General features: G+C 37.0%; 61 protein-coding genes and 1 pseudogene (2 of these 62 running past the window's edge). 45 read left to right on the top strand and 17 right to left on the bottom strand.

Annotation, left to right across the window (positions count from 1 at the left end; translation table 11 throughout):
• The 12 genes from CYTFE_RS29040 to tssD (CYTFE_RS0119575) all read right to left on the bottom strand — a co-directional run.
• A protein-coding gene (locus CYTFE_RS29040) for an SH3 domain-containing protein (RefSeq protein WP_052343316.1) crosses the window boundary here: on the bottom strand, positions 1-2,522 show its 5' portion. 604 nt of this gene lie to the left of the window's left edge; only the first 2,522 of its 3,126 coding nucleotides appear in the window; the start codon lies at positions 2,520-2,522; its stop codon lies off the left edge, out of view.
• An 11-nt stretch (positions 2,523-2,533) separates the two neighbouring features.
• Positions 2,534-3,019 carry a PAAR domain-containing protein gene (locus CYTFE_RS0119625; protein WP_027473207.1) on the bottom strand — a complete coding sequence of 162 codons (486 nt, stop codon included), beginning with the start codon at positions 3,017-3,019 and terminating at the stop codon, positions 2,534-2,536.
• A 276-nt stretch (positions 3,020-3,295) separates the two neighbouring features.
• Positions 3,296-3,616: a hypothetical protein gene (locus CYTFE_RS0119620; RefSeq protein WP_027473206.1), complete on the bottom strand. Its 321-nt coding sequence runs from the start codon at positions 3,614-3,616 to the stop codon at positions 3,296-3,298.
• Between the two features lie 275 nt (positions 3,617-3,891).
• Positions 3,892-4,503 (bottom strand): hypothetical protein, encoded by a 612-nt coding sequence (locus CYTFE_RS0119615; RefSeq protein ID WP_044262942.1) that lies wholly within the window; start codon positions 4,501-4,503, stop codon positions 3,892-3,894.
• A 14-nt stretch (positions 4,504-4,517) separates the two neighbouring features.
• Positions 4,518-7,730 (bottom strand): M23 family metallopeptidase, encoded by a 3,213-nt coding sequence (locus tag CYTFE_RS0119610; RefSeq protein ID WP_027473204.1) that lies wholly within the window; start codon positions 7,728-7,730, stop codon positions 4,518-4,520.
• Between the two features lie 3 nt (positions 7,731-7,733).
• Positions 7,734-8,219 (bottom strand): PAAR domain-containing protein, encoded by a 486-nt coding sequence (locus CYTFE_RS0119605; RefSeq protein WP_027473203.1) that lies wholly within the window; start codon positions 8,217-8,219, stop codon positions 7,734-7,736.
• 64 nt (positions 8,220-8,283) lie between these two features.
• Positions 8,284-10,134 carry a phage baseplate assembly protein V gene (locus tag CYTFE_RS0119600; protein ID WP_027473202.1) on the bottom strand — a complete coding sequence of 617 codons (1,851 nt, stop codon included), beginning with the start codon at positions 10,132-10,134 and terminating at the stop codon, positions 8,284-8,286.
• 12 nt (positions 10,135-10,146) lie between these two features.
• The gene (locus tag CYTFE_RS0119595; RefSeq protein ID WP_027473201.1) at positions 10,147-11,991 is read right to left on the bottom strand and encodes a type VI secretion system baseplate subunit TssF; all 1,845 of its coding nucleotides are present in this window, start codon (positions 11,989-11,991) and stop codon (positions 10,147-10,149) included.
• Positions 11,992-12,051: 60 nt separating this feature from the next.
• Entirely contained in the window at positions 12,052-12,495 is a 444-nt protein-coding gene (locus tag CYTFE_RS0119590) for a GPW/gp25 family protein (RefSeq protein ID WP_027473200.1), read from the bottom strand.
• 12 nt (positions 12,496-12,507) lie between these two features.
• On the bottom strand, positions 12,508-12,981 hold the full coding sequence (locus CYTFE_RS0119585; protein WP_027473199.1) for a hypothetical protein: 474 nt from the start codon (positions 12,979-12,981) through the stop codon (positions 12,508-12,510).
• Between the two features lie 2 nt (positions 12,982-12,983).
• A complete protein-coding gene (gene tssD, locus CYTFE_RS0119580) occupies positions 12,984-13,433 on the bottom strand; it encodes a type VI secretion system tube protein TssD (protein ID WP_027473198.1) in 450 nt (149 codons plus the stop codon).
• Entirely contained in the window at positions 13,433-13,852 is a 420-nt protein-coding gene (gene tssD / locus CYTFE_RS0119575; RefSeq protein WP_027473197.1) for a type VI secretion system tube protein TssD, read from the bottom strand. The genes tssD (CYTFE_RS0119580) and tssD (CYTFE_RS0119575) overlap by 1 nt, the downstream gene beginning before the upstream one ends.
• 1,030 nt (positions 13,853-14,882) lie before the next feature.
• Between tssD (CYTFE_RS0119575) and CYTFE_RS0119570 the strand changes: the two genes are divergently transcribed.
• The 15 genes from CYTFE_RS0119570 to CYTFE_RS0119495 all read left to right on the top strand — a co-directional run bounded on the left by CYTFE_RS0119570 (position 14,883) and on the right by CYTFE_RS0119495 (position 29,425).
• Positions 14,883-15,728, top strand: a complete 846-nt coding sequence (locus tag CYTFE_RS0119570; protein ID WP_027473196.1) for a TssN family type VI secretion system protein — start codon at positions 14,883-14,885, stop codon at positions 15,726-15,728.
• Between the two features lie 10 nt (positions 15,729-15,738).
• Positions 15,739-16,896 (top strand): hypothetical protein, encoded by a 1,158-nt coding sequence (locus CYTFE_RS0119565; RefSeq protein WP_027473195.1) that lies wholly within the window; start codon positions 15,739-15,741, stop codon positions 16,894-16,896.
• An 84-nt stretch (positions 16,897-16,980) separates the two neighbouring features.
• Positions 16,981-17,955: a type VI secretion system baseplate subunit TssG gene (locus CYTFE_RS0119560; protein WP_027473194.1), complete on the top strand. Its 975-nt coding sequence runs from the start codon at positions 16,981-16,983 to the stop codon at positions 17,953-17,955.
• Between the two features lie 68 nt (positions 17,956-18,023).
• Entirely contained in the window at positions 18,024-18,527 is a 504-nt protein-coding gene (locus CYTFE_RS0119555; RefSeq protein WP_027473193.1) for a type VI secretion system TssO, read from the top strand.
• Positions 18,528-18,539: 12 nt separating this feature from the next.
• Entirely contained in the window at positions 18,540-19,064 is a 525-nt protein-coding gene (locus CYTFE_RS0119550) for a type VI secretion system transmembrane protein TssO (protein ID WP_027473192.1), read from the top strand.
• Positions 19,065-19,099: 35 nt separating this feature from the next.
• Positions 19,100-19,978: a PKD domain-containing protein gene (locus CYTFE_RS0119545; RefSeq protein ID WP_200871443.1), complete on the top strand. Its 879-nt coding sequence runs from the start codon at positions 19,100-19,102 to the stop codon at positions 19,976-19,978.
• Complete coding sequence (gene tssR / locus CYTFE_RS0119540) at positions 19,978-22,389, top strand: type VI secretion system protein TssR domain-containing protein (protein WP_044262939.1); 2,412 nt, start codon at positions 19,978-19,980, stop codon at positions 22,387-22,389. The genes CYTFE_RS0119545 and tssR overlap by 1 nt, the downstream gene beginning before the upstream one ends.
• Before the next feature lie 192 nt (positions 22,390-22,581).
• Positions 22,582-22,971, top strand: coding sequence for a type VI secretion system tube protein TssD (gene tssD, locus CYTFE_RS0119530; protein ID WP_027473188.1), 390 nt, complete (start codon positions 22,582-22,584; stop codon positions 22,969-22,971).
• A gap of 78 nt (positions 22,972-23,049) precedes the next feature.
• Positions 23,050-23,496, top strand: coding sequence for a hypothetical protein (locus CYTFE_RS0119525; RefSeq protein ID WP_027473187.1), 447 nt, complete (start codon positions 23,050-23,052; stop codon positions 23,494-23,496).
• 32 nt (positions 23,497-23,528) lie between these two features.
• Positions 23,529-24,911 (top strand): DUF5458 family protein, encoded by a 1,383-nt coding sequence (locus CYTFE_RS30165; protein ID WP_027473186.1) that lies wholly within the window; start codon positions 23,529-23,531, stop codon positions 24,909-24,911.
• A gap of 36 nt (positions 24,912-24,947) precedes the next feature.
• Entirely contained in the window at positions 24,948-27,482 is a 2,535-nt protein-coding gene (locus tag CYTFE_RS30160; RefSeq protein WP_044214131.1) for an ATP-dependent Clp protease ATP-binding subunit, read from the top strand.
• A 10-nt stretch (positions 27,483-27,492) separates the two neighbouring features.
• Positions 27,493-27,918 carry a type VI secretion system tube protein TssD gene (gene tssD / locus CYTFE_RS0119510; protein WP_027473185.1) on the top strand — a complete coding sequence of 142 codons (426 nt, stop codon included), beginning with the start codon at positions 27,493-27,495 and terminating at the stop codon, positions 27,916-27,918.
• 9 nt (positions 27,919-27,927) lie between these two features.
• Positions 27,928-28,335 carry a type VI secretion system tube protein TssD gene (tssD, locus tag CYTFE_RS0119505; RefSeq protein ID WP_235208333.1) on the top strand — a complete coding sequence of 136 codons (408 nt, stop codon included), beginning with the start codon at positions 27,928-27,930 and terminating at the stop codon, positions 28,333-28,335.
• A gap of 5 nt (positions 28,336-28,340) precedes the next feature.
• Positions 28,341-29,123 carry a hypothetical protein gene (locus CYTFE_RS29035; RefSeq protein ID WP_052343315.1) on the top strand — a complete coding sequence of 261 codons (783 nt, stop codon included), beginning with the start codon at positions 28,341-28,343 and terminating at the stop codon, positions 29,121-29,123.
• Between the two features lie 5 nt (positions 29,124-29,128).
• Entirely contained in the window at positions 29,129-29,425 is a 297-nt protein-coding gene (locus tag CYTFE_RS0119495) for a hypothetical protein (protein ID WP_027473183.1), read from the top strand.
• A gap of 33 nt (positions 29,426-29,458) precedes the next feature.
• Here the strand turns inward: CYTFE_RS0119495 and CYTFE_RS27370 are convergent, their stop codons facing one another.
• Entirely contained in the window at positions 29,459-29,746 is a 288-nt protein-coding gene (locus CYTFE_RS27370) for a helix-turn-helix domain-containing protein (protein WP_044214136.1), read from the bottom strand.
• 69 nt (positions 29,747-29,815) lie between these two features.
• Between CYTFE_RS27370 and CYTFE_RS27365 the strand changes: the two genes are divergently transcribed.
• From CYTFE_RS27365 to CYTFE_RS0119450, 8 genes are all read left to right on the top strand, one after another.
• Entirely contained in the window at positions 29,816-30,076 is a 261-nt protein-coding gene (locus CYTFE_RS27365; RefSeq protein ID WP_044262699.1) for a transposase, read from the top strand.
• Between the two features lie 31 nt (positions 30,077-30,107).
• Entirely contained in the window at positions 30,108-31,130 is a 1,023-nt protein-coding gene (locus tag CYTFE_RS27360; RefSeq protein ID WP_052343314.1) for an integrase core domain-containing protein, read from the top strand.
• Positions 31,131-31,318: 188 nt separating this feature from the next.
• Complete coding sequence (istB, locus tag CYTFE_RS0119475; RefSeq protein WP_027473182.1) at positions 31,319-32,080, top strand: IS21-like element helper ATPase IstB; 762 nt, start codon at positions 31,319-31,321, stop codon at positions 32,078-32,080.
• A gap of 801 nt (positions 32,081-32,881) precedes the next feature.
• A complete protein-coding gene (locus CYTFE_RS0119465) occupies positions 32,882-33,469 on the top strand; it encodes a hypothetical protein (protein WP_044262933.1) in 588 nt (195 codons plus the stop codon).
• Between the two features lie 11 nt (positions 33,470-33,480).
• On the top strand, positions 33,481-33,939 hold the full coding sequence (locus tag CYTFE_RS0119460) for a hypothetical protein (protein ID WP_027473179.1): 459 nt from the start codon (positions 33,481-33,483) through the stop codon (positions 33,937-33,939).
• Positions 33,936-34,118, top strand: a complete 183-nt coding sequence (locus CYTFE_RS30155; protein ID WP_152541912.1) for a hypothetical protein — start codon at positions 33,936-33,938, stop codon at positions 34,116-34,118. Before CYTFE_RS0119460 ends, CYTFE_RS30155 begins: the two co-directional genes overlap by 4 nt.
• A gap of 11 nt (positions 34,119-34,129) precedes the next feature.
• Positions 34,130-34,411, top strand: a complete 282-nt coding sequence (locus CYTFE_RS0119455; protein WP_154665702.1) for a hypothetical protein — start codon at positions 34,130-34,132, stop codon at positions 34,409-34,411.
• A gap of 10 nt (positions 34,412-34,421) precedes the next feature.
• Entirely contained in the window at positions 34,422-34,814 is a 393-nt protein-coding gene (locus tag CYTFE_RS0119450) for a hypothetical protein (RefSeq protein WP_027473177.1), read from the top strand.
• A 133-nt stretch (positions 34,815-34,947) separates the two neighbouring features.
• Here CYTFE_RS0119450 and CYTFE_RS32050 read toward each other — a convergent pair.
• Positions 34,948-35,118: pseudogene (locus tag CYTFE_RS32050) on the bottom strand (hypothetical protein); the annotation flags it as partial.
• Between the two features lie 74 nt (positions 35,119-35,192).
• Between CYTFE_RS32050 and CYTFE_RS32045 the strand changes: the two are divergent.
• From CYTFE_RS32045 to CYTFE_RS0119435, 3 genes are all read left to right on the top strand, one after another.
• Complete coding sequence (locus CYTFE_RS32045; RefSeq protein WP_081785572.1) at positions 35,193-35,348, top strand: transposase; 156 nt, start codon at positions 35,193-35,195, stop codon at positions 35,346-35,348.
• 122 nt (positions 35,349-35,470) lie between these two features.
• Complete coding sequence (locus CYTFE_RS0119445) at positions 35,471-35,842, top strand: hypothetical protein (protein WP_044262930.1); 372 nt, start codon at positions 35,471-35,473, stop codon at positions 35,840-35,842.
• A gap of 176 nt (positions 35,843-36,018) precedes the next feature.
• Entirely contained in the window at positions 36,019-36,459 is a 441-nt protein-coding gene (locus tag CYTFE_RS0119435; protein ID WP_027473174.1) for a hypothetical protein, read from the top strand.
• 875 nt (positions 36,460-37,334) lie between these two features.
• Here CYTFE_RS0119435 and CYTFE_RS0119425 read toward each other — a convergent pair.
• The gene (locus CYTFE_RS0119425) at positions 37,335-37,679 is read right to left on the bottom strand and encodes a helix-turn-helix domain-containing protein (RefSeq protein ID WP_027473172.1); all 345 of its coding nucleotides are present in this window, start codon (positions 37,677-37,679) and stop codon (positions 37,335-37,337) included.
• 169 nt (positions 37,680-37,848) lie between these two features.
• Here CYTFE_RS0119425 and CYTFE_RS31585 point away from each other — a divergent pair, with 169 nt between their 5' ends.
• From CYTFE_RS31585 to CYTFE_RS0119365, 11 genes are all read left to right on the top strand, one after another.
• Positions 37,849-37,971, top strand: a complete 123-nt coding sequence (locus CYTFE_RS31585; protein ID WP_262505211.1) for a hypothetical protein — start codon at positions 37,849-37,851, stop codon at positions 37,969-37,971.
• A 285-nt stretch (positions 37,972-38,256) separates the two neighbouring features.
• On the top strand, positions 38,257-38,508 hold the full coding sequence (locus tag CYTFE_RS30910) for a hypothetical protein (protein WP_027473171.1): 252 nt from the start codon (positions 38,257-38,259) through the stop codon (positions 38,506-38,508).
• Between the two features lie 726 nt (positions 38,509-39,234).
• Positions 39,235-39,822, top strand: coding sequence for a L,D-transpeptidase family protein (locus CYTFE_RS29030; protein ID WP_052343313.1), 588 nt, complete (start codon positions 39,235-39,237; stop codon positions 39,820-39,822).
• Entirely contained in the window at positions 39,822-40,199 is a 378-nt protein-coding gene (locus CYTFE_RS0119410; protein WP_027473170.1) for a hypothetical protein, read from the top strand. The genes CYTFE_RS29030 and CYTFE_RS0119410 overlap by 1 nt, the downstream gene beginning before the upstream one ends.
• Before the next feature lie 541 nt (positions 40,200-40,740).
• Positions 40,741-41,286: a hypothetical protein gene (locus CYTFE_RS0119405; protein ID WP_027473169.1), complete on the top strand. Its 546-nt coding sequence runs from the start codon at positions 40,741-40,743 to the stop codon at positions 41,284-41,286.
• A gap of 246 nt (positions 41,287-41,532) precedes the next feature.
• Positions 41,533-41,769, top strand: a complete 237-nt coding sequence (locus CYTFE_RS0119395) for a hypothetical protein (protein ID WP_027473168.1) — start codon at positions 41,533-41,535, stop codon at positions 41,767-41,769.
• A gap of 205 nt (positions 41,770-41,974) precedes the next feature.
• Entirely contained in the window at positions 41,975-42,340 is a 366-nt protein-coding gene (locus tag CYTFE_RS27350; protein WP_044262926.1) for a hypothetical protein, read from the top strand.
• Entirely contained in the window at positions 42,285-42,740 is a 456-nt protein-coding gene (locus CYTFE_RS0119380; protein WP_152541819.1) for a hypothetical protein, read from the top strand. The genes CYTFE_RS27350 and CYTFE_RS0119380 overlap by 56 nt, the downstream gene beginning before the upstream one ends.
• A gap of 111 nt (positions 42,741-42,851) precedes the next feature.
• Positions 42,852-43,235 (top strand): hypothetical protein, encoded by a 384-nt coding sequence (locus CYTFE_RS0119375; protein WP_027473165.1) that lies wholly within the window; start codon positions 42,852-42,854, stop codon positions 43,233-43,235.
• Between the two features lie 443 nt (positions 43,236-43,678).
• Positions 43,679-44,560 carry a toxin-antitoxin system YwqK family antitoxin gene (locus CYTFE_RS27345; RefSeq protein WP_044262923.1) on the top strand — a complete coding sequence of 294 codons (882 nt, stop codon included), beginning with the start codon at positions 43,679-43,681 and terminating at the stop codon, positions 44,558-44,560.
• A gap of 436 nt (positions 44,561-44,996) precedes the next feature.
• Complete coding sequence (locus CYTFE_RS0119365) at positions 44,997-45,689, top strand: LipL32 family surface lipoprotein (RefSeq protein WP_200871386.1); 693 nt, start codon at positions 44,997-44,999, stop codon at positions 45,687-45,689.
• 68 nt (positions 45,690-45,757) lie between these two features.
• Here the strand turns inward: CYTFE_RS0119365 and CYTFE_RS0119360 are convergent, their stop codons facing one another.
• Complete coding sequence (locus CYTFE_RS0119360) at positions 45,758-47,311, bottom strand: glycine--tRNA ligase (protein ID WP_027473163.1); 1,554 nt, start codon at positions 47,309-47,311, stop codon at positions 45,758-45,760.
• A gap of 313 nt (positions 47,312-47,624) precedes the next feature.
• On the opposite strand from CYTFE_RS0119360, the gene nadB reads away from it, so the two are divergent.
• From nadB to CYTFE_RS27340, 5 genes are all read left to right on the top strand, one after another.
• A complete protein-coding gene (gene nadB, locus CYTFE_RS0119355) occupies positions 47,625-49,199 on the top strand; it encodes an L-aspartate oxidase (RefSeq protein WP_027473162.1) in 1,575 nt (524 codons plus the stop codon).
• A 255-nt stretch (positions 49,200-49,454) separates the two neighbouring features.
• Positions 49,455-50,717, top strand: a complete 1,263-nt coding sequence (locus tag CYTFE_RS0119350; RefSeq protein WP_027473161.1) for a glycosyltransferase — start codon at positions 49,455-49,457, stop codon at positions 50,715-50,717.
• Positions 50,718-50,720: 3 nt separating this feature from the next.
• Positions 50,721-51,470 carry a glycosyltransferase family 2 protein gene (locus CYTFE_RS0119345; protein WP_027473160.1) on the top strand — a complete coding sequence of 250 codons (750 nt, stop codon included), beginning with the start codon at positions 50,721-50,723 and terminating at the stop codon, positions 51,468-51,470.
• Between the two features lie 295 nt (positions 51,471-51,765).
• The gene (locus CYTFE_RS0119340) at positions 51,766-52,140 is read left to right on the top strand and encodes a DUF4890 domain-containing protein (protein ID WP_027473159.1); all 375 of its coding nucleotides are present in this window, start codon (positions 51,766-51,768) and stop codon (positions 52,138-52,140) included.
• Positions 52,141-52,465: 325 nt separating this feature from the next.
• Positions 52,466-53,152 (top strand): FkbM family methyltransferase, encoded by a 687-nt coding sequence (locus CYTFE_RS27340; RefSeq protein WP_052343312.1) that lies wholly within the window; start codon positions 52,466-52,468, stop codon positions 53,150-53,152.
• Between the two features lie 111 nt (positions 53,153-53,263).
• Here the strand turns inward: CYTFE_RS27340 and CYTFE_RS31580 are convergent, their stop codons facing one another.
• Complete coding sequence (locus tag CYTFE_RS31580) at positions 53,264-53,386, bottom strand: hypothetical protein (protein WP_262505069.1); 123 nt, start codon at positions 53,384-53,386, stop codon at positions 53,264-53,266.
• Between CYTFE_RS31580 and CYTFE_RS0119325 the strand changes: the two genes are divergently transcribed.
• The 3 genes from CYTFE_RS0119325 to CYTFE_RS0119315 all read left to right on the top strand — a co-directional run.
• Positions 53,378-54,337 carry an AEC family transporter gene (locus CYTFE_RS0119325; RefSeq protein WP_027473158.1) on the top strand — a complete coding sequence of 320 codons (960 nt, stop codon included), beginning with the start codon at positions 53,378-53,380 and terminating at the stop codon, positions 54,335-54,337. The genes CYTFE_RS31580 and CYTFE_RS0119325 overlap by 9 nt on opposite strands.
• A gap of 384 nt (positions 54,338-54,721) precedes the next feature.
• On the top strand, positions 54,722-55,612 hold the full coding sequence (locus tag CYTFE_RS0119320; protein WP_027473157.1) for an SdiA-regulated domain-containing protein: 891 nt from the start codon (positions 54,722-54,724) through the stop codon (positions 55,610-55,612).
• A 217-nt stretch (positions 55,613-55,829) separates the two neighbouring features.
• Positions 55,830-57,671, top strand: partial view of a metallophosphoesterase gene (locus tag CYTFE_RS0119315; protein ID WP_162150098.1) — the 5' portion only. 1,860 nt of this gene lie beyond the right edge of the window; 1,842 of the gene's 3,702 nt are visible here — the first part of the coding sequence; its start codon is at positions 55,830-55,832; its stop codon lies beyond the right edge, outside the window.

The raw sequence follows: 57,671 nt of genomic DNA, 5'->3' as shown, positions 1-57,671 counted from the left end.
TTCTCATAAAAAAAGTCTCTATTAATGATGCAAACTGTCCCCATCCTCCTCATCTGCTCCACAAAAGCCACAGGGTGGAAATGGTAAACCACAGGATTAGCTATTGGAAACGGGCTTAAAGGAATTTCTTGTTCCGGCTCGTCTTCTGAAGTCATCTTTTCATAAACCCATTTGCCAAATTTATACGCCAAATAAGGCCCCATAGTTATAGGGGAAGTCACTAACGCACCATTTACCCATTTGCTACGGTAACTGCTTTTGCGCGCTTCAATACCTTCCCATAACGCCAACTGTTCTACTTTCGCCTTAAAAGCTTCTTTACGCTCCTCTCTAATGGCATCTAGTTCTTGTTGGTTTTCTAGTTCCTTTCCATCAGCATCTTTCTTCAATGCTTTTTCATAAAACTGATCAAGCTCCTCAATAAGTGGACTTAAATATTGGCCGCTATAAGCCCACTCATTATGGTGCTTACATACCAGGTGCGACAACTTGTTGGCGATGTAATGGTTGTTTAATGCTCGTTGCAGTTCGTATGGTTCTAGTATTCCATCGCCATCAACATCAACAATGTTGCATATTTCTTCAAAAAAAGGTTGTTTTTTTTCAAAATCGTAAATATATGTATTGCTGGCATCTTCTTTCACCTCGAAACCAAATTTGCTCCAATTGTAAGCCGAAAATTTTTCACCCAGTTCATCTTCGCTAATCAATCCTTTATATTGAATGGCAACACCTGTTTTTTTAAGTCCTATTGGTTCAAGCAAATACCATTCCTTTTCATCCTTGTCTTTATAAACTTTGCCTTCTTTGATGTTTACTATTACATCGGCTTCTATTTTTGTATTGATGTTATCGTCTTCCGGGCTGATGAGGTAAACTTCTGATAATTCTTTGTTGAGCCTTAAATATATTTTGGTTTCGGTGGTGGTAGCGCTGTTTGCTTGAGCCTCAGGAACAACTACCTCTGAAGTACCTGTTCCATTCGCCAAACCATCTTGGGAAACTCCGTTTGCTACTGCAGGTGCTGTTTGCGCAGTGGCAACCTTGTTTGATGCAGTAGTTTGAATGGAGAACGTAAGTGTTTTTTCTTCTAAGTCTTCGTTTTTTACCCAAAAGATTTGTCCTTTGTTTGGGTTTTGGTAAATAACACGTCTTTGCTTCCCTTGCAATTGCTCTTTAAGCCACACATTATCACCCATTTGAGCAATGTCACCTACAACCTTATTAAACTCGTTTAATCGTTCTGCATTATCTACTGAGTTACTCTCATTGCTAAAAGTATATATTTTAGAAGCATCATCATAAATCGTTGGTAGTTCTTTGTATCTATCCATAACAACAACTTCAAGATTATCAATCTCCACTTCAGTGTAGCCTTCAAAAGTTTTACCTGTCTTTTTTACGGGTAAGTTTTTAATCAACTTTAAAGGCATCTTCTTTTTAAGTTCCGTTCCTTCGGTAAGCTTTGCAAAATTCTTATTTTTATCGTCTTCTCCATTATAGTTTAGAAAAGAAGTTACATCATCAGGGGTAAATACTTCTACATGAGCCCCACGATATGCTTCTTTTTTTTCAAATCCGTTTAATCCGGCATAACCAATAATTTCGCCTGCTTTTACTTCGTAACATTCATTACTGATTACCTTATTTAGATTTTCTTTTTTTAATATTACTACATCAACCACACTTAAGCCTGCAGAATGGCAATAACCGGTAACCCTTTTACCACCTACTTTTTTTACTTTGAGCCACCCTGTTTTTCCTTGGTCATTTTCATCTACTTCAATGGAGGTTCCCCTCGGCATAAGCTGAATAACAGCTGAATCACTATTGGCTTCCTCCCGCAAATTAGCACCTTTATCTCCGTTTGAACCTTCAAAAACGGCAGACAAAACCTCTCCCGTTTCAACATCAACAAGTTGTTCCCCTTTATACTCTTTAATCCATGTATAACCAATTATTTCTTTCCCATTAGGTGTAATATACTTAACCTTTCTTCTACTGTAATTATTAGCTTCTTCTTCAAATGTCAACACGGTACCCTTGGGTGCAACGGCCAAAGTTAATCCGCCAGAACGACCAGACTTAATGGTGACTCCTTTTACCTTGGTTATATCTTTGGCATTATCGGCAATTACATATGAATCAACGGTAAGAAAATTTGGAAACTTCTTTTTTTCCATCTCTTCAAAACTGGACAGATGGTTGTATAGTGAGTAAAACGTTAATTCCTGTTTATTATCGGGGTTTTTGTAGTGGTGTTGTATTAAAACAAAACCATTGGAGTATTTGCTTGTCTTATTATTAATTGTTTCTTCATAATATTTCTCGGGTACCCGATAGGCTATTATTTTACCATCAGAAATGGCTTTTAATGGATTATTTCCCTCATAATGAATCCCTCCATGCCATGTATTCATCCTGCCGATTGGATAATAACCGGTAAGATTAGATGCTCCCTTTAGATAAACTGGTAACTTATCTTTTCCATTCTTAGGATCTACTGGATATACAAACTTCATATGAATATTTCTTAATGACTAAAAGTAATATCTGGTAAAAAACCATGCTTTTTCGCCTCTTCTCGCACTTGCTCTTGATTTTCTTCTGCTTCTCTTAGCTGCGAAGATTTACCTCGCGCAACAGCACCCACCCTATCAATAATACGAATTGTTGGAAAAGGTATTTCTCGTAGTGGCAAACTGGCTTTTGCTCCCGGGGTGGCTGATCCCACCATCACGGTTGGTTCACCTACTGTGATACTACCTCCATGGGCTGTCATGCTGCCCATTGTAGCCACAGGTGTTCCATTGATAAGAACTGTGGGCTCGCCTTGCGCGACCGTGTCGGGAGGACCCACACATACACACATATCGCCCATCAGTGCCGCAGGCTTACCATTGATTAATACGTTGGGGGCACCAGGTCCTGAAACGGGACCTCCTATATGAGGAATATATCCTGTTACCATGGGGCACACATGCATGCTGCCCACTGTTGCTATCGGTTTTCCGGCCATTTGGTTAAAATTTAAACGTTGCTTATGTACTTACTTTTCTAAAACACAAATAATTATTAAATATTTACACCACTTCCACTTTTCCACTGGCTCCTTGCACAGCAGTCATCGATCCCCCCTATCGCACGTGCAATGTCATTAAGTTAAGAAAATTCATATTGCGTCCCTGTTGTTTTCCAACACTTTAGGCTTTGTGCGTTTTCTATACTTATCCAAGTCTCTATGATATCTTATATAGGGCGTATGGGGATTGTATGCCTTTTAAATAGTCTCCAGTTACTTTATATCTGGAAAAGTCATTCTTGAGCCATCAACAGCCAACAAGCGAAACCCATTCCTCAACTTTATGGATTCATCGTTATCGGTATAAAACTCTTCAACTAAACTATCCGACAAATCCTTAAACACTTCGGGCTTTATTTTTCTTCGACACTGAGCAAATGCACTCTTTGTATAATGCTCGGCATTTTTAACACCGATGTTGCACTTTATAAAGCTAACGAAGTTTTCAATTTCGATAGCAAGACTCTTTGTTAGCAAATTTAACATAAACAATATAGTGATCTGAAACGATTGTTTTCTTTTCCTGGTAATCATTTTTAGAAATTTTGTACTTTAAAACTATGTTCTCAGAAAACACCATACTCCTGATTTTAGATAGAATAATTTCAGGTGCTTTTTTCATATTCGTATTCTTTTGATTATGAATCAAATATACAATAATTTACACCTTAACTTAATGGCATTGACAGTGCGGGAGCGGGGGGCTGTATAATCTCATTCTTTGTTCATTAAAAGCCAATATGATTAAACAAACTGCCCTTGTTATTTTAATGCCAATATCTTTGCGTAAGCCGTAGGATCATTAATAGTTATTCATCTAACTCTATTTCTTCATTATGGAATCCTTCATTATATATTGTTGTTACAATTTTATCTTTTCCATCATCTCCACTACCGTATTGTATTAATTTAGTTGGACTTTCAATTATATTATAGTACTGATAATAGCCCCACTCAGAATAATGTGCCTTACGACATTCTAATTTACTTGATTCTTCATCTCCAAACAAAAACTCTCCTTCATTATTATAAAAAACAGCTGTTATAGCAACATAATCCTCATCACGATACTCATCATTCAAAAAAAGTATTATTTTATAATTTTCACCATCTATATAACCGAGGGGGCATATTAAAGCCATATTATCTTTGTCAAAATCATATGGCCGATTTAGTTCTTCAATATTAAAACTATAAGACATATAAACTGTCTTTTTTTTTATCTCTTCGTAATTGAATGACAAAGATAAATTACCATCACTATAAAAATCTTTTATAAATAAAGAATCATACTGTCGTGTATCGACCGGACAATACAGTTTTGGAATTTTTTGCAAAAAAGCATCAAAAGAATTTGTTTGCTGAGCACTACACACTAAACAAATACTCACGACAATGTAAATTAATAATAGTCTTCTCATTTTTTTATGTTTAATTATTTATTATTAAATCCTTCGCAATGTAAATGATCTTCATGTCCTGTTATATATCTACATGGTTTTTCTTTATTGGTACAATCCCATTTACTTGCATTAGCTCCATACTTGCACAATTCAACATCTGAGGTTCTAATCCTATAATAACGGAATTTAATCATTGAGTTTGCAAGCGTTCTTGTTCGTTCTCTGGAATAATTACTATTAGCTATTTTAATACCTCCATCAGCTGTTTTAAAATCAGCATTATCTAAATTGGAAATATCAACATTTATACCACCCGGATGTGAAACGCTTGGAAAACTGGTTCCATCTTTGGATGTAAATCCATTAATCTTAATATCCTCATATCCTGTATCTGCTATTGCACCTAACAAGGCTGCAAAACACTCTGGCCTTGCATAGGGTCTATTCGAAATCGATTTAAATTTAAGCACAAAATCATCCTTTGTATAAACATAATGACTACCAGTAAAATTTTCTTTAATATTTACGGCTTTAAATTTTTTATTCTTCTTTTTGTACCATATTGTTTTTTTCTTCCGATTATACGTCCCAGAACGTACCTCATAATTATTTAAATTAGCCGTTGGCTTTTTTGTTTTTCCAGATTCAAAATCTGGAACTTCTACCAATTTATATGTTCCCAATTCATGCTTACCTCCATTTTTATCATAATAAATAAAGGATACTTCTTTAGCTTTTTCAATATCCCCATTACAAATTATTTCTCCGGTGTGATATATTTCGTAATAGAAACCTCCATTTATCCTCCTCATCTGCTCCACAAAGGCCACGGGGTGGAAATGGTATACTACCGGATTGTCAATGGGAAAGGCTACCAAGTCTACTGGACTTTCATTGCTAGAATCGGTTTTACTTACCCATGATGAATCTTCAAATTTTAAATACTTACCAGTTGTTTGTTGAGTAGTAAATGCTCCTTCAACAAAATTTATAGGTTTACTTTCTAATGCTGGTATATTTATATCCTGCCAATAATAAAGCTGACATACCTTGGCTTCGAATGCATCTAAGCGCTCTGTTTTTAGTTCTTCTAATGCTTGCTTACGTGTATCATCGCTTTCCAATTTTATGCCTTCGTCAAACACCCCTGTTACCTGATTCATCAATGAGCTTAAATATTGACCTCCATAAGCCCACTCACTATGGTGCTTACATACCAGTTGCGATAATTTATGAGCCGTATAGTGGCTATTTAAAGCCCTTTGTAATTCGTATGGCTCTAATATACCATTTTCATCTTGATCAACCAACTCGCATATCTCATTGAAAAAATCTGATTTTTCGTCAAAATTATAAATATACTCTGCTCCAGCATCTTTTATTTCAAAACCAAATTTAGCCCAATCATAAGCCGAGAAACGATCGGTTAGTTCCTCTTCTTTGATCAATCCTTTATAGTTTACCGGCGCTCCATTTGCCCCTATATCTTTATGGTCGATCAACAACCACTCTTTTTCTTCATCATCATGGTAATGGGTCGCTGTTTTTGTATCTACAATAATATCAGATTCAATACTGACATCTTGATAATCAATTGGATTTAATATATTTACCTCACTTAATGGTGTATTTAAGATTAGATATGTCTTTTCTTCTGTAGGTTTTTCCTCAATGGCATTTCCATCTTCTATAAATTGAAAATACCTCGAAGTACCAAAGACAGAACCTCCAATATATTCATCATATTCATCATATTCATCAGGCAACCTTAATGGCCCCACCTGCTCTTCCTCTGGTAAGTTATAAGTTAATATTTTATCCTCAAGCTTAACTTTCTCCACCCAAAAGCGCAATCCTTTTTGAGACGGCATATAAATAACCCGCCTATAATCAGTTCCGTCAAATTCCTCAACCAATTTTACTTTATCTCCGATTTGTGCACATCCACCGATTAACTTATTAAACTCCGTTAAGCGGCTTTGATCTTCTTCGGTACTTTCAAAAGTGTAGAATCCTGATTTATAATACTTGGGTAACTGAGTATTTCTATCAGAAATAACCAGTTCAAGCTCTGCTACTTCAACTTGCTCCATAATTGAAACATAGTTAGAACAACCTGTACTTTTTACTGGCATGTTAGCAGGTAGCGAAATAGGAATAGCTATTTTCAACGCTGTTTCTGCTGATAACTTTGCGAAGTGCTTATTTTCATCTCCATCTCCTTTAGTATTGCTAATAAAATTTGTCACCTCTTTTTCGTCAGTAGCAAATACCTCAACATGCCCCCCCCTATATTGTGCACTTTTCTCGAACCCATTTAGCCCTGTAAAACCAATAATAGTCCCGGCTTTAACTTCAATACAAACACTGCATACTTTATCTGTTTCCGATTCACTTAACAAATTAAATGGCTTTTGATCTAAGCTGCTCGAATTACAATAGCCGGTAACTTCTTCGTCTCCCACTTTGGTTACTTTTAACCATCCTTTTTTACCCTGATCTTCAGCAGCAATCTCAACCTTTGTTTCTCGAGGTATTATGCGCAGTACTTTTGCACTTGACTTTGCTTCGTTCAGTAATTTAGCTCCGTAATCTCCATTTGAGCCTTCAAACATATCAGTCAAAACCTCCCCGGTATCCTGATCTACTAGCAATTGATTTTTATATTCAATAGAATAAGTTGTTCCTTCTATTTTTTCCCCTTTAGGCGTTGTGTATTCAACTTTTCTTCTTGCCTCCCCTTCATCTTCTGCAATAAAATTAAGTTTTGTTCCCTTTGCAGCAACAGCCAATAAGTTACCATTAGTATCCTTTATTTTTGCTCCTTTAGCTGTGTCGTAATCTTTTACTGTCTTTTTAACACTATACTCATAACTCTTAAAAATATCGGGTATCTTTTCACCTTTCATTTCTTCATAGCTCGACAAATGCATATATAAAGAATAAAAAGTCATCTTTTGTCCTTTAGGACTTTCATACTGGTGCTGTATTAAAACAAAACCATTGGAATACTTACTTACTTCTCCATCAATAGTTTCTTCAAAATAAGCTTTGGGCACTCTATAAGCCACAACTGTTCCATCTGCTATAGCATACAAAGGCTTATCTCCTTCAAAATGAACACCTCCGTGCCACGTGTTCATCCTCCCTATCGGATAATACCCAGTTTTATTTGAGGCTCCTTTTAAATACTTAACTTTGGTCTCATCTATTGATTTAATATCAATTGGATATGTAAATTTCATAATTTAATGACTAAATGCAACATCTGGTAAATACCCTCTAGTTCTGGCCTCTTCTCGCACTTGCTCTTGATTTTCTTCCGCTTCTCTTAGCTGCGAAGATTTACCTCTCATCATTGCACCCACCCTATCAATAATACGAATTGTTGGAAAAGGTATTTCTCGTAGTGGCAAACTGGCTTTTGCTCCCGGGGTGGCTGATCCCACCATCACGGTTGGTTCACCTACTGTGATACTACCTCCATGGGCTGTCATGCTGCCCATTGTAGCCACAGGTGTTCCATTGATAAGAACTGTGGGCTCGCCTTGCGCGACCGTGTCGGGAGGACCCACACATACACACATATCGCCCATCAGTGCCGCAGGCTTACCATTGATTAATACGTTGGGGGCACCAGGTCCTGAAACGGGTCCTCCTATATGAGGAATATACCCAGTTACCATAGGGCACACATGCATGCTGCCCACTGTTGCTATCGGTTTTCCGGCCATTTGGTTAAAATTTAAACATTGCTTATGTACTTACTTTTCTAAAACATAAATAATTATTAAATATTTACACCACTTCCACTTTTCCACTGGCTCCTTGCACAGCAGTCATCGATCCACTTACTGTTGTTTCTACTCCGCCGGTTACTGCAGCATTCTGGCTTCCTTCTACGGTTACATTTTGTCCTGTTATTGTAGTATCTGCCGTTGCTGCAACAGTTGCTGCTCCCCCACTATTCACCGTAGTATCACCATCGGACTGGATGGCCACATTGCCTTGGGCGATATTATTTAAATCGCCTTGAGCGGCGGTTTCTATATTTCCTTGTGCTCCAATGTTTATATTCTCTTCGGCGTTGATGGTGATATTTTTAGCACTGATCTCAATATTCTCGGTAGAACTGATATAAAGCGATTTGGCTTGGGTGTCGAAGGTGATGATGCTGCCTTCGGTATCGTAGATATTTATTTTTTCTTCTCCTTCGGTATCGTCCAGCTCAATGGTATGACCACTGGCGCTTACCAGCTTACTCTTGGTATCATTGGGCAACGCACCCGTGGCATTGTCGCGATGGAACAGACTACCCGTAACATAAGGCTTAGAAGGGTCGCCATGCTCAAAGGCCACCATTACCTGGTCATCGATGGCCGGGATAAACATAAGACCATGCAGATTTTCATTATTCTCCGACAAGCCAATATTCTGTGCTTGCACCCGTATCCAGTTACTACTTTGATCTTCGCTCATCCAAAGAAAACGCACCTTCACACGTCCAAGGGTGTTTGGATCCTCATTCTCCACCACGGTGGCCACTTCTGGAAGAGCCATCGGCTTTTTAATATGATCCATAGGCAAACTCTCGGTCATACCCGCCACGCCTTTGAAATAATTACAATAAATGCCATCCTGATTTATCTGATGATTGATTTCAATCACCCGGTAACGACCTAAATCAGGACCCACATCCTGCTGCAACGATTCGGGCAAACGAGTTGTTACCAATTCTCCCAGACGGATAGCACAGGTATTACTCTTGGCATTCATCACCGACATTTTTGAGTAGTTACGGCTAAATGTAGCGCGCATCTGAGCCATAATATCGTTCTCATCCACCATAAAGCGGTCGGTTGGTAATTTGGAGGCGTTGGGAAAAAATGGATCGCTTTTATCCTTTGCCACTCGCATATAACTATTTATTCCATCGATATTACTCACTGGAGCATCCTCCTTGTAGTCGTTCTCTACCGGGTCATAATCGTAAAGCTCCGTTTTCAGGTTACCCATGGATGCCGATATCTTTATTTCGCTAAGCTCCATGTCAAAGGCCGCCCTGGTATCATTTTCAATACGGGGATTACCCAATACCAATTTACGACCATCATAGTAAAACCAGTCGCCACACAAGCCAGCAAGGCGCGACATAAAGCCAAAGCTAGTCTCTTTATAACGTGCCACATAAGGTATAATAGAGGTAAACTGAGGATCACTTACCAGCTCAACTCCCACCCCACTATTTTCTATTGTTTCACTCACAATATTTCCCAAGGTATAATCTGTAAACGATCCCATAGAAGGATCCATATCCAACAACAATGTTGGGCTACCACCTTCCAACACAGCATATCCCTGATCACCATCATTTCCTCCCACATAAATATTGGTCACAAAACCTTCAAATTCGGTTAACTCACCATTTTCCCTATGCGCCAATTTAATGGTAACAGTCTCACCCAACTGCTCAAAAACAGTTTCGGGCGTTGTGGTCCACACACTAGGTTTATGAGGTTTAAAATTCACCTGTATTTTAAAACGATGGTGACCAGTCATGCTTTGATTGAGCGTAAGCGTCAAAAAGTCAACCAATTCTCCGGCCACATGGACCTCAGCATCTACTAAATTCAGTTGCGGTAATGACATAATGTTTGGTTATTAATTTTGTTGTATGATTAATTGATAGTTAAATTCTTGAGGAGAATTAGCATGCAAAGCAACCAACAAATCCTCTTTTATTTCACTTAGTTTAGTATTATTCATGGAGGTCGAAGGTTTTAGACACACATCTATGGTACGAATAATACCTTCGCCGGGCTGCTTACTAACCGCATAACCCGATTGCACAGAAATGTCAGACACCAGATCTCCGCAATGAATGGCACAAAACGACTTCACATCCTGCTTCGAATAAATAGCGCCATGCGATGTAAGTGCCAACTTATACATTTCGAGCATACCTCTGGAGTCGGGGGCTTCCTTACCTCCGCGCGAAGTTGTCAATAAAACAGACGAGCTACGATCCACATCAGACATATCTGTAAAACCAAGCAATTCAGAGGCCTTTATTCCATTACCAATGACGCCATTGGACAGCCAATAGGTAACAAAAAAACTGGTGGCCTCATAAAAGGTATCATTAAATATGATATAAGAAATGGACTCGGAATTAATGCCACTCAAATTAATTTTATTCTCCAGATGATTTAATTGTTTTAATAAATCAGAAGCATTCTCACCCAGGGTATCCTTCTCAACATTTGTAAAAGCCATACTCTCATCGCGCAACAGATCGATCAAGCGATCGAGATACTCACGTGCGTTGGCCGAGTTAAACCGTTCACAACCACCTCGTCGCAATGAATAAATATGCTGATCAACATCCTTATTATCGATTCCATACTTTTGTTCATGATAATCGTTACCATGCATATCACTCACTGAATCAATTCCTAAAAAATATTCATTGGCTTCTTTAATAAGAGGAATCACGCCAGATATTTCATCAACCTTCCGTTCACTTTTATGAATATATTTATTGGCTACCGGAAAAGCATTAATATTAATAGTTAAGCCTTGCAAAGCTTCAGCAGAAAAACCTGCCGGAAAACTTGCCTTAAGCCACACCAGTGGTTTATCAAATCCATCTAAAGCCTCTTGAGAAAACAGGTGACTAAGCTCCTTCGGAAACAAGCTACGATGCTTTTCGCTGAGGGTTTCATCATCCACCACATGCATAAACCGGTGGTTGTAAATATTCAGAATATCGCTATTCACTTGGTTATTGGCATTATACTTTTCAAGTAAGCGCGAAGCATAATCAGCCGCATCCTCATCACACAAGAAAAAACCATTTTTAAATGCAAGCTCATGTTCTCCCAGATGCCATTTTACATGGGGCAATAAGCGATAATAGTCTTCTTTATGCTCGATGTAAGGAAAGTCAAAATAAAAGGAAATATCCTTGAGCGTTTTTATCTCAGGTGCCAAGTCGAGTCCAATCCAAAGACACCCATTCGTGACGGGGTCTGTTTGGGTGCAACGAGCCACTAAATCTTTACTTAACCTACTATCCATGGCCCAACAGCCATCAGCACCCAGCAAATATGCCACATCCCCATTCACCACACGTGCAGTGTACACGGGTGTAAAAGACAAACGTTTTAGGTTATGCCGTTTCATAAAATGGGCATTTTTATAGTGGAAAGCTTGATCCACCGACAAGTCACAGGAGTCGTAAATAGCGCGCGCATGCATAATAGCATGTGCTGGACGTGCAGATAACAGCGAACTAGGAGTAAGAAAACGCGCTACTTTTTCGAGTATACGATTTTCCATATTATTTACCTCACCCGACAACTGAAAAATCTCGCTGGCCAGGGATTCAATCATCAATTTAATAATAGGGTCAAGATGATCAATATTACGTATCTCCCACAATTCCGCGGCACGTTTAAACATCCGGTTTTTGATGCTCTCTTTTGAAAAATAGTCAGGGTTCATTACAATCAATACTTAGGAAATCAGGTTTAATCAGCTAATATAATTTACTATTCATATTTTTTATTCATTGGACAAGGGACCCAGATAAAGAGAATAATTAAAGCCGCAGCGTTGATTACTCTCCGTAAGCACCCCATACACATATATGTCCACACGCTTACGAATGGTTACCGAGTCGAGTACGGTATCTTCCTGCACCACCTCTCTCACAAACACCTTTACATCCACTTCTGAAATACGTTTCTCATTAGCCTCAATAGCTTCTTGCACAAATGCCGAGAAACGCTCTTTCCATTTGGATTGCGAATACACACGTTCAAAATCAAGCTCCCAAATACGAGTGCCAAACTGGGCATTGAAAGTATGTTCTCCAGGGCTTGTCGTTAACAATAGCTCCAGATGTTGATCGATGGACTCCAACAGAGAACACCGCTCCAATTGTTCATCCTCATCATTAAATAAATTTGACAACTGCAAAGGCAGTTTGTAATACGTTTTCTCCATCAGGTTATGAATTTAGCTCTTAAAACGCCTGGACTGGGGTAACTCTTTTCCATACACTGCATAATTACCTCTATCCTTCAACTCAAAAGGATGCTTCTTGCTTATTTGATAGGCATTATATCTATTCTTACCTGGTCTCAACACACCTGTCACATCACGTATCCAATCCTCTTTATAAAGGCATATCAAGCGGTAAACACGTATTTCCCATTCTCCACTAAACACGTCTCGTACAGCCATCCAAAGTCTATGCTCACTTACACCCCTGGCCTTTGAATAACTTATCTGCAGCTGTTTCACCAGGCTCAAGTGTGCAGACAAAGCCACGCCACAAGAACGCAAAGCTAGATCCTCCATATCCCATGCATAATGGAAACCAACATCCATAGAATCATCAAGCACCACATAGCCTACCCCCTCCACCTGACCACAACGCCAGGTATTAAGTTTTATCTGTGTAAGCCAGTCCTTTAATTTACAAGCCATAACTACCGCGTCCAATTTTGCTCAAAGACTTCATTTCCCAACTTTAACACACGCGACGACAGAACTAAGGTGGTTAAACCGCCACTTCCGTGAGCCAAAATCTGCTTATAATATCTAACACATATAGCCTCTTCAAATTGAATCACCAACTGAGCTCCTTCATCGAAATTATTACTATTATTATAAAACCGAATACTTCCAGCGTATTTGGTTCCACTATTAATTATCCAATTATAAATATTTTGATCTACCGATTCATCAATGGTCAAACTAAGCTGACCTCCATACACAGCACTACAAGGTCTACACCTATCATCCAGATCCTGCTTAAACACCCAGTCCATATCATGCAGTAAATATTTTTTACCATTCACCTCCAATTCAGCCACAATAGATGCTGAACGAGAACCGGAAAAAACTTTACCTGAAAGAAGACGATCAAAAAAACCCATTATCTCCAATAATTTTTAAATTCATGATCGCCCAAAGTAATACGCTGGGCATTTATCGTTATTAAGGTAGCAGCATTGTTTATTCCCTCCGATTCATAATGAAACCGGAATTCCACCAATCTGGCTTCTTCAAAAAATATTTTCTCCACCACTTCGCTTTGAACATTATGGGTTGTGATTTCTCCGTTCTCAATATGCTGTGTATCAAACAACCAATGCATCAAAACCTCCTGAGGCAATAAAGGAATGCTTAAACGAATATTTCCTCCCTTTAATACAGAGGCTGCTTGTCCGTTTTTATTTAAGTCCTTTGATAATTCGTATTCACAATAAGTCACTTCAAAGCTATCTCTAAAAGCTCCGTCCATATTACTACGACTTTGTTTGTGCAGCTTCAGATAGGTCTTTAAATCACTCATAATTTTATTTTAACACACAAATATAAAATATTATTACAAACAATAAATGTCATAATTATATTTTAACGTAAAATTTTTAATGCTGTATCATTGTAATATTGCAGTCTTCACACTCGCACATCAGGCATCAACAGGCAATCTAAACCCATATTATATGTCCAATAAAAAATTTCAAAAATGCTTACTTAAAAACGACATTCATCAAAAAAAGTAGCCATATTTATTTTTAAAAGTTCCCCAAAATAAGAAATACCAGTGAAAAAACCTGAGTAACATAAAACTTATTGTGATGTTTTTCACAGTCATTCCTCTGGATCACCTATAAACGCTACAACACAGCGTTCAAAAAAAAATATAAAATCAAACTCCTTTCAAAGACCTTCCAAACCACCAAACATGATTCATGCCGCACATCTCTGTTCACATTTGCACAATACGCACATATTTTGCACATACCATTCACTTATCATCACAACAAATGCCCAACACATTATTACTGACATACAGTCACTATCTATTACAAAACAACTCTCCTAACGACCTGCTTTGACAACACGAACATTTCCCTTCTGCATCCAACACTCCCTCAGCATTCACACTCCCACAACACCTTCAAAAGCCACTCTACACAACTTTAAAAAAACACCACAACTCACATCTACCACCCCATGAAATGCCACAATGAACACCCATAGAAAAAGATCTCTTTCGCCTTTTTATTTAACATTGAAAACCTCCACCAACGATCCCATAGCCGATCGAAAGACTTCACAGACACACGAAGCACAACAGGCAAAGATTTGGTCATTTTAGACGTTCATGTAAAAATTAATTTTTCTTTCATTTTTCATAAACAATCAACAATTCAATATAGCCCCGAACGCCAATATATACAAACCATGGAGAATACTAATCATACATCTTACCTACATAATAGGATAAAAAATATACGAAGTACTATCAATAATTTTTATCATAGTATGTATGAAATATAAAAACAATTCACTAATTTTGTTCGGAATTTTTAACTATGAGCATTATAACATCATATATCATATATCCCCTATTGGGAATATTATTGATTGGCCTAGGCTTTCTTATTGCAAAGAAAAACAACCTTAGCAATAACAAAAAGCTAATTGCTTATCTGCTGATTTGCATTCTAGCTTTATCGTTACCAGCCTTACTTGGCTTACTCGATTATGACTTTATGCCCTATGGGTACATAGGTATCGGAGTGCTATATTTGGTATTGGGATACTACAACACGAAAATCATCACATGGCTATTCAAAGATAAGCCACCCTATTATGTAGAAGTCTCTATTTTACTTTTCACTTTATTGGGTGGTGCATTTCTATTTTCGTTGATATTTAACATGTGCAACGAGTTAGAATATGGGCTTTGGGCTTCCACTTCACTTTTAGCGTTCACTTTTCCATCAATATACATAAAAAGCGCCCAACTCTTTTTAGACATACCGGTAGAAGTATATAAAGTATGGATGTACGATAAAAGTCAGGACATTACCAATGACAACACCATTGATTACAACCAGTTAAAAGTGGTCAAGATGGAGTTATTTAAGCAGGAACACGATTCAGAACCTGTCACCATCAATGCAAAAGCACCCTACGACATGGCCTTTGGCATTTGGTTTAAACGACTATTAACAGATTACAACATAAAATCACCCCTTTCGCCCATTGACCCCAACAATGGTTCAGAAGGAACTGGATGGATATTTTATACAAAGCCGTCCTTTTTCTTACCTCGTAATTATATTGATTACGACAAAACATTTACAGGGAACAAGATTAGCGAAAGGCACACTATAATAGCCAAAAGAGTAAAAGAAAGTACAGAACAACAGTAATTTTAACCTAATGATTCGACCCCCTAAAAAACAGCTTGTCAATTGGCAGGAATGTATGAATGTGTCAGCCAAACACTTTATACAAACAGAAGATTTTTTTATTGATTCAGCCAGAGACTACGCAAGCTTAGGTCTTACCAATGCCAACTATGGGTTGCTTCCATCCACCGAAGGAAAAGACAACTCCAATGGCATTCGGATAAGTGAGCATGTAACCGGGCATATAGAGATAAAACTATTGCATTGCAATGCCATTACAGCCTCAGGTATACGTATCAACTTCAACCCCGAAGATGGAGCTTATCTCATTAAAAACTACTCACCAGAATCAGCTTCAAAAAACAAAACAGGTGCTGAAGTAAAACAATGGGATGTAATTTTAGTAAGCAATCCTTTCCAACGGATACCCACTGGCGATTTAGATCCACAGGAGACTCCGCCCAGACATCCCAATGCAGAGACGGCGTACGAGCTGCATGTAATGCCCTCAGGCGAATTAAATACCCTTGATTTTGGCTTACATCATCTGACCATTGGTCGCATACGCAAAAGCGCCGACCGTTACGAAGTAGACGGCAACTACATACCGCCTTGTACATCCATGGCCAGTCATCCCGACCTATTAGATTATTATAATCATCTAGGGCAACAGCTCAGCAGTATTGAAAAATCCTCCAGGGCGATCATATCAAAGGTACTAAATCGACAAAACGAATCCGTTTTAGCGGAAAATATACGATATGTTTGCGAAGACATGCTTCGCTATATATCATCGATCTATTTCGATTTTAGGAATAAAGGGCGATACCTGCCTCCCATCGATATTGTGAAGTATTTCTCAACTTTGGCACACGTATGCTTTGTGAGTCTCAACTTTTTAAAAAGTCATGAAAAAGAAGAGTTGCTTAAATATTTCTACGAATGGAGCGACATCACTCCGGGAACATTTGAAGAGACTCTGGCTAACACACTTGAGATATTGTATCATCACGATAAGATCAGGTCAACGATGATACAAATAGATGGTTTCATGACAAACCTGTCCGACTTATGGATCAAACTAAGTCAGCTCGATTACATAGGACAGCACAAAGAAAGCATCATCGTATCGGAGCGTATTATACAACAAGAATCATCGCAAAAATCTAAATGGAGTATCATTGATTAGGGGACATCATGAAACAAACCATAACAACACAGTATTCACACAGATAATGAATGAATCTTGGCGAGTTCCATGTGGCCATTAAAAATGAAATTTACAAACATGCAATTACATTTAAACGACATAGATAATTTGCAGGCCAACACAATTGACACTGATTTAAAGGCAGAAACAGTGGCAGCCAGACTATTAAGCCATGGGACGTCACCAGAACAGGTATACATCAATCGCAAGGGGGCCAATAAAAGAGGTGTATTAAAAGACATTTCACACATCACCATCCAGCGCGATAGAAATGATCCAAGACATGCTGCCATTGAAATCACAACACGAAGAAAAGGGATTTACGATGCCTTACCTGAGGGTGTATTTCATCAAACAGGTACAGGCGCCAAATCTAAATCCAAAGAAGCCATCTTGTCAGACATAAGAAAACGAAGAGAAGAAGAGTTTTTCAATCGTCGTTTCTTTCAACCCTTTGAAGAGGAGATAGACCGCAGCAATATCATGACTCATTTAAAAGAGTTATACTTTGACAAGAAAAACACGCATCCGGAGTTCATTGATATTTTCACAAACTATTGGCCCATACTAAAAAAACTAAACCAACGTACGGCGGCTATCTTTCTTGAAATTGTTCCTCTGGCATACCGGATACGAACAAGATATTCACAGGTAGCCAAGGCATTCAGTCTTGTATTTGAAATACCTGTACAAATAAAAAGCAATTATGAAGTACATCCCATAAAAGCCAACAAAGAAACGAGTCTGGGCTTCGCAACCCTAGGCCTCAATTTTACAACCATAGGTAATTTAAACGATAGAAATCCTGACTTGACCCTCGTCATTGGCCCCATGCCCTCGCATCGATTCTCCGATTTTCAAGGTGATGGAAAGGATGCTAAGATGCTAGAGATATTATCAGACTTATTATTTCCAGCAAACAGCAAAGTATCAACCAAATACCTTTTTAAAGAGGAAAACAATTCATTTACCTTGGGCGATAAAAATCATTCGTCATTGGGTATTAACACTTACATAGCTCAAACAATATCATCATAAGACAAAAGAATACAAATAAGAACAAACACCTTTCTTAAAGGATTTGATACCATTAAAGTTAACCTAACATGAAACCTAAAAATAACGCACAAATACGTTTCGCATATGCCCTATTTGCACTCAGCCTGGTTAGTGCAGCCTTAGTTGGGGTACTTTCAGTTTTCTTTTTTATTCGTACAGCACAGGCTGAACTTGCACTTATTGGTTCAAAGACACAAGAATATGACCGCATCAATGCCTGCCAGATAGAGATGATAGGACGCATCGATACCCTATACAATTATATGCAAATGCTCAATAGCAGTGAGAAGATCAACGATGTTCTTCTGCAAAAGACAATTAGCAATAAAAAAATGACACTACTCAATGCCTTGAATCAAATACCCGAAGATGACTCATATTTATTCAGAAAGCTAACAAAGCAGGTCAACACTTTTTTAAATGTCAACGACTCCATTAGATTACTGGCCATCGAAGAACGACTGGCCAAAGAAGAACTAACCAGATGTATAGAAGACAACAAACAGCTGGTTCGAAAACTATCCATCGGAGGTATTCAGATCAATAAATAATAAAGTGGAGAAATGAAAAAATCGAAATTAAAAGTCAAAAAACATTTAAACCGCTACGAACGGTTCATTGGACACACTTACGTGTTTTTAATGTTTGCCGCCATATTGGGTTCTTGTACATATTTCTTACTAAAACAAAACAAAGACCTGGATGTATTTACAAAAAAAATGATCACCATCAAAAAAATGAAACGCATCAAAGATTTTCAGGTGATACAAAACGATATGACACAGACCTGCGATTCGTTATATGCCCGAATCAACTCCTTTGACCCGGGTGTACAGGCCAGCTACGAAGAGAGCGATATTAAATTTCTCATCAACGACTTACGCCACATATATAGCCAAAATAGTTGGGACAGAAGACTAAAACTCTTTGAACATATTGCCAACTTCTATGATAGTTGGCTCATCGACAAAAAAGAATTATGGAGCAAGAAACAAAATATCATCACTTTTAAAAAGAACCTGGAAGAGTGTGAAATAGGCATTGATAAAAAGACTGAGATTATAAAAGCAAATTTTAGCAATAAGTAAATATGCATAAATTATCTAACATAAAAATTTTCATTGTGATAGGTATTGCTGCCATCGCAGTTCTTATCTTTTCAACAGTCATCAGATCTTGTTCCAATGAAAAAATAGTACTGGCTAAAGTTTCTCACGTACTGGTAGAAACCGACCAAGCCATATCTTTTGCCGACAGCACCAAAGGGGCACGTGAATGGCTGTGGGAATTTGGCAATGGCGATAAATTAAGCAGTGCCCGTGGCCAATACAGCTATCAGGAACCAGGAAAATACCAAATCAGACTAACCATTAACAATGAAAGAGAAAAGTATTTCCTCATAGAAGTAAAGAACCCGATTGATACGGAATCACAAAACTCGATAATAAGTATTTACGCACCATCTAAAGCCATGCAAAACGAACTAGTGATATTTAAAGGTATTGGAAATGCCGAAAAGTGGCGCTGGGAATTTGGCGAAACCGGAATGGTAGACTCCAGAGAGAAAAAAACACTCTATGCCTACTCACAACCTGGAATATATGATGTACTCTTATCCACGGAAACCACTAAATATCCTATTCGACATCAAATAGAGGTGATTGCTCAATACCAGGAAAACGATACAACAGATGTATTGTCACTGATAGGTCTGGATATCAAAGAAAACCTTCAGGCCATTGCCTTGGGAAAATCATTTAACCTACATTATAATAAAATATTAAATAAATATCTCTGCCAGGATGCCAACACCCTCGTAGTAATCAATAACAATAAATACAACGATTTCTATTCCTATTGTCAAGGTTTAAAAATTGTTGGTAAAGCCAATAAAACCATCATCGAAAATGTACTGGTTGACTTGGATAAAGAAAACAACACTTGCATTGACAAAATAACTGTCATCCAGTACGATTCAAACCAACAAATCCAAAAGCCCTAATGAAGAGGAAAAATTATACGATAAGTTTGTTCATTTTGAGCATTTGCTTTATTACTGCATGCGGGCCGGTGAACGTTTTTACTCGAATAAAAAAAACACCCAAAACGCATTCGTATAACTATTGCATTGATGAACTAAAAGCAGCTAAATCGATCATCAACAAAAAAGAATGGATCGTATACTCCGACCGTGAAAAAAACACAACCACGATGAGTCCAGGGGGGAAAATAAAGTTTAAAGACTTGGAGTTTTTAGAACCCCTATTGGTAATAGGCCATCATCGCGGCTATTTGAAGGTTCTTAAATACGACCCTGCCATTGTTAAAAACGGAAGCTTAGCAGATCGTAAAAAAGCTGAATATTACGGATGGATACATCAATCCAAATTATTACTCGACAACCAGAGTGTCACTGATATCAGATCAGGATTGAAAAAGAAATCGATACTCGCCATCGCGGATACACTAACGGTTAACAATGCGCACTTATTTTTTGAGCAGGACTCTGTAAAATTATTTAAGAACCCTAACCTGTACAACCTAACACACTTACAAGGACTTTACGACATTGTATATATAATGAAGCGTGCCACCGAAAGAAACAAGGTTCTCATTTCAAAAACGCCCTATATCAGTCCTGACAATGTAAAGACAAGTATTATCGGATGGGTGAATGATGTCCTCATACAAAACATTGGACAACAATTATTTATCAACAACTCATCTTACACAGCAAGCAAATCACCGGCCTCCAGACCAAATTCCATGCGTTACAGTCCGGTATTAATAAAAGCAAGCAACAACCCCCAGGTATACAAAACAGCATCATTATTACCTGTTATCGACCGAAGCGATAATTGCATCTTTAACGTAAATGGTAATACCATTTCCTTTAAAGATAAAATACAAATTGAGAAGGAACTTGAGCATATCAATGTATTATTTTACATAGAACCAGGTCAAAAAACCATGATACAATTACCTGCGCTCATTAATTCATTTCAGAATATGAACCCCATATTCCGTGATGCACAAAATAATTACTCTTTCCAATTCTCTTCGGTGATTGCCAACTACCAAGCTGGTAAACTAAAGATGGACACTGTCAACTTTACAGATAATATCAATGACATTATCACCCAATTGGTGCGCATAACCAAAGGCGAACCTTTGCATGCACTACCTTCTAAGCTATCATGGAAAGGCTTAGGCACCTGCATGGATATCATTGAGCAACAAAAACCAGCCACCAATCTAGTGGTTGTATTTGGCGAAAAAGGACAAAGCAACACTTGGGATGAACACCCAATAGCCCGACGAGCCGCACAAAACAATTGTCGCTTTTTGGCTTACCAGATGTTTTCTGACGAAGGCAACGACTATAACAATTTTGTTACACAGTTTACAGATCTAATTCATGCCACAGCCCAATTAATCGCAACAAAAAAACGCGAACGTATTGTCTATTCCGATCAATTACGGAAAAATAATGTATTTGAAGAAAAATCTAAAAATGCTTTCTATTTGGACTTTCCTAAACGAAGTATGACACAAGGCGGCATCTATTTTCCTGAGAAAAGCCAAACTGTAGATTTCAACCAACTCAACACATCCATCGATAGTTTTATACAGCAAATTAAAGCCGACCATCAAAACTTAGTAAAAAGTATTAACAAAGCTTTTATCACAGTAGGTAATTCCAAAGACAAATACGACGCCTCTTTTTTAACTCACTTTAATTTGACCCAAAACCATAAAATTGGTCCCAATTTCAAAAAAAGTTTCCAGAAAACATATCCCCTATGGTATCAGAATTATATCGACACCATGGCGCAAGACTCTATCATAAACTACCAATTATTACTCTCTGAAAAAGAGTTGGAAAACATAAGAACCATCGTTGACAATATAGCAGAGTTAAATGTGGACACTAGAATAAAAATAGTAGGTAAAACAAAAAAAACGAAAACGAAAAAAGCATGTGATTGCCCTGACGAGTTCTTTACCAATGAAACGCCGGTATATGAAGACCCGGAGAATCCCCCTATTACAAAATACTTATCCACACGCAAGTCACGCAAAACATTAAAAAATTTGCTATTAAGCGAAATATACACCTGCAATTATTGCAAAACCAAAACTAAACCAAAGAAACAATCACTCGCTAAAGTAAGCGAGTTAATTTTTCAAGCACCTACAAAAAGCAAAATACTAATCAATACAGATATAAAATCACTTACAAAACGGAAATTCCTTTCGTTCAAACATGTTTTAAGCGATGAGGAATTTGAAACACTGCTCGAACATTACAAAATGAAAAAGAGCATTTTAGATCGCGAAATTAATGATAAAGTAAGCTTTACTTCAGCCGGCGAAAATTATTACTGGGTAAATGCAGATTGGTTACCGTAAATATTGGAGCTTCAACAATAGTGGAAATATAAAACTAAAAACACCACACAAGCAACCATATTTTTCACCATCAAACAATACACGAGAAATAGATTATAAAAAAAACAAAAATATTATTATACAAAAAAAACAGTCAATAGCATGTACTGTAACCAAACATGCAAATATTTTAATTAACTAAATTTTTTAATTATGGCTTTTAGAGCAACCCTAAGTTTAGCAGGCAAAGAATTTGATGTGCTAGATTGTGATTACAAACTAGAAAGAGATGTTGATTCAAAAGGTAGACCAGCATCCAACATTTACGGAGGAAAAGTTCGCGTACGTGTTGAGTCAACAGAAGACACATCTATTCTTGAACAAATGGTGAATCAGTTCAAACCAATTACAGGAAGTGTAATCTTTAAAAAAGGAGATGAAGAAGCAAAAATGAAAGAATTGACTTGGGAGAATGGGTATATCATTTCTTTCGAAGAATCAATTGATGTAGTTGGGGCTCGCCCAATGTCAACTACATTTATTGTTTCGGCACAAGTTCTAAAAATTGGTGGAGCTCAATACGAGCAAAACTGGCCAAACTAGTTTTAAAAATGGATACTTACTCAGTACTTGAGTAAGTATCTTTCTTTCAATTTTTCCAAATTATTTAAAAAATACATTATGGCAATCCTTGATTATGAAATAGGCGGTAACGAAGTAAAAATAGATGGATCAGAGTCTATCGCCCAAATACCAGACAACAGAACACTGCTCATTGAAAAACTAACCGCAGAAGAACCAGCCAACCCTGAAGCAGTTGAAAAGCTAAGTACAATAGAAGATGTATTTGCGCACTTTATGCCAAATATTGATATCGAGTTTGAAAATGAGGACGGACAGCCTGTTACTGAAAATATGAAATTTTCAAACGTAGGTGATTTTAGCGTGAAAAACATGACGCAACAAAGCAAATTCATGAACAATTTGAGTCAGCAAAATAATTTCTACGAATTACTGACTAAACAATTACGTTCAAACAAAGTGCTACAAAGAGCCCTGGAAGATCCTGAAACCAAAGAGGCCTTTATCAATGCCTTGGTGCAATTAAGAAAAGAACTTGAAGACTAATTTTTATAACGCTATCATTAAAACATCATATCATGGCAGAAAATACTGCGATGGCTACTCCCGTAGCCGACACAAAGCAAGCCAAAAACGGTTCTAAAAAAGAATTGAACGCTCATTCATTAACAGATTCCATTGGCAAACTCAATAAGTTCGGTGGCTTTAACTTCTTGGAGTCATCCGTTGATGGTATTCAAAACCTAAACCCGGAACGCAAAGCTCGTAAAAAGATTTTTCTTACAGACGAACAAAAAGCCGGAGAACGCGAAGCCTTAAAAAATACCATAGACTTGTGGGTAGATTTACTAACATCCTCTGACAGCATCACTGATATGCTCGAAAAAAGTAAATCTAAGGCAGAGTCCGTATCCGCAAAACTTGCCGAAAGTCAGCTATTGGCCGTTAATACCGTCAAGGAACTGGAAAGATCGTACCGCTCTGTTATGCTATTTTACAAAAATACAGAAGCGGATAAGTTAACCAATATCACAATTGTCAATGCTGCGCCAGAGCAAATAACTGACTTGGATAATTCACGTTTTATCGACTATGTGGCCGATGAACTCAAACAAAATTACGACAAACTAGACCTAAGAATGAACTACTCTATTTTGGCTATACCAGGCTATCTGGGATCCAATAAGGTGGTTGAAAAATGGGCGAAGATTGCACATAATAATAAGGTAATGCTATTTACCGACTTTGCAGATTTAGAAAAACCAGACGATGTCGTAGAAATGTTTTTCTCCTCTAATCTTGCTGGTGGTGATACCTTTAAAGCCAACACAACCATGTGTTGTAACTGGTTGGTGGGTCGTGGCAAATATGCCGAATTAAATGAAGAAGAGGATTTACATGTTCCACCATCTGCCGCCTTGGCCGGAAAAGTATATCGCACCCTTATGTCGCAGGTTACAGCCGGTAAAAAATATGGCAGTATCAACGAAGTAGATGGTGTTACTTTCCCATTAAAGAAAAGTGAAATATCACAACTGGAAAAAATGGGTCTTATTCCAATGGTGAATGAATACGGCAAAGTGATGGCCTTCTCTGCTAAAACATTATTCAATGGCGATAATCTTGGCTTACAGACTTATTCGGTAGTAAGGGTATTTGATTATATCACAAAGGTATTGTTCGATTTCTTAAACCGTCGTTCTTTCGAGAACTGGAACTCTAAAGCAGAGCGCGACCTACGTTCTCAAATCGTTAAGTTTTTGGACGGGGTGCAAGGACCGGATCGATTAATCGAAAAATTTAAGATCGTACGCTTCGAACGTGACCCAAATCAAAAAGACCGCATCTTCCTGGATATTCATTTAACTCCTTATTTCCCTGCTAAAAGCTTTGTTATCAAACTAGACGGTATCAAAGGTGATGATGGGGCTGAATGGAACTCTGAGGTAGAACAAGCATAATATATATGAATCGTAATGATTACAAAAGCCGAATAGATGGATTTTTTGAATTTAAATGAGTCAGTCAAAACTTCGGTGCGCATTGCGCAGGGGATTGCCAGGGAGTATGGTAACAGTTGCTATACTCCCGCCCACCTCTTAAAAGCAATATTGCATCCGGAAATTGGCCTAAAGGGATTTATCCAAAGCTTGGATAAGGATATTGCTTATTTAGAAGAGTGGGCCGAGGTACGCATGGACGATGCGCCCAGAGATGGCGCTGTTTCGGAACTAACAGCCACCCCTGAAATAGCCGAAGTATTTGAAGAGGCAGATAATATCCGACTTAAATGGGGTCTGTTGGAGATAAATCCCATATGTGTACTCACGGCTTTATCTAAACCCGGCGTTGGCTTTGATGCCAACCAACTAAAATCATTCCCCATCCGCGAAAATGAGATCTATGAGCTATTTGTGCAAGATTCTCAAACCAATGCGGCTATTGGTAATATTATCAGCGACGACCAGGGCATTGAAAACCAAACCCGGGTATCCATCGCTAAATATTGCATCGACAAAACAGCTCTCGCACTGGATTTAAAAATTCACGCCACAGTACGCCGCGATAAAGAAACACGCATGATGATGGAGATACTCGGCCGTCATCGAAAACCCAACGTGCTAATTACAGGAGATTCCGGCGTAGGAAAAACAGCCTTGGTGGATGGACTGGCTTTTAATATCGCCCATAATAAAGTGCCCTCGTACCTGGAAGGTTCAACGGTATACGAGTTAGATAGCGGTGCTTTAATTGCTGGCGCCACTTATAAAGGCGAAATTGAAGACCGACTGAAAAACCTCATCAAAGAGATTAACCAAATTGACAGGGCTATCCTATTTATTGATGAGATACATGTCCTACTGGATCCTAAGCAAGGAAACTCGGGTGCTGCAGGTATTCTAAAACCGGAACTATCCAAAGGAAACCTAACGGTGATTGGCGTAACCACCATTGATGAATACCGCAAACTGGTGGAACCGGATCATGCTTTTAGCCGCCGTTTTGAAGTGCTGCAGATTGATGAGCCCGATAACCAATCGGCTGCTTTTATGCTCAAGTCGGTACTAAAACACTATACCGACTACCATAAAATTGATGTGCAACCTGAAGCTATTCACGATTGTGTGAACCTGGCTAAACGTTATGTGAAAGACCGGCGCTTACCTGACTCAGCCATCGATTTATTGGATCGTACCATGTCGGCGGTAAAGATGGTCAACGAAACAGCCCCCCAAGACATTCTAGAACTAAATAAACAAATGGCCGAAGTTGAAGAGGCTATGGAACAAACTGCGGAAGAGAGAGCGAACAAACTTCAGATGATCTACCTTTCGATGCAAAACAAATTGAGCCCGGTACTTTTGGGTGTTCTTACCCAAGAAAAGGATACCAATGAGATAGAGTCGTACGAAGAATGGTATAGCTACCTCAGCGAAGCCCTCGACAAAATGGGTGAATTTGTAAAAGATAAAATAGAGATGGTTACTGGACATGAAATCGCAGCCATCATCTCCAATAAAACAGGCATCCCTATTGGGAAAATACAATCGGGCGAAAAAGAACGCCTTATGAATATGGAAAACCTGCTTCGCCGCAGAGTGGTGGGACAGGATGAAGCGCTCAAGTCATTGGTGGATGCCATACTCGAATCACGCAGTGGTATGAATAAACCCGGACAACCCATTGGCTCATTCTTTTTGTTGGGACCAACAGGAACGGGAAAAACGGAGCTGGCCAAAGCCCTGGCCGAAATTCTTTTTAACGACGAAAAAGCCATGATTCGCTTTGATATGTCAGAGTTTAAAGAGGAACACTCGGCAGCATTATTATACGGAGCTCCTCCTGGATATGTGGGTTATGAAGAAGGGGGTATGTTGGTAAATAAAATCCGCCAACAACCCTATGCTGTGGTACTATTCGACGAGATAGAGAAAGCCCATTCCTCAGTATACGATATCTTCCTGCAGATTATGGACGAAGGTAAATTACACGACCGACTGGGCAAAGAAGGTGATTTTTCAAATGCCATCATACTTTTTACCTCTAATGTAGGAAGTCAATGGTTAATGGAACAAAAAGAAGCAGGAAAAAAACCAACCACCACCCAAATAATGGATGTAATGGGCCAATATTTCCGACCCGAATATTTAGCACGTCTCTCCGAAATTGTCCCCTTCTCTCCTATTAGCGAAGATGTTTTGCTGAAAATTTTTGATATACAATTTCAAAATATAGTGGAAGTACTCGATAAAAAAGGCATCGCCATTGAAGTCAGCGAGGCGGCTAAACGCATGTTGGCTCACAAAGGATTTACACCTAAATATGGCGCCCGGCAGGTCAATAGTATTATTCGAAACTATCTACGCCGACCTATTTCTAAGTATTTAATAAGCAATGCATTATCAAAAAATGATACAATCTCTGTCGATATCGATGAACAGGAAGAGTTAACATGGAAGATACATCCTTCCTCAACAACCAACCCTAAAGATATCTCTCAGAATAATGATGTTTTAATTACCACCCCTTAATTTATAAATTATGTTTGGACATAAATGTTTTTTGCGCATAGGCGAATTATCCGATTCCAGTATATCGGGCTTATATAGAGATAGCTACGAATTACTCAACTGCGACTTCGGTTTTTCACAAGGTGTTGATAGTAATGGCAAAGCTCAAACCGAAGTAAAAGGAGGATCTATATCTGTCACCTTCCCCAATATTCCCAAAAACGAAATGATTGAATGGATGCTTAAATCCAATAAGCTTGAAAATGGCGCCATCGTCATTTGTAACTCCGACGACGAGCCCCTGGAGAAAATATTGTTTGAAGATGCGGCTTGCATTGATATGAATATCAAATATGCCCAAAAAGGAAAAAGTTTTACTGCTACACAAATGGTTTTGCAAGCCAAAAAAATTGTAGTGGGAGAAAACACCTTAGAAAATCGTTGGAAAAACCTTTAAACCCCCTTCATGATGAATATGTTTTCACAAATAGATACCAATACCACAGTTTGGCTTACGCTCGATGGCCAGGAATATGAATTAAGTCAGTTTAATATTAACTTTGGACAAAATATTGACCAAAAAGGAGAGCCACAAAATCAAGTACGGGGTGGTCAAATGACCCTCTCATTAACACAGGCGCTTCCCGCTAACATCTACGATTGGGCCATGAAGTCAACCAGCAAAGAAGGTAGCATCGTATTTAAAATTGAATCGGGCAGTGCGCCGCTTAAAATAGAATTTACCAATGCCTTTTGCGTAAGTTTTAACCGCAATGTAAATGCCATGGGCGGTGGACTCAATACCACCATGACCATCTCTCCCGAAGAAATTTCAATAAATGGATTTAGTTTTGATAACCATTGGGTAGAATAAATATTATGCCAAAATATAAGAAAAATTATATCACAGCTGATCATTTCGAGCTTCTACAAAAAATAGGCGTTGACTACGAAGGTTTTGTGGAAGGGGTGGGTTATGTCTACAATATATACCTAGCCTTCACCCCACCCCATATGGATATTTCTGTACCACTCCGCTACGCCCCTCCCGGCATGGATCAATTTATTATAGGGTGGATGCAATGTATCGACAGCTCTGAGGAAATCATAAAAATGAGTTACGGAGATAAAGAGACAGTTGCTGTGGAGGTAGGGGAAGGTGCCCAATCGCAAGGCACTGCCAGTGTCTATATCGAAAATGATGGAGTCGGACATGCCTATCTCGAAGTAAATGGAACGGTATTTTCATACGGTCGATATAATGGGAGTTACTCACCTAGTAGTGGTGCTTTTGGACCTGTAGGAGAAGGTGTCTTGTATAAGAAAACAGGAGATGCAGCAACGAAATTTATAGCTGATAGAACTGCCCAATACCCAACCAAACAATACTCTTTTAATGTGAATACTACTGCAACCTACAACTATTTTAATAATGCATATAATGCAGGTACTTATAATACTGTGGATAGTAGGGTTATTGATACTTATTTCTTGTTAGGGAATAATTGTACTACTGGTGTTTGTGGTGGATTACAAGCTGGAGGAAGTGGAATGCCTATAATACAAACTCCTGCAGGATTTGTGAATTTCATGTATAATGTTAAGCGAATGCAAAATGGGTGGAACCCAGGCGCAGTAGTACCATGGGAACCGAAATATTAGTAATTATGAAAATTGTAAAGATACTTACAGGAGTAGTATTCTTACTGCTATTGATGCAGGGTTTTAGTTATCTGAATTTAATGGTTAGTGATAAATATGAAACTCAACCTGAAGGTTTAACGGAATTAACACCAGAGGTTAAGGAACAAGCAGCAAATAGAGCAACAGAAATACAGGAGAAAAAGGGAAGAGTAAAAATTTATTCTCTCATACTATTATCTGTTTTGGTTTGTTTGATTATAGTTTGGAGCAAGAATACAACGAAAGAAGAGAAACCAATAATAAAGGAAAGTAAAGAATGAATAAGAAAGCCCGAGCAATCGGGCTTTTTGCTTTTAAAGCGCAGCAATATTTTTATTAAAGAAATCCTTAAACTTTTTCTTGGTTAAGAAAGTCTCAATCATTTTAAAGACCATATTTTTTTCTTCCTGGTCAAGTTCCTGAATGAGCTTTATTTGCTCAACTGTGGTTTTATCCTCAATACTAACCTCTTTGGGAATATCTTCGCCTAAGTGTACCAATTCGTCAAGCGTAATATTAAAGAACGCAGCAATCTTATCAAGAGCAGCAACGGAAATCTCACGTTGTCCGTTTTCTATTTTACTGTAGTTAGAACGGTGCATACCCACTAAATCATATATTAGCCCGTAATAAAACCGAGCAGTAAAATAAATAATTAAATTTGTACTGCTATGGAAAAAAAGACACGTTTTACGACAAAAATCAAAACAGAAATTGTTCTGTCCTTGCTTCGAGGAGAAAGCATGGAGGCTGCAAGCCGTAAGTATGGAGTAACGATCGCCGATCTGAGTTTTTGGCGTGATCAGTTTGTTAAGCATGGTGCTGATGGATTTAAGCGCAAGCCCGATGATTCTAGACTAAAGGAGGCCGAACGTATGATTGGTAAGCTGCAAATGGAGTTGGAACTCACAAAAAAAAGAACGAATTGGTAGCAAAACTAAAAAGGAGATAATCGCCTTGTTGATGAAAGAGGTTTGCTCTATAACGCAAAAACCATATCCAAAGCGACTTATATTTAAGGTAGTGGGTTATAGTAGTAGCACATGGTATGAGAAACCAGTGGCAAAAACAGGTAAACGAGGTAGAAAACCCCTTCATAGTGATGAGACCGTCTTGCATGAGATCAAGGTTGAAATTCAGAATAGTGTATTTAAATCTGAAGGCTATTTCAAGGTTAAAAAGCGCATGCAAAGAAGGCCTAACAATGCCATTAGGGCTGGGAAAGAGCGAGTGAATAAGCTTATGCGTGAGAATGATTTACTGAGTCCAAACAGGAGATCCAGAAGTACTAAGAAGAACGATCATAAGGGGCGCATTATAACTGACAAACCAAATATAATGTGGGCCACTGATGGCAAAAAGTTCTGGATTAATGGAAGTGGGTGGCACTGGTTTTTCGGTGTTATTGACCATTTTAATGACGAAATATTGGCATGGCATATAGCAAAGATTGGTAACCGTTTTGCGGCTATGGAGCCAGTACGTTCTGCTATTCGGAAACAATTTGGCTCCGTTAATAGAGATGTTTGCAGAGGTATGGAGCTGCAGTTACGTAGTGATCACGGTTCACAATATGACTCTGCAGACTTTATGAATGAGATGAAGTTTCTTGGCCTAGGAATGTCGAAGGCGTATGTGAGGTCGCCGGAATGCAATGGCATAATTGAGCGGTTTCACCGTACCCTGGAGGAAGAGCTTCTACAGATCAAGCCTTTTAATTCTATTGAGGAAGCTCAACGGGAAATAGCTGAATTTATTGACAATTACAATACACATTGGATATTACACAGGTTGAACCATTACTCCCCGATGGAGTATAAACGAATGTATATAGAAGCGCTGAAGAACGCCCAGTCCGATACTTCGGGTAATATTGAGCCAGAGGGCCAGTTTGTCCTCCTTTTGAGTGGTTCGATACCACGAAAAAAGGATCAAACACAAAAAATAAGCAAAGGGGTAAACCTTGCGAAAATACCCCTTTCGTAGATCCTTCGGTATAACAAATCACCGTCGGACCAGTTTGTCCGACACAAAAATAGAAAAAACTAAAAAAGTGCTCGGTTTTTAGAGGCCAATACAGTATAGAAACCGGCAATCTGAATAAGCAACAAAATGCTGATATGCAACCTCAGAAAAGTGATATCAATGAATATGAATCAATAATGAATTAGAAAATGAAGCTATTAGATCAAATTAAAAACTATGCCGATATTTTACGGCTAACAAAGATGAAAAACGAACCAGAAGCAGTGCTTCATCAGGCACAGATAGATAAACCATCTTATCAGGAATTTGCATTACAGCTCTTGCAAAGAGAGGTGCAGCACAGAAAGAAAACAGATCTTGACAGGAGAATGAAATTAGCCCGATTACCCAAAGATCACAACCTGGACAAGTATGACTTTAACATGGCAAATGGTATGACTGTGCCTCAACTGAAACAATTACGGGAATTATTATGGATGGAACAAAATTATAACCTGATACTAATGGGCCCCTCAGGAACAGGAAAAACGTATGTGGCGGCAGGACTGATTAACGATGCTGTAAAATCTGGTCATAAAGCTTACTTTATCACAATGGAGGAACTAATAACGGTGTTAAAAATGAAAGAAATGATATCTGGTGCGCTTAACACTTATAATCGTCTTTTAAAGGCTCATTTAGTGGCTATAGACGATATAATGCTTTTTCCTATTAAGAAACATGAAGCAGTTGCATTTTTCAACCTGATAAATCATCTGCACGAACAAACGTCTGTAATAATCACAACAAACAAATCCCCTCAGCAATGGGCAGAAATGCTCGATGATGAAGTCTTGGCAACTGCTTTGTTAGATAGATTATTGTTTAAATGTGAAGTTGTAAAACTCGAAGGTAAAAGTTACAGAATGGAAAACAGAAAAACAATCTTCGAGCAGCAATCAACCCTCTGATTGCCTCGGTCGCTAAGCTCCCTCAACAATCAGAGGGTTGATTAATATATTTTTTATTGTAGAATGATGGTTTACTGTTACGAAAAATTGATGGTTTTAAATTTGCTATTTTCACCTTTGAAAGTTTAACCTTCCCGAGTAAAAAGAACATATATAGAAATTTAAGGAGCAAGATATATGTCATATAAGTTAGAAACATTACTCTCAATTAGATAACAGAAGTACCAATGCTGCAGCAGAATCTTTCAATACAATAGTAATGGATTTCAGAAGGCAATTCAGAGGTGTTGTTGATCTAAAGTTCTTCTTGTTCAGATTAACAAAAACATTGTAATTAATAGCTTACAATATTGCCAGAGAAAAAAGGTAGGGGAATTTAGGCATGGTGCATAATGACTAATCACTTACACTTGATTTTCCGAAGTCCTGTAAATCAAAAGCCTGCGTTATTGCTGGGTAACTTTAAAAGTTTTACCTCTAAAAATAAAAAAATACTATTTTTGTAAACCTAATAAACAGCCTCCATATTAAAAATAAGATAAATAGTGGCTGCAAGAAAACGACTATTTTTTCTGTCTTTGATAAGAAAGCTTCAAAGACAAGGCTTTCGATATTTTTGAAACCAAGGAGTTTACTGATTGTAAATGACTGTTTCAAAAATGAGAATAACGCAGTATTTGGAGTTTTCTTGCAAAGACTAAATAGGGACTGAAGGGGCGGAGCTGTGCCAATATAGTAAAGCTCAAAAATACAATGCATTTTTAATATATCCCTCTCCCACTCCGCCACGTTCCTCCCGGCATGGATCAATTTATTATAGGGTGGATGCAATGTATCGACAGCTCTGAGGAAATCATAAAAATGAGTTATGGAGATAAAGAGACAGTTGCTGTGGAGGAAGGGAAAGAGGCCCAATCAGGAGGGGATACATGCCCTAATTGTATAGACACATCTACAGTAGAACGGAATATTCCACTTATTGGTGGGCGAGCTACTTATGCAGGAGGAGATAACCCCATGACATTATCTGGAAAATACTCATATTCTTATGTTCCTACAATGTTGACAGATTATCCTGCCATAGATCATGATAGGCGGTATGATAATTTAGGAACCGTGGGTTTTATGGGTTTACTAATGGATACAAGAGCAATTGGAGCAGATTGGAAATTTGTTAATAAAGAATGGAGTATGGCTGTAAATCCTTATATGGATCCAGTAACAAGAATTAATGCTGGACTATTGGGTTTTGGTTTAGGCTTAATAGCATTACCTAAAACAATTATTCAATATGCACAGCCGAATGGAACAGGTCACGGAAATGTTATGATGTGGTACTATATCAGCAATACTGGTGTCACCAATACGCCAAGTATTCATAATCATTAAAATTGTATGGTATGAAAAAAAATTTATATATAGAATTTATTGCAATGTGCGCTTTTGTTTTCGGATGCGTTGGTTGTAACCTTGCACCAGGAAGTTATCCTTATGCTGAAATATATAATTTAAATACAAATGAGAATAATCTGATTTCTGCAATTAAAAAGTTTAAGACTGCAAATCCTGAATACAAGGTTCCTTCTATAGTTGGATTGATTGATGGACGAAGTTCGGATGTGGCTGATCATTGGTATCACGTTTACTTTTATAATAAGGCAGATAATGAGATTATTTATACTTGGATTCGTCAATTAAATAAGGAAGAGGTTTCTTTTGCTTTCGTTTCTATTAATAAGGGTCTAGAGCTTGGAAACTGGAATAGAGTTAACAAGGACTACCAGAAAAAAGAAAACAAGCAAAAAATTAAAAAGTTTGAGGAACAAATATTAGATGAAATAAAACGGTTTTTAGAATGATAGTCCAGTTGCCCAATCGCAAGGGGAGTTTGCACCATCTTCGGCATATACACTTAGAGGTAACGATGTTGGATGGAGTGAGTTGTGGTCTGAATTTAAAAGTGGTACTGGACCAGAACGAAGTCTTTTTAGAAATGACCATCCTATGGTACAAGACCTTAGAAATTCATGGATTGTAACAGAGGCACGTATGAAGTTTCTTTCATTGGGAGGTGAAAAGCCTTTAAAACGGTGGGATGCACCTTTTGGAATCCCAGGTATAGGATTTTCATATTCCATGACAGAGCAATTTATAGGCGGAGCAAGGGTTACTATTATTCCTGCAGGTGGTGGATATTATTATCAAGTTGATGATACTAAGAATAGAAATTCATTGATTTTGCATTTGCCAGTAGAGAATCCCAATAGGGTGCCAGGGCAAACAGTGCCGTATGGAACTACCTATCAAAGATATATTTGGTTTGAGCAATAAAAAATACTACATGAAATATTTAATTGATAATATAAGGATGAATACAATATATAGTTTGGTTTTATTATTTAGCATGGCTTGCTCAAATAATAATGTCGGAATACATCAACTATACGGTACATATGGATATAATAAAGAGAATTATATAGATACTATCCAATTGTTGAAGGATAGTAGTTACATACATACGCATCAAACAACAAAAGGGACTATATATAGAAATGAAGGAACTTGGAAGTTTGATTCTAAACTAAGAGAGGTTGTTTTTGATGATTTTATTTTTTACAATGAACAAGGTGGTGATGTGCCAGGTTTTTGGATTCCGAAAGTTAAAAATATAGAAAATGAAATAAGGTTGATATATGCCTCAGAAGAAAATCTATATTATAGAAAACTGAAATAAGATTAAAGTAAAGGAAGCCCGAGCAATCGGGCTTTTTACTTTTATAGCGCAGCAATATTTTTATTAAAGAAGTCTTTAAACTTTTTTTTGTTAAGAAAGTATCAATCATTTTAAAGACCATGTTTTTTTCTTCCTAGTCGAGTTCCTGAATAAGCTTTATTTGCTCAACCGTAGTTTTATCCTCAATGCTTATCTCTTTGGGAATATCTTCGCCTAAGTGAACCAGTTCGTCAAGTATAATATTAAAAAACGCAGCAATTTTATCAAGAGCAGCAACGGAAATCTCACGTTGCCCATTTTCTAGTTTGTAGTAGTAGAGTGCTTAAATGTATTAAGCAGAAACGAATACAAAAACATTGTAATTAATAGCTTACAATATTGCTAGAGAAAAAAGGTATGGAAATTTATATATGGTGCATAATGACTAATCACTTACACTTGATTTTCCGAAGTCCTGTAAATCAAAAGCCTGCGTTATTGCTGGGTAACTTTAAAAGTTTTACCTCTAAAAATAAAAAAATACTATTTTTGTAAACTTAGCCAGCAGCCTCCATTTTTAAAAACAAAATAAATCGGGACTGAAAGGGCGGAGCTGTGCAATATAGTAAAGCTCAAAAATACAATGCGTAACCAGCATAGCCTTCACCCCACCCCATATGGATATTTCTGTACCACTCCGCTACGTCCCTCCTGGCATGGATCAATTTATTATAGGGTGGATGCAATGTATCGACAGCTCTGAGGAAATCATAAAAATGAGTTATGGAGATAAAGAGCCGGTTGGTGTGGAGGTAGGGGAAGGTGCTACATCGGACGGGGGTAACATATATAATCCCGCAGAAAATGGAATGACAGTCTATAGTGCTGATGAAATGTTTAGAGATGAACAAGGAATGAAGCGAAACAACCCTCTGTCGCCTAGTAATTTTGATACTTTTGAAGCATATGAAAGAGCAATAAACAACACTCCTGAGATGAAAAAAAATGCGAGTGCAACACGCATTAAATTATTTAAAGGTGGAAGTTAATATAGCCAGAAAAGAAAGAAATCAGATGGTTTTGAACAAAACTATCGATGCAACAGGAGCCCTTATTTATGGCGGTTTTGAATTTGCGATAGATAGGTTTACTGGGTTGTTATTTTTTCTACCTCCAGGCCCTCCTATATATCAAGGCCCGTTGCGTCCACAAGAAATACATTAGTATGATTATTATCCTAAAACAGAAAGGAACTTCTCAAGACGCAAATGGGGTTTGTGAAAACATCCAAAGAGCATTAAAAATAAAAGGTTATGAGTTGTATTCAAAGACGTCAAGTCATGTTTATTATTCTAAAATTATATCAGGAGTAGGTTCGTTTGGTTGGGATTATTTTTTTAAGAAAGTTTCTGTTTTAAATCAGGGAAATATCAGAATTGAGAAAGAATGTGCGCATATACTAATATATGCACACATTTCTTCGATTAAGGGTTTGTTATTTTATGGTATTGCATTGACTTTAGTATCGCTTTTATTTTGCTTCATGCTAGATTTATCGTTTATAGGTGCGTCTTTTTTCTTAGCCCTAATGTTATTTATTCTAATAATAATACGTTATTGTGTTGCAAGTTTTTTTGTAAAATCACTTATAGAAAAAGACAAGTGACTTTTTACCTACTAACTAGCCCTTATTAATATTCCAATTAATGCAGGAAGGTTAATTAAAAAGTGGAATATGATTGCATATAAAATACCTAGTTTAATACGAATGTACCCCAATGAGATACTTAGTACTATAAAAGGTAGCATTAATATAGGTAGAAATAGATAATGCTCATTGCTCATAGTTAATGTTTGCATATGCACAATTGCAAAAAATAATGTCATAGAATAAAAAATTATTGGATGGTTTTTAATCCATATTTTCTCAAAGTCAAATTTTATTCTATTTAGCATTATAAAGAGTGGAAGTGCAAAAATGACAGGGTAACCATATGTCATAATGCTATATATAAATACTGAGCTTATAGCAAGAAGGTAACTATTGAAGATTTGAGTTATAAAATATCCGATAATTAAGGATAGTGAAATTATAATGAACTTTCTATTGTATTTCGTCAATAATAGTCGGAACATAAATTCTTCAAATACTGGGCCACATATCATTGCTATCAAAACATAAATATAGGTGTTGTTTTTGCTCGTGAATTCAGGAACTTTTGAGATTTCTTGAGAATATTCTCCAAATACATCTAGTATTATAAAAAGCTCAATAAATATCCCAGATAAAAATATTAAACCTAAAGTAATTAGATATAATTTAATTAACTCTTTAATCTTCTGAGGAACACTTTGGTCGCATGAATTATAGTTGGGATGCTTTAAAAAGTAAATGTAACTTTTAACTGTGGTTTGTCTCATCAATTGTTGTGAATTTAAGCCTGTGTATCCATGAAATAATCATTGAGGAAATAAAATACAAAAGTTACAATTATAAAGTTGGGGCTCTTTGTATCATATCGTAAAATTACATACTATTATTTATAACGCAGCAATATTTTTAAGCTTCACAGATTTAATAAACCCGTCCAAGACTTTAAGAATAATACCTCTATCCTCATTATCCATCTTCTCAATTTCATGGAGGCGTTTAAGCATCTCAGGGTCTTTTAAAATATTTTCCTCGTCAGTCTCTCCCAATAAATAACCTACGGTTGTACTAACCAGTTTTGCTATTTTTTTGGCAGCTTCAATGCTTGGCTGCATCTCATCACGCTCATATTTACCTATTACAGAATAATAAGTATTAAGAAGCTTTGCCAGTTCCTTTTGTGAAAGTCCTTTGGCTTCCCTGCATTCTCTAGGTTTTTTACCAAATATTGACATGATGCATATCTTTTTAGGTATCTAATCACTCTATAACTACAAAGTATTACGTAAATATAGATACTCTAAAAGGTAAATAAAAATACTAAAAACGTTGCTCTCGGTATTTTATAATACATCTTTGTCCCGAATAAGGTATCTGAAACTTCTTTCAATAAATTTTTATAGCATGGAAATCCAAGAAATAAAGCAGCGATTAAGCATCGAAACAGTACTAAAACACTACGATTTACAAGCCATCCGAAACAACATGCTTAAATGTCCATTCCATGAAGAAAAAAACCAAGCCTAAAAATATATTAAATTCTTTTGGTTGCAAAGCCAATGGCGATACAATAAAGTTTATCAATTAAAAGAAAAATGTAGCAAATACGAGGCTTTAAAGAAAGCAACGGAATTAATTAACCCAATTGAATCAGCAGCGCATCAAGTCCAAGCACCACCAGAATCACTAAACCGAAACGGATAAAATAAAATTGTTTTTAGAAAGAGGCTATAACTCGGATCACGCACAAAAGTTGGGTCTGATAAAAAAAGTATTTATTTAGCTATTAAATAGAAACGGATAAAATAAATTGTGAAAGAAGAATTATCATCGGAGCTACTGGCTCTATTTTTACCAGAAGGAATATTAGATTATTTTCAACTAATGAGTAATTCTCATTTAAATACCCAACCCAATATAACGACCGCAGGGTTGGCCAGAACAATAGCCCCGGGGCCGGCGTTGGCGAGAGGCTACAACCCGGAAAATGCATTAGAAAATCTATTACACGTTGAAATGGCTTCAAAAGAAGTCACTTCGTTACTTTTCTTCAACTCACCATAGCTGGTGCTATGCCTCGTCTCAGAAAAGCCTTCTTTTATTGCCATTTCAACGCTCATAACGAAGTTCTAATACATCATCCGGGTTTCTGGGCGCACTTGAGGTGGTAGTGCGCTGGACGGAAAGGGAAGTTGATGTAGGGCTGATAGCGATCTATTGTTCTAGACCTTTTTGGTTCTTTTTATGGCAATGATAATTCGGCGAAGCCTGATCATGAGGGCCTTTGAAAGTTTAACCTCCCCGAGTAAAAAGAACATATATAGAAATTTAAGGAGCAAGATATATGTCATATAAGTTAGAAACATTGCTCTCAATTAGATAACAGAAGTACCAATGCTGCAGCAGAATCTTTCAATACAATAGTAATGGATTTCAGAAGGCAATTCAGAGGTGTTGTTGATCTAAAGTTCTTCTTGTTCAGATTAACAAAAACATTGTAATTAATAGCTTACAATATTGCCAGAGAAAAAAGGTAGGGGAATTTTAATCCCTTACACTTGATTTTCCGAAGTCCTGTAAATCAAAAGCCTGCGTTATTGCTGGGTAACTTTAAAAGTTTTACCTCTAAAAATAAAAAAATACTATTTTTGTAAACCTAGTAAACAGCCTCCATTTTAAAAACAAGATAAATAGGGACTGAAAGGGCGGAGCTATGCGATTATCTTAAAGTTCAAAAATACAAAGCATTTTTAATATATCCCTCTCCCACTCCGCTACGTCCCTCCTGGCATGGATCAATTTATTATAGGGTGGATGCAATGTATCGACAGCTCTGAGGAAATCATAAAATTGAGTTATGGAGATAAAAAAGTTGTAGAGGGGGAAGAAGAGGAAGGTGCCAGATTGCAAGGGGGTAAGTTTCCAACATTAACTTTTGATGGAAATCAATTGACAATTTACCATAACGGAAATGAGACATATAGCACTAAGGCATATTCAGGGAGACCATTGGAAGATGGGACATTTGATTATTCTGTAGCTCGCCAAAAAATGGAAAAAATTGGTCCAATTCCAGAGGGAACGTACTTTATTAATGGTAGTAAAATACAAACGATGTCAACACTTGATGGACTTATAGGATTAGCTCAGGTTGGAGGTTGGCCAGGAGGATCTTTTGCATGGGGAGAACAAAGGGCTTGGATTACTCCTTTGACTAAAATCAATACCGACGGAAGAGGTGGTTTCTCTATACATGGAGGCTATGAACTAGGTAGTGCAGGGTGTATTGATTTAGTTGGGAATGTCGTACCGTTCTTCAATAATTTACAAAGTACGCCAGGAGGAAATGGTATGATAATGTTAAAAGTCAGGTATTAATGAGAAGAATAGTTAAGATAAAAATCATTGTAGGAATATTACTAGCCCTTTTTGTAGGGCTAGTAATATTAGCAGATATAGTCTCCCTGAGTAAAAATACCACTGATTATTTAAATGTTTACCAGATTGCAGAAGATGCACCTCATTGGATGTTTAGGAGTGTGTCTTGTTATGTTGGATGGAGTCTGTTGAAAATAGGTATGATAATTACTTATCTAATATTTTCAATATTAGCCTTAATTAAAAAACAGAAAAGACTAATTAAAGGATTGTTAATCTTTGAACTAATAGTTTTAATATGGGTAATAAGATATTTGTACCTTTTTTATGCTTCAGGTTTTGACCATTATCCTGGTTTTGACCCTTATATCTTTTGATGTTGGCAATAATTACATGTTTAATTTCGTTTCTACTTCGTTACCTATTCTAGGTATTAGTTTTATAAAAAAATATTATTACATAAAGGATATCCTATTACGTATTTTCGAACAAGTATTATAGAGGTAGTAAGATTTAGGAAATTTATAAATGAAAAATATATCTATCGAGTCCTTTATTACACAGCAAAGTTCGTTCTTTGGCTTGTGTTGGTTGAAGTACTTTTTCTCTTTTTGTTTATTGTAAGTAGTGTATGATTTTTATTTTTCTAATCTCACCATATCATTAAATGCAATAATGCCTTCAGTGTATACCTCTGGCTAAGTCATAGTAAATAAGCCTTCATACTGTTAAAAAATCTTTGAATAGCGATCCTGAAAGATTTTTGTATTTATATGTAGCAATATTAAAAAATTAATAAAGTTAAATAATAAACATTTTAGACTCATCAGGTGGAGGTTTGTCTTCTGCTTTAACCATTGCACCGGAAGAAATAAATTTAAACGGCATCAGTTTTGATAACCATTGGGCTGAATAACTATGGCAAATTACACACAAAACTACATTACCGCTGAAGAATTTACCACTTTACAAAATCACGATAAAATGTATCAAGGTTTTATTGAAGGAGTAGGCTATGCCTATATCGATTATTTTGTCATTGCACCTGTTCATTTATATGGCAATGGGTCTCCTTATGTCCCGCCAGGCATGGATATGTTTATTCAAGGTATTGCCCAAATAATAGACACCTCTGAAGAGGCTGTTGTCATGAGTTATGGAGATAAAAAAGTTGTGGAGGGGGAAGTGGATGTAAAAAATGAGACAAATAAAAGGGCTAGTAAACCAGTAACCGATGATTGGCCTCCTTATAACCCTGGAGAAATACGTCCTTATGAACCAAATATTTTTGACCAATTTTTAGAATCAAGTATAGGACAGACTTTTATAGGTAAAATCATCTATGGTGTAGTTGATGATTTTTATGTGACAATACAATGTCTAACTATAGGACATGCTTCAGCTTCACATTTGAATAATGCATTAACCATCGGTGACGAGACAATTACTTCAGGTATTTATTAATACAATATCCAATCTAATTCCTTTTTCTAAGGGAGCTAGTACATTATGAACACCTAGCAAGGCTTTAAATGCAGGCACATTTAATAAATTATTTAAAGGTACAGGTGTCAATTCAGCAAAATTTGGAGGTCTACAGATTCGTTCTTACAATGGAGTCATAAAGGAAGCATCTTCATTTAATGCAACCTGGGATATGATTGCTCCTAGTACATTGTTGTTTTATAGTAATGATTAAAATTTGCAAATATGATTTATGGTGCGATATTATTTAGATTTTTTGGTGTAATAACAAAATGGACTATACTAAATATTTATTTATTTTTTAAAAAAAAGAAAACCATCTCTTTTAAATCACTATGGAACGGTAGAGATCCTCAAAATGATGATTTATTATATCGAACTTCAGGTGAATTTGGTGACATTTTAATAGGAGCAGCAGCAATTCTTTTGATGATAGGTATTATTAAATGGATGGGACTATAAGATAGTATAACTTTCGCTCCGCCACACATGCGTATCTTTGAACCTCCCCGCTTCGTCCCACCAGGCATGGATCAATATATTAATATAAGGGTGCAGTGTTTGAATAATTCACGAGAGGCAGTTGCTCGTAGCTATAACATCACCCCTGATGATATTATGAACAAAATAACCTCTGACAATGGCGATGGAACAATTACCATAAATAGTGGCTGCAAGAAAAACTACTGTTTTTTCTGTCTTTGATAAGAAAGCTTCAAAGACAAGGCTTTCGATATTTTTGAAACCAAGGAGTTTACTGATTTTAAATGACTGTTTTAAAAATGAGAATAACGCAGTATTTGGAGTTTTCTTAGAAAGACTAAATATGGGAAATGGGCAGTACATGACCCTTCCACAAAATAATAGTTCCATAAACATTACGATTAACGATAACGCTGAAGAAGCAACCCTTGTAGTAAGTGCTAAAAATAATCTCGCCCAAGAAACAAGGGAAACAAGAACTAAATTAGTAAATTTTGCCCGTTGTATTTGGAAATATCGGCGGATTAAATCAAAATTTAAAATTGATTAACTCTGAAAGGAATGCCCAATCGCAAGGCGATGGACTTGGGACTATCCCTGGAAATGCCATAGGGCCGCCATTAATTGATTTCGCTGGAAATGTATTAGAAGGCAAACACAATGCAGCCCTTGCTGAAAATCTTGATGATTTATTGCCGTATAGCATAGATATAAACACAGGCAAAACAACTTGGGTTAATCCAAAATATATGAAGAATAAAAAGCTAACTATACGAGGTGGGAATATGCTAATATTCTTGTATAATGAATTTGGAACAGTTGGAGACCTTAGAAGTGGTGCAATAAGTACAGACCAATTTTGGACAAATACAGGTATCAATGGTTTAGGTTCAATAAGTCCTCAATATGGGGGGAATGTTTCTATATATGGAAGTTCTGGATTATTCTAAAAATGCTTGGAACCAATATAACAGCAAACCAAATGCGTTAAGGCAGTTTTATAATAATATGAATTCATCATTTGATGATTGGCGGAGAAGTATGAACGGAGGGTTTTAAAAATGAAAATATACGATTATATATTTTATAAGGTTTATCAGATACTAAGCGCTTTTGATGAATCGCCATGTTTTATAACAGTAATAGTTTTATGTTGGTTATTTTTATTCAACAGCTTTACTGTTATTGATTATGTAATACAAAATGAAAAATTATCAGCTTTTTTTACTAAGCCAATCACAATTTCTTATGGCGTTTTTTTTACTGCCCTGCACTTCTTGTATTTTTATCATAAGGGGAGATATTTAAAAATTATTGAGAAGTTTCAAAGAGAAAGTAAGCACGCCTCAGCTATTGGTTTTATAAGTATTTCTTTATATATATTTTTAACAGTATGGATATTTGCTAAATATACTGTGCCTAATATGGCAGGGGTTCTAAAATAGATTAAATAAAAAAGCCCGATTGCTCAGGCTTTTTTATTATAGTGCAGCAATGTTTTTATTAAAGAAGTCTTTAAACTTCAATTTAGTTCTACTTTAACAGATTTAACTTTTTAAATAACAGAAATCTATGTCCCTTTGCCTTCTATTGTGTCGTTGTTGTAATTTCCACAACATCTCCGCTATCACACGATTGTGTCATATGATATAGAACATACTAAACTAGCATAAAAACAGAAGGATTTTACTTTGTCAGTTTTACTATAGTGGAGTGGTTAAATGTATTTACCCTAAACGAATACAAAAATATTGTAATTAATAGCTTACAATATTGCCAGACAGAAAAATTTAATCATATGAAACGAGCCATGAGAGTGATCTCTCACACAGGTGAATGATTATCACGGCGAGTTCCATATGACCATTAAGAAACAAATTGTAAACATATGAAAACACAAAATTTAATCATTGCATTTTTATTTATTAGCTTGTATAGCTTAGCGCAAGAAACTTCACTTGAAATACAAGAAATTTCAGTCATTAATTATGGCGACAATCGCCTTCTATACCGAGAATTAAACGAGAACAAAACACCATTGGAAGGAAAACACCGAATTATTGATGGATATAATTCAGCGTACATTATCGCCTCTTTTAAAAATGGCATGTACCACGGCAATTACCAATACTTCAAAAACAACACACTTCGAGATTCTGCCAATTATGTGAACGGTTATAGAGATGGACTATGCAAAAAATATGAATTTCAAGGCAGAATGATTTCATCCGGTGAATATACCAAAGGAAAACTCGATGGTTTATTCACAACCTATAATCAAAATGGTAAAATTGAAACCCAACAAGAATTTACTATGGGAATTGAAAATGGTTTTTTTCGTAGATACAACACTGAAACAGGTAAAATAAGTCAAGAAACATTTTACAAAGATGGTAAAGCAGATAGCATTTGGGTGCAACATTATTGGAACAGCGCAGGCAGCTACACCCAATACAGCCAATTTAAAAATGGAATACAAATTGGAAAATTCACTAGAATAGCTGATAATGACACATGTATCCTCAAGGGTTTTTATAGTGATGGCAAAAAAAATGGTTTATGGACTTACAAAAACGAAGATGGTACACTAAAGAAAGAAATATCTTATAAAAACGGTCAAAAGAATGGACCTTTCAAACTTTATTACAAAGACGGCACGCTAAAAAAAGAAGGCTATTACGAAAACAACCAAATAATTGACAAAACAGAATATAGACCCAACGGACGAAAAATAAAAAATAAAAAACTTCATATTGATTATAATAAATAATTTATATATTTGACAGCATAAATCGTTTTATTAATACGATTTATTCATATATCATCATTTTTACAATGTATTATATTTCATCATAAATATAATTACATTTACACAAATCCTACTTATTGACTGATTTATTCATGAATTGTCGTAATAAGAATCTAAAAAAGAAAAGACAGAGCGGAGCTTTTTCAGTTTACAGAAACAGTAAACTAAATTAAAACTAGAAACGAGCCATGAGAATTATTTCACACACAAGGGAAATGATTCATATTGGCGAGTTCCATATGATCCTTGCTTAATCATATGGAAAGTGATATTTGTTTTTTTAATAATTTAGATTCATCATAGACAATTTGTGAATAGATTAGGATAGTAGCAATGCATGGACAAAAGAAATGTGGAGCCCAGAATCCGCATTAACAAACACTATAAACAAATGAAAATGAAAAAAACTTTAACCATTTTAGGAATTACCTTGATCGCAGCCCTTACTTTAAGTAATGTATCGGCACAAAAATTAGGAAAATTTGGTAGCCTTACAACGAAAAAAGTGGGTCCCAAAACAGTGGCTGTACCATATACCGATGTTGTTACATACTTAGGTTTTGCTGCTCCAAACACCGAAGACGCAGTAGTAGATGGTAAGAAATTTTACTACATCTACCTATGGGTTCCTGCAGTAGCCCCCGAAATAGGTGTCAGAATGATGTCACCTGTAGGATCTACAAAGATAAAAAATGCCATAGAATCTAAAGGATACACTGAAAACAAAGATTCTAAAGACTATTTTGACACCTATATCACCATTGAAAAATCAAACATCTTAACAAAAGATAAAATCTCTGCAGAGGGTGTCAAAGATGCTAAATGGACAGTCTTAAGCAGAAATGATGATAGCAGTGAAATGCCAAAAAATCCGGCCGGAAGAAAATATAACTCATTATTAAGATATAAAAGTAAAGCCGGTGATCCATTGAAAGCTCTATCAGTTGGTCTATACCGAATTGGCTTTACCACCTATAAAAAAGGTGAAGTAAATGGTACATTTTTGGCTCAAGTAGCAACTCCTGTGGCCTTACCTGGTGTAGGAATCGCTAAAACAATCGATGAATTATTAACGCAGATAAATGAATAATATTTGCAGAATAATAGAATAAAAAAAGCAGCTCTGGGGCTGCTTTTTTATTATTCGTAGATTAACCACTAAACAAGCTGCTTAAATAAATTTTTCATACTTACCTTTTCTTCCAATATTTTTTCCAGATCAGCAATAGCCACCCGTTCTTGCTCCATCGTATCACGATAACGAATAGTTACTGTATGATCCTCTAATGTTTGATGATCCACGGTGATACAGAAAGGTGTTCCGATAGCATCCTGACGACGATAGCGTTTCCCGATGGAGTCTTTCTCATCGTATTGCAGATTATAATCAAATTTCAAGGTATTCACAATCTCACGCGCTTTTTCGGGCAAACCATCCTTTTTTAGTAAAGGCAACACAGCCATTTTTACAGGAGCCAAAGCTGCTGGCAATTTTAGCATCACACGTGTTTCCTTCCTGCCCTTTGCATCCTCCACCTCATCTTCGGTATATGCACCGGCCATGATACTCAAAAACATACGATCCACGCCAATGGATGTCTCCACCACATAAGGAACATAGTTTTTGTTTAATTCAGGATCGAAATACTGTAACTTTTTACCTGAATGCTCCTGATGTTGGCTCAAATCAAAATCGGTACGCGAGTGAATACCCTCTACCTCTTTAAATCCAAATGGCATACGGTATTCAATATCTGTAGCTGCATTGGCATAATGCGCCAATTTTTCATGATCGTGGTAACGGTACTTCTCATCTCCCATACCCAACGACTTATGCCATTTCATACGGAAGTCTTTCCAATACTCAAACCATTTCATCTCTTCGCCAGGACGTACAAAAAACTGCATCTCCATCTGTTCAAACTCACGCATGCGGAAAATAAACTGACGCGCTACGATTTCATTACGAAAAGCTTTTCCAATCTGCGCAATACCAAAAGGAATCTTCATCCGTCCGGTTTTCTGCACATTCAAGAAGTTGACAAAGATACCTTGAGCCGTTTCCGGACGCAGATAAATCGTATTAGCACCATCAGCTGTCGATCCCATTTCAGTGGCAAACATCAAGTTAAACTGACGCACATCCGTCCAGTTTTTAGTTCCTGAAATAGGACATACCACATCATAATCAATAATAATCTGTTTTAAATCTTCCAGATCATTATCATTTAAGGCCTTGGCAAAACGTGTATGGATGGTATTAATCTTTTCCTGATTAGCCAAAACACGTGGGTTCGTACTCTTAAACTGCGCCTCATCAAAAGATTCCCCAAACCGTTTCTTTGCTTTGGTTACTTCTTTTTCTATTTTGCCTTCAATCTTTTGTATTAAGTCCTCAATCAATACATCAGCTCGATAGCGTTTCTTGCTATCCTTATTGTCAATCAAGGGATCATTAAAAGCGTCAACATGTCCTGAAGCCTTCCAAGTGGTAGGGTGCATAAAAATGGCAGAATCCAGTCCTACCACATTTTCATTGAGCTTAACCATGGCATCGTACCAGTACTTTTTTATGTTGTTTTTTAGTTCAACACCCAACTGGCCGTAATCATACACTGCTCCCAACCCATCGTAGATCTCACTTGATTGAAACACAAACCCGTACTCTTTGCAGTGGGCCACTAATTTTTTAAAAACATCTTCCTGAGCCATATTAAATAGATGATTAATTTATAGAAATGGAGCGAACCAATATCTCGCCTAGCACATTAATTAGCTGACAAGAAAAGAACATTATGCTGACTTACCCCGAATCTGTATTTATTATTATATTTTATTTTTAATTATCACCGTTTCTAAACCATTCAAATTCGGTGTTTTGCTAATTATTTCATGCAAAAATAACCCAAAATTCTTTTTTTCCGAATTAATTCGGATATAGGATTATTGAAATAGCTATATTTGTTTTCGTATTGATTAACATTTGTGTCCCCAAAAGACACTAGGAGAGCAAAAACATATTAGGATGAGAAAGAAAGTGGACTTTCTGGTAATAGGTTCCGGAATAGCAGGCTTAAGCTTTGCCTTAAAAGTAGCACCTTACGGTAAAGTATTAGTCATTAGCAAAACTAAACTAGAAGAAACAAACACCACATACGCTCAAGGCGGCATTGCTGCTGTTACGTATAAACCGGACGATTTTAAAAAACATATTGACGACACCATGATAGCGGGCGATCAGCTCTCTAACCCAGACGCCGTTAGAATGGTTGTTGAAAATGCACCTGAACAAATTAAGCAACTAATCAATTGGGGCACAGGCTTTGACAAGACACAAGAAGGAAAATACGACTTACACAAAGAAGGTGGTCATTCCGAATTTCGTATTCTTCACCACCTCGACAACACCGGCTTTGAAATTCAACGCGCCTTAATTGAACAGGCCAAAACACATGAAAACATTGAGTTTGCTGAAGACATCTATGCCGTTGACATTATTACTCAACACCAATTAGGCGAAATAACCTACCGCTGGCGTACCGATGTAGAATGTTATGGCGCCTACGTACTCAATGAAAAAACAGGCAAAGTAGACACCATACTATCTAAAATAACAATGATGGCAACCGGTGGTATCGGTAACATATACCAAACTACTACCAATCCAACAATTGCTACCGGCGATGGCATTGCCATGGTATACCGGGCAAAAGGCATCATCGAGAACATGGAGTTTGTGCAGTTTCACCCCACCTCCTTGTATAATCCCAAAGAACGTCCTTCCTTTCTTATTACAGAAGCCATGCGTGGTTACGGCGCTATTTTAAAAAGAAAAGATGGCGTTGCCTTTATGAATAAATACGACGCTAGAGGCAATCTAGCACCCCGCGATATTGTAGCCCGCGCCATCGATAATGAAATGAAAAACACAGGAGAAGACTATGTTTACTTGGATGTGACCCACAAAAATGCAGAGGAAACAAAAAAACACTTCCCTACCATCTACCATAAATGTCTGGAACTTGGAGTGGATATTACCCAACAGATGATTCCGGTAGTTCCTGCAGCTCATTATCTGTGTGGCGGAATTAAAGTAGACCTAAAAGGCCGTAGCTCTATCGTTAACCTTTATGCAGCTGGAGAATGTTCTTCAACAGGTTTACATGGAGCAAACCGATTAGCAAGTAACTCTTTACTCGAAGCAATCGTATACGCCGATGTAGCCGCTAAAGATGCAGCTGAAGCAGTCAAGAAAATAAAGCATAAAACAAAAATACCTAGTTGGAACGACGAGGGAACAACCCACAACGAAGAAATGGTATTGATTACACAAACCAACAAAGAGGTGGAGCAAATCATGAGCAACTATGTTGGCATTGTTCGCTCCAACCTTCGACTAAAAAGAGCATTGGACAGACTGGAACTCATCTATCGAGAAACAGAGCGTCTTTTTGACGATTCCATTGTCACCAAAGATTTGTGTGAGCTGCGAAATAAAATAAACGTTGGCTACTTAATCATACGAATGGCCATGAAGCGTAAAGAAAGTAGAGGGCTACACTTCACGCTCGACCACAATAAATTAAGAACCAAAATATAAGCCAGAAACCTGATTCATAATAAAATTAGCTTTGTTACTAAATTTAATATATCATCCTAATTCAATGAACATAGCTACTTATTTAACCAAAAAGGAGAAGCCCTATTTAAGTCACACAGGAGAATGAAAAAAACTAACGATCAATATTTTACTGAAATTTAAACAGATAAAACCAACCACGAGCGCATTATTCTCACACGTATAAACCGTTATCTTGGTTCGTTTTATCTGATAAATGAAAAAAAATCTCACACTATGAAAGTTCTGATAATTAATAAATCGACCAGCAATGGAGGTGCGGCTGTCGCAGCCTACAGGCTGTTTAATGCCCTTAAAGAAAGCGGTACAGATGTAAAGATGTTGGTTGAAGAATCAAGCGAAGGATTCAATCAGGTTGAAAGCATTGCTCATTCGAAAAAAGAAAAAAAGAAGGCTTTCAGGAGATTTGTCAAGGAACGACTTTGTTTTTTACCCTATGAGAAAAATAAAAAAGTACGTTTTAAATTTTCGCCTGCCAGTTCAGGAATAGATATCAGCAAACACCCTTTGGTACAAGAAGCCGATATTATTCATCTACATTGGGTAAACCAAGGCTTTCTTTCGCTAAAATCATTAGAGAAATTGTTTAAATTAAATAAAAAGATAGTATGGACACTACATGATATGTGGCCTTTCACTGGAGGATGCCACTATGCCGGTGACTGCGAAAATTTCATGAACGGCTGCGGCAAATGCCAATTTCTACGAAATTCAGGTAAAAAAGATCTTTCTCACAGAATACTTCAACGGAAAAAGAAATTATGGAATACTACCCAGATGAATGCGGTTGGATGTAGCCAATGGATGGAAAAGGCAGCCAAGGACAGTACTCTATTGCAAAATCACCCTGTAATAAATATACCCAACCCTATCGACCCCTCTGTATTTTGTAGTTTAGATAAACAACAATGCCGCCAGGAATTTGATCTGCCACAAAAAAAGAAACTACTGCTATTTGGCGCTGCAAACATTAACGACCCCCGAAAAGGTTTCAAACAATTGATCCAAGCACTAGAATTTATGGATGTTAGACACCCTCACTTGGTAAAGGAGCTCGAATTAGTGACCTTTGGAGACTGCAAATCACAAGCAATCAATAAACTACCATATAAGTGGCATAAAATAGATTTCATATCCGATCAAAATAAAATAGCCAACCTGTACAATTGTGCAGATGCGTTTGCCTTACCCTCCATGGAGGATAATTTACCCAATACAGCCATGGAATCTCTGGCATGTGGAGTTCCTGTTGTTGCTTTTAACACTGGCGGTGTACCAGAAATGATCAAACACAAAGAAACAGGATACTTAGCCACTGCTAATAACTGTGATGACTTTGGCATGGGCATTTACCACTTATTATATGAGAACAATGCTGACTATATGAAATACGCAACAACAGCATTTGCCAAAGAAAAATATGCAAACAATACAGTGGCTAAACAATACAACGAATTATATACATCTCTGGTTAGTTAGCAAATGCGCTTTTATCCTAAAATATCTATTATCACCGTGGTGTACAATGGGCAAGATACCCTCGAAGCCACCATCAAAAGCATTGAAAAACAAAGTTATAAAAACATAGAATATATTGTTATCGACGGAGGATCAAAGGATTTAACACTTTCTCTTATTCAACAATATAAACATGTTATTACCCACTGGATCAGCGAACCTGATCAAGGCATTTACGATGCCATGAACAAAGGAATGAATATGGCCAGTGGTGACTATCTTTGGTTTATAAATTCAGGCGATGAAATATTCGATGTTACAACGCTTGAACACACAGTGGCATCTATGCCCAATGCCGATATTTATTATGGCGAAACGGTGATGATAGATCCCGATGGAAATACCATAGGCAATAGGAGACTAAAAACTCCTCATTCTCTCAACTGGAAAAGCTTAAAAAAAGGAATGTTGGTCAGTCACCAGTCGTTTATCGTAAAAAGAACACTGGTGACACATTACAACTTAAAATATCACTTTTCCGCCGATTTTGAATGGTGCCTATTGGCCATGAGAAAGGCCCAAACTATTTGTAACACACACTTGATACTTTCCCGCTTCCTCGACGGTGGGTACACCAAGCAAAACATCCTCCCTGGCTTAAGGGAACGATTCCTCATTATGGTGGAGCAATATGGCCTGGCTGCTACCTTGTATCATCACATTTTTATCACGCTAAAATTCCTACGCTACGTGTTAAAACACAAACGTTTTTAACATTCATCATTGCTGGAATGAAACAAGCCATAATAAAGCATCACTAATGCAGATAGTGAGCACTTTAGGTGCGCTCCCTGTGGTCTTTGAATGAAAAATAATAAACGCCTAAACATAGTATTTCATCGCACATACGCTTTGCTTAAAGATTTTGTATTTTATACGCTATGTGAATAGCCCACTTGAAGTCGCTTTTCACTTTTCTTCAAATTAGTGAGGGGTAATTTTTTTTCTGTCGTCTAAATTACAAAGCGATCATTGAAAAGTATATTATTCATTAAAAAATTTATCTATCATGAAGCAATTAATATTTAGTCTGATTGCAATACTTGCAATATCATTTTCGGTTGAAGCACAACGTCCTCAAAAAGGAAAAATGGGTACTCCCGAAGAAATGGCTCAAAAGCAAACCGAACGTATGAAAGAAAGCTTAAATCTAAGCGATGAACAAGAAGCAAAAGTTAAAAGCATCAACTTGGAATTTGCCGAAAAACAACAGGAACTAGTCAATAGTTCATCAGGTGACAGAACTGCAATGCGTGAAAGTATGAAGACAATACGAGAAGACAAAAAAGCAGCATTAAAAAAAGTATTAACTGATGAGCAATACAAAAAAATGGAAACCCAAGAAAAAGAAACAGGAGAACGTCGTGGACAAAGACGTAATTAAAACTAGTTTTTTAATTTGATTAACTCAAAAAAAACAGAACGTTTTTTTCGGATTTTTGATTTGTTAGTTGAGAAAGGCTGTCCCATAAAAGACAGCCTTTTTGCGGTAATTCACTATTTGTATTACAAAAAGAAATTCCTTCCACTCCTTCAATACATTATTCAATTGGCATAGCGATAGTTCACAAACATATTAAATAGTCTTTGCAAGAAAACTCCAAATACTGAAAAAACAGTCCTTTTCTTGCAGCCACTAAATAATAAAATTTCCATAACAGCCAACCATAAACTGCCAATAATTACTAGTTTTGTTAAAACTAATATTTATGAATTCAAAACTCACCCGACTCTACTATATCCTGAATGGAAAATTTAAGCATATCACCCAGAGTACTCACCTGAAAAAAACATGGTATGGAAACAAAGGTGGCGGGTTTTATGTGGCCCACCAATTCATAAATCAAAATTCGGTGGTATACTCCTTTGGCATTGGTGAAGATATATCCTTTGACAGATGTCTCATCGAGAACCATTCCTGTACTGTCTTTGCCTTTGACCCAACACCCAAATCAATAGCCTGGTGCAAAAACCAAGTTTTACCCACAACATTCTACCTGAAAGAATATGGTATTGCCTTAGAAACTGGTAAAATGCCATTTCATCTTCCCAAAAACAAAACATATATATCCGGAAGCCTGATCCTTAACAATGGCGTCTCCAGTCAAGATATACTTCATGTTCAAATGAAATCATTTATAGACATAGCTAATGAACTAGGTCATAAAAATATAGACCTACTAAAAATGGATATTGAAGGATCTGAATATGATGTCATAGATGGAATACTCAACTCAGATATTGAAATAAAACAAATAGTCGTTGAATTTCATGAGCGTTTCTTTCAGAATGGCAAACAAAAAACATGTGAGTTCATACAAAAAATGAAAAGCAAAGGATATCATATTTTTGGTATTTCTGATATATTTGAAGAAGTGTCCTTTGTGAAATTATAACAACCAATAAGATGAGCCCGGAACCGAACCATCAGTAAGGTTAAAAAAAACAAAGTCACAAAATAACTTTCTTAAAAAACAATAAAAAATTATTTTTTAAGAAAACATTTTTCATTGTCTATCTGACACTTGACTCTTAAACCCAACTCCCCATTCTACACGTCCACTGTCAGCACTGGCTTCCATTGCATATATTGTTTTACCTTTGCGTTCAAAATATAAATCATGTTTCAAGCCTTGTTTATAAATGTATTATCAGTATTTCTGATGATGATTCCCGGCTATCTGATCATTCGCAAAAATATTATATCAGAATCCGCTCTTAAAGCCTTAAGTCATATCATAATTAAAGTACTATACCCTTGTTTAATTTTTAGTTCCATCACCAAAAACTTTACCATAACAAAGGTACTAGAGTCATGGCAACTACCGGTTTCAATATTTGTATTTTGTATTATTGGTTACCTGGCCGGTTTACTATACCTGGGCTTCTTCAAATGTGACGACCTGCAAAGACGCAGAAGCATTCTGTTTCAAATGACCACTAACAACTACTCTTTTTTGCCCCTGGCTATCATTGCTAAGCTCTATGGCGAACAACAAATGGGCGCTTTAATCCTATCCACACTGGGCGCAGAACTGGCTGTATGGACCTTAGGTATCTCCATTTTAAATACCAACGGAGGCGGTTTTAAAACAAAAGACCTAAAGCATTTATTATCAGCCCCCATGGTAAGCATATATTTCTCTCTACTGATATTGATAGGTCTTCATATTTTCAATATGCCCTTTCAAAACTTACTGGATAAAAGTTTATTCTTAAACTATTCTCAAAAAACAATCTTTCAAATGGGGCAGGCCACAATACCTATCTCCATGATTATGGTAGGCGGCCGCATGGGATTAATGAAATTTAGCGATTTAAAAATTCTAGATTTATGGGGTGTAGCACTGTTCCGACTCATACTAATACCAATCATAGGCGTCATACTGCTTAAACAATTTTTCCCTGACCACCCTTTTCTCAACGTAATGCTCATCGTTGTAGTCATGCCAAACTCCATGGCAAGTCAGGTATTAGGAGAAATATACGGTGCAGACACCAAACTCTTCAGTGGAACCATCTTAATCACGCATCTACTATCTCTAATAAGTATTCCTCTATGGCTGTTACTATTGCTTTAACCCAATGAGACATAGCGTCAATATGGTGAATTGAATCGAGCCAGGGGGGGAGGGTAGATTCACACACGGAGAAAGAGAAATAATTTCGGCGAGTTCCACATGACTTTTGAAAGAAGTTAGCAGACTACTTGATTGGTAGTAATTTTAATGCGTAATAGCTTATCCGAATTAGCAGTATCCCAACGATCGCAGGTACGCATCAACAATGCAAAATTTTCGCAGGGTAGATATAACTCATATTGGTAAGCAATCACATAAAGTAGCTTTAACACTTTAAGCACTATATTTCGTTCTTAATCTCGGATTTTATACATTACGTCCTTATTGGATTCATTCGTTTAAAAAGTTTATTCTTAATTTGCATTCATTGTAAAAGTATTATTTATGCAGCAAAAAATACTAAGCATTATATTATTGCAGTTATGTCTTTCTTCATGCAGTTTTCATTCGGTAGGAGAAAAGCACAAGGCTAAAACTTACCCATCACTATCCGTAAACAAGGATGGTTATCATTTCAAATGGCCCGATATAACCCTTACGTTACCACTTACCTTATCCGAGATATCCGGACTATCATACAACCCATCCAACAACACTCTTTTAGCTGTGAACGACGAACAAGGCCTTTTATATGAGATAGAACCCTCATCGGGGAAAGTATTGGGCAAGGAAAAATTTGGACCAAGTGGTGATTACGAAGGGATTGAAAAAGTGGACAACAATAACTTTATAATAAATAGTAGCGGAATATTATATCGTTTTTCTAATGAAGAAACGGAAAGTATTCATACACCCTTATCATCAAAAAATGACGTTGAAGGTTTAAGCTACGATGTAATGAACAAAGAACTACTAATAGCCTGCAAAGCGAAATCATTAAACAATGATCCCAAAGGAACCAAAGGTATATATGCCTATTCTATAGAAGATAAGGTATTTAAAAAAGAACCCTATCTTCTTCTTCGTATAAAAGGGATAAAAAAATTTATCAAAAAAAATGGAGGTGGCGACAAGGCTTTGAAAAGAGCAGATGATTTTTCTCCTTCAGGCATAGCCATCCACCCTTTTACAAGAAATCTATATTTGTTATCTGCCAGAGAAAGTATGATGTTGATATTTTCACAGGAACATAAACTCATTGAGTGTGTTTTATTGGATAAAGACAAAATACCCCAACCTGAAGGTATTTGCTTTGACTCCAAAGGAAACTTATTTATAAGTACCGAAGGACAAGGTAGAAATGGAAAAATATTTATCTATAAACCCACACCTTAAAAATCAAGGCATAAGGCAACATTAAAATGATGCCAATCGCCAATTTCATATACCCTTTATAATAATTCACTAGAGTATATGAAATGAGTCAGGGGAACGAATTCACACACAGAGGAATGGAATACTTAGTATTCATAAACACCTTTGAATATAAAACTTGGTGAATAATTAATTTTCTTGTGAGATCCATATGACCATTGAAAGAAAGTATAAATCTATGAAGAATGTACTATCCCTCTTACTAATACTATGTCTTATTTCATGCGGCACCCTTCGCTCACCTTATTATGGCCATGGGAGTACAGACTGGGAATTACAAACAATGCCCCAAAACAAACAACCGGTGCATACCCTGTTTTTAGTAGGCGATGCCGGCAAACTTGACGACCATACCACTGGTAAGAATTTTGTATTGGATGCCGTAGGTAAAGATTTGTTGTCCACGTCAAATCCCACCACCTTAGTTTTCCTTGGAGACAACATATATCCATGGGGAATGCCTCCAAAAGATAAAAATGACAGGGCATCCATGGAGAAAAAAATAAACGCATCTCTTGAACTTGCCAAATATTGCAATGGCAACACGTTCTTTATCCCGGGTAATCACGATTGGAAAAGAGGTCAAAAAAAAGGACTAAAAGCCGTAAAACGACAGGAAAAATACATAGAAAAGTATTTTGAAGATGATTTTGAGCATAAAGTGAAAATGTACCCCGGAGACGGCTGCGGAGATCCCAAAGAAATAAAGATACATAAAGATTTGGTGTTTGTATTTATTGACAGTCAGTGGTGGCTCCAAAACTGGGAAGAAGAAAAAAGTATCAATAAAGGGTGTGACATAAAAACACGTGCCGATTTACTTCAACGTATGGAGGAAATATTTCTAGATCACAAAAACGACGAAATCGTGGTCCTGATGCACCACCCTATTAAAAGCAATGGGGAACATGGCGGACATTTCTCTTGGAAACATCATTTATTTCCACTACACGAAATGAAAAATTTATGGATACCCCTTCCTGTTATTGGCTCAGTAATTCCTTTCTATCGAAAAACAACGGGCAACATTCAAGATATAGCCAATAAAAAATACCAGGAATTGGCAAATGGCATTAACAACAAAGCGCTAGAGTTGGGCATCGACGTTATATTTGCTTCGGGCCATGAACATTCTCTACAATATTTTGAAGACCATGATCTACGCTATATCGTAAGCGGATCAGGCAGTAAATTAAACTACACCGCTGCAGGAGGTGATGCTGAATTTGCCAGAGAAGCCAGGGGATATGCAAAGATTAACTTCTACGATAATAATGAGTCATGGGTAGAATTCTATACTGTTTCAAACTTTGGTGAAGAAGCTAAATTAGAATTCAGAAAACAACTACGACAACCAAAACCGGGAACAGTAGACATTCCCCAATCCTACCCTTCCATCATTCAAAAAGATACAATTGTTGCAGCCAATCCCGCTTTTAAAGCAAATAAAAGAAAGCAGTTTTGGCTTGGAAAGCAATATCGTAATATGTGGACAACACCTGTTAATGTGCCGGTTTTTAACCTGGAAAAAGAACTAGGCGGACTAAAGCCCATTAAAAAAGGTGGAGGTATGTCGTCCAATTCATTAAGAATGGAAGCAGATGATGGCAAACAATATATTCTTCGGTCTATAAAAAAAGACTACACCAAGTTGGTAGACGAAAAGTACCGATCGTTGAAGGCCATGAATATCATGAAGGATTTAAACAGCGCCAGTCACCCCTACGGTGCATTGATGCTACCTACACTATCCAAAGCAGCCGGAATATACTATACCAAACCACGGTTGGTATACCTAAAACATCAAAAGCAATTGGGAAATTACAACGCCCTCTTCTCTGAGGAATTATACCTGCTCGAACAACGTCCCAATGATGATTGGAGCGATACAGATCATTTTGGCTACAGTAAAAAAATAATTGGATATACAGATTTACTGGAAATTCTTCGCGAAAAGAAAAGTCATTTTATAGATCAGCCATGGGTATTAAAATCACGTATGTTCGACCTATGGATTCAC

Source organism: Saccharicrinis fermentans DSM 9555 = JCM 21142, from assembly GCF_000517085.1.
Classification (GTDB): domain Bacteria; phylum Bacteroidota; class Bacteroidia; order Bacteroidales; family Marinilabiliaceae; genus Saccharicrinis; species Saccharicrinis fermentans.
The sequence above is the reverse complement of the archived record's forward strand: the minus strand, read 5'-3'. Positions and strand labels throughout refer to the sequence as shown.

What these genes read in the sequence shown, in the direction of transcription:
- CYTFE_RS0119625 (WP_027473207.1), bottom strand. Translation starts at nt 3,019, where the DNA reads ATGGCCGGAAAACCGATAGCAACAGTGGGCAGCATGCATGTGTGCCCC.
- CYTFE_RS0119620 (WP_027473206.1), bottom strand. Translation starts at nt 3,616, where the DNA reads ATGATTACCAGGAAAAGAAAACAATCGTTTCAGATCACTATATTGTTT.
- CYTFE_RS0119615 (WP_044262942.1), bottom strand. Translation starts at nt 4,503, where the DNA reads ATGAGAAGACTATTATTAATTTACATTGTCGTGAGTATTTGTTTAGTG.
- CYTFE_RS0119610 (WP_027473204.1), bottom strand. Translation starts at nt 7,730, where the DNA reads ATGAAATTTACATATCCAATTGATATTAAATCAATAGATGAGACCAAA.
- CYTFE_RS0119605 (WP_027473203.1), bottom strand. Translation starts at nt 8,219, where the DNA reads ATGGCCGGAAAACCGATAGCAACAGTGGGCAGCATGCATGTGTGCCCT.
- CYTFE_RS0119600 (WP_027473202.1), bottom strand. Translation starts at nt 10,134, where the DNA reads ATGTCATTACCGCAACTGAATTTAGTAGATGCTGAGGTCCATGTGGCC.
- CYTFE_RS0119595 (WP_027473201.1), bottom strand. Translation starts at nt 11,991, where the DNA reads ATGAACCCTGACTATTTTTCAAAAGAGAGCATCAAAAACCGGATGTTT.
- CYTFE_RS0119590 (WP_027473200.1), bottom strand. Translation starts at nt 12,495, where the DNA reads ATGGAGAAAACGTATTACAAACTGCCTTTGCAGTTGTCAAATTTATTT.
- CYTFE_RS0119585 (WP_027473199.1), bottom strand. Translation starts at nt 12,981, where the DNA reads ATGGCTTGTAAATTAAAGGACTGGCTTACACAGATAAAACTTAATACC.
- tssD (WP_027473198.1), bottom strand. Translation starts at nt 13,433, where the DNA reads ATGGGTTTTTTTGATCGTCTTCTTTCAGGTAAAGTTTTTTCCGGTTCT.
- tssD (WP_027473197.1), bottom strand. Translation starts at nt 13,852, where the DNA reads ATGAGTGATTTAAAGACCTATCTGAAGCTGCACAAACAAAGTCGTAGT.
- CYTFE_RS0119570 (WP_027473196.1), top strand. Translation starts at nt 14,883, where the DNA reads ATGAGCATTATAACATCATATATCATATATCCCCTATTGGGAATATTA.
- CYTFE_RS0119565 (WP_027473195.1), top strand. Translation starts at nt 15,739, where the DNA reads ATGATTCGACCCCCTAAAAAACAGCTTGTCAATTGGCAGGAATGTATG.
- CYTFE_RS0119560 (WP_027473194.1), top strand. Translation starts at nt 16,981, where the DNA reads ATGAAATTTACAAACATGCAATTACATTTAAACGACATAGATAATTTG.
- CYTFE_RS0119555 (WP_027473193.1), top strand. Translation starts at nt 18,024, where the DNA reads ATGAAACCTAAAAATAACGCACAAATACGTTTCGCATATGCCCTATTT.
- CYTFE_RS0119550 (WP_027473192.1), top strand. Translation starts at nt 18,540, where the DNA reads ATGAAAAAATCGAAATTAAAAGTCAAAAAACATTTAAACCGCTACGAA.
- tssR (WP_044262939.1), top strand. Translation starts at nt 19,978, where the DNA reads ATGAAGAGGAAAAATTATACGATAAGTTTGTTCATTTTGAGCATTTGC.
- tssD (WP_027473188.1), top strand. Translation starts at nt 22,582, where the DNA reads ATGGCTTTTAGAGCAACCCTAAGTTTAGCAGGCAAAGAATTTGATGTG.
- CYTFE_RS0119525 (WP_027473187.1), top strand. Translation starts at nt 23,050, where the DNA reads ATGGCAATCCTTGATTATGAAATAGGCGGTAACGAAGTAAAAATAGAT.
- CYTFE_RS30165 (WP_027473186.1), top strand. Translation starts at nt 23,529, where the DNA reads ATGGCAGAAAATACTGCGATGGCTACTCCCGTAGCCGACACAAAGCAA.
- CYTFE_RS30160 (WP_044214131.1), top strand. Translation starts at nt 24,948, where the DNA reads ATGGATTTTTTGAATTTAAATGAGTCAGTCAAAACTTCGGTGCGCATT.
- tssD (WP_027473185.1), top strand. Translation starts at nt 27,493, where the DNA reads ATGTTTGGACATAAATGTTTTTTGCGCATAGGCGAATTATCCGATTCC.
- tssD (WP_235208333.1), top strand. Translation starts at nt 27,928, where the DNA reads ATGATGAATATGTTTTCACAAATAGATACCAATACCACAGTTTGGCTT.
- CYTFE_RS29035 (WP_052343315.1), top strand. Translation starts at nt 28,341, where the DNA reads ATGCCAAAATATAAGAAAAATTATATCACAGCTGATCATTTCGAGCTT.
- CYTFE_RS0119495 (WP_027473183.1), top strand. Translation starts at nt 29,129, where the DNA reads ATGAAAATTGTAAAGATACTTACAGGAGTAGTATTCTTACTGCTATTG.
- CYTFE_RS27370 (WP_044214136.1), bottom strand. Translation starts at nt 29,746, where the DNA reads ATGCACCGTTCTAACTACAGTAAAATAGAAAACGGACAACGTGAGATT.
- CYTFE_RS27365 (WP_044262699.1), top strand. Translation starts at nt 29,816, where the DNA reads ATGGAAAAAAAGACACGTTTTACGACAAAAATCAAAACAGAAATTGTT.
- CYTFE_RS27360 (WP_052343314.1), top strand. Translation starts at nt 30,108, where the DNA reads ATGAAAGAGGTTTGCTCTATAACGCAAAAACCATATCCAAAGCGACTT.
- istB (WP_027473182.1), top strand. Translation starts at nt 31,319, where the DNA reads ATGAAGCTATTAGATCAAATTAAAAACTATGCCGATATTTTACGGCTA.
- CYTFE_RS0119465 (WP_044262933.1), top strand. Translation starts at nt 32,882, where the DNA reads ATGGATCAATTTATTATAGGGTGGATGCAATGTATCGACAGCTCTGAG.
- CYTFE_RS0119460 (WP_027473179.1), top strand. Translation starts at nt 33,481, where the DNA reads ATGAAAAAAAATTTATATATAGAATTTATTGCAATGTGCGCTTTTGTT.
- CYTFE_RS30155 (WP_152541912.1), top strand. Translation starts at nt 33,936, where the DNA reads ATGATAGTCCAGTTGCCCAATCGCAAGGGGAGTTTGCACCATCTTCGG.
- CYTFE_RS0119455 (WP_154665702.1), top strand. Translation starts at nt 34,130, where the DNA reads ATGAAGTTTCTTTCATTGGGAGGTGAAAAGCCTTTAAAACGGTGGGAT.
- CYTFE_RS0119450 (WP_027473177.1), top strand. Translation starts at nt 34,422, where the DNA reads ATGAAATATTTAATTGATAATATAAGGATGAATACAATATATAGTTTG.
- CYTFE_RS0119445 (WP_044262930.1), top strand. Translation starts at nt 35,471, where the DNA reads ATGGATATTTCTGTACCACTCCGCTACGTCCCTCCTGGCATGGATCAA.
- CYTFE_RS0119435 (WP_027473174.1), top strand. Translation starts at nt 36,019, where the DNA reads ATGATTATTATCCTAAAACAGAAAGGAACTTCTCAAGACGCAAATGGG.
- CYTFE_RS0119425 (WP_027473172.1), bottom strand. Translation starts at nt 37,679, where the DNA reads ATGTCAATATTTGGTAAAAAACCTAGAGAATGCAGGGAAGCCAAAGGA.
- CYTFE_RS31585 (WP_262505211.1), top strand. Translation starts at nt 37,849, where the DNA reads ATGGAAATCCAAGAAATAAAGCAGCGATTAAGCATCGAAACAGTACTA.
- CYTFE_RS29030 (WP_052343313.1), top strand. Translation starts at nt 39,235, where the DNA reads ATGGATCAATTTATTATAGGGTGGATGCAATGTATCGACAGCTCTGAG.
- CYTFE_RS0119410 (WP_027473170.1), top strand. Translation starts at nt 39,822, where the DNA reads ATGAGAAGAATAGTTAAGATAAAAATCATTGTAGGAATATTACTAGCC.
- CYTFE_RS0119405 (WP_027473169.1), top strand. Translation starts at nt 40,741, where the DNA reads ATGGCAAATTACACACAAAACTACATTACCGCTGAAGAATTTACCACT.
- CYTFE_RS0119395 (WP_027473168.1), top strand. Translation starts at nt 41,533, where the DNA reads ATGATTTATGGTGCGATATTATTTAGATTTTTTGGTGTAATAACAAAA.
- CYTFE_RS0119375 (WP_027473165.1), top strand. Translation starts at nt 42,852, where the DNA reads ATGAAAATATACGATTATATATTTTATAAGGTTTATCAGATACTAAGC.
- CYTFE_RS27345 (WP_044262923.1), top strand. Translation starts at nt 43,679, where the DNA reads ATGAAAACACAAAATTTAATCATTGCATTTTTATTTATTAGCTTGTAT.
- CYTFE_RS0119365 (WP_200871386.1), top strand. Translation starts at nt 44,997, where the DNA reads ATGAAAAAAACTTTAACCATTTTAGGAATTACCTTGATCGCAGCCCTT.
- CYTFE_RS0119360 (WP_027473163.1), bottom strand. Translation starts at nt 47,311, where the DNA reads ATGGCTCAGGAAGATGTTTTTAAAAAATTAGTGGCCCACTGCAAAGAG.
- nadB (WP_027473162.1), top strand. Translation starts at nt 47,625, where the DNA reads ATGAGAAAGAAAGTGGACTTTCTGGTAATAGGTTCCGGAATAGCAGGC.
- CYTFE_RS0119350 (WP_027473161.1), top strand. Translation starts at nt 49,455, where the DNA reads ATGAAAGTTCTGATAATTAATAAATCGACCAGCAATGGAGGTGCGGCT.
- CYTFE_RS0119345 (WP_027473160.1), top strand. Translation starts at nt 50,721, where the DNA reads ATGCGCTTTTATCCTAAAATATCTATTATCACCGTGGTGTACAATGGG.
- CYTFE_RS0119340 (WP_027473159.1), top strand. Translation starts at nt 51,766, where the DNA reads ATGAAGCAATTAATATTTAGTCTGATTGCAATACTTGCAATATCATTT.
- CYTFE_RS27340 (WP_052343312.1), top strand. Translation starts at nt 52,466, where the DNA reads ATGAATTCAAAACTCACCCGACTCTACTATATCCTGAATGGAAAATTT.
- CYTFE_RS0119325 (WP_027473158.1), top strand. Translation starts at nt 53,378, where the DNA reads ATGTTTCAAGCCTTGTTTATAAATGTATTATCAGTATTTCTGATGATG.
- CYTFE_RS0119320 (WP_027473157.1), top strand. Translation starts at nt 54,722, where the DNA reads ATGCAGCAAAAAATACTAAGCATTATATTATTGCAGTTATGTCTTTCT.